Below are 56,205 nucleotides of genomic sequence, written 5' to 3'. Positions count from 1 at the left end.
AATCCGTTCTCTTATGAACTGCTATATGTTTCCATACAGACGAGACTATATCTTCATCCTATAAGGATGCTCCCCATTTCCACATCCAATAGCTTGATATGTACGGTTTATAACCTAGTCGTTGAACCTTACTCTATTTGAGTCTTGGCTGCTGATTGTCCCTATCTTTTAGATTGTTACACTTGGTACTAAAAGCCTAACAGGAGTTTCCAGCACTTAAAGGAGTTTATCATTATATATTACTATATAAGGCGACTAAAATTAATCGCTTCGGCAACACCTGCTGTTCCAATTGCATAATTATTTCCTGCATAGTTTCAATTTGTTATCCTATAAGTTTTTTATCTCATAGTTCTTACATTTCTTATTAATGTAAGTTCAGCATACATTTTCATCTTCAGCTTTATCTGTTAAGATGGAGGATACTCTTGGAGATATTATATTCTATTTCTAGGTTCAACCTCTATGCGTTACATTACTAATAGCTCTTTAATTCTACCAGTTAACTCGGTATTAGCATCTCAGCCTTCACCGATTTTACCCTCTCATAATATTAGATATTTCTATCTAACACGCCAAACAATTTAGCATATCCATTGCAGCAGTTAATTCTGTTGTTTTCTTTGTAGTATTTCCAACTTGTACTTGCATTTCTTTTAAAGGTTCGATTCTAAATCCATTTATTATTGTGTTTACTGCTGAAGATGCACTTTCAACATCCATATCACCTACATTAGCGAGTATCATTGATTGTCTTGCAGCAGCTATACTTTCTTGCATACCTCCAATTCCTGCTTGTAAAGATGCTGCAATTGATTCCTGAACCTGTGATGTTGTCATTCCGACTTCTTTGGCTGTTTGATTAGCTTTACTTCTTATTTCATCCAATTTTTGTACTGAATTTATGTCAACTGGGTCAGCAACCTTTTTTAAATCTGTCATAGTTTTATCTAATTCTTTATAAGTTGATACAACTCCTCTTATTGCATTTTGTAATTGCATCGCTGCCATATTGCCAAGAGTAAAGTAAGAAAAACTACGTGTAAAATCATTAAAAAATTTATTCATACCTTTTCCACTTGAACTTAATGCAGTAGTTGACTTATTCATATTATTTATAGCTCTTTGAATTTGTTCTAATTTACTAACTTTTTGGTCTAAAGGTAAATTAGCTAATTGCATTAATTCTTTTTCAAGCTTTTCAATTCCTGATGTTGATTGCCCTAGTTCTAATGCACTTTGTTTTAGTCTTTTTAAATCTGATATTGCTTTATCAAAATTAAATTGAAACTCTGATTTTGTCTTAGAGACATTAGCCGCACTTTGAACTTCTTTAAGCTTTAATTCTAAATTTTCTAAATCAGCAATAGCTTTTTTTAACTCATCTCCAGTTAGATTTTTTAAATCAAGACTTTTTAACTTTTCTGCTTGAGATAACAATCCACTTAAAACATTTTTATCTGCGTATTTATTTCCACTAAGTTGTTTCAATTTATTTATAAAACCATCAACACTTTTTTGCATTGAGTTAAATTGTGATTCTACTTTAGAATTAACTTCAGGTATTTTTAAATTAGCCATAACTGATTGGACTGATTGAAAATCAGCTAATAATTTTGATATTCCTCTAAAACCCAAATTCTCCAATTTTATATTAGATAAATTATTTAATTGCTTTGATACAGAATCTATTATTGCAGATTGTTTTTCATCAAGAATATGAGTCTGCTTGAATTTAGCAATTTGATTCTGAGCCTTTTGAATATCTCCTTGAATTTTTTGAAATGTAGAAGCCAAGGTACGTTGCATATTTTCGTACGATGAACTATCTATTTTAGCTTTTCCTTGTAACCCTTCTAGTGCTGAGCCAACAGTTTGTATCTTACCTAAAACACTAGATAATTGTTTTTCTAAAACTGCATATGATTGTACATTAGTAGTCTTAGACATTTGTTTTTCAATTGAATTCTTTGTATTAATTAATTTTTGATATTCTGATAATAAACTATTAACACCTGAGTTAGAACCCTTAGTTGATTTGCCACCAAATAGTCCATTTTGTGTCTCTCTGCTAAGTTTATTAATTTGACTTAAAACAGTTTCTAATTGCTTTAAATTATTTAGAGATGAGGTATTCATTTCTACATTTAATTTTATATTATTTTCTTTCGCTGAAGTCTGTAATGATTTCAGTTGGGCTTTAGCTTTTTCATCATCTAGTTCTATACTGGTCTTAATTTTAAATTCACTCATTAAATCACACTCCTTTTTTTACATAAAAAATAGACAGTAATTTTACTGTCTATAAAATATTCCTATCTTAATGGTTCTGGTATTTCCTCATCAATCATGTCATGTATTTTTAAAAAAGAATTATCTAATTCTTTACATTCCTCTTCATTGTATTCTAACTTTTCACCTTTATTTAACAGTTCTTCATATATGTTTAAGCCTTTATTTAAAATTTTTCTTATATCTGATGTTCTCTTCAAAATGCTAGCATTTTCTTTCTTTGTAATATCTTTATAATAATCATCATTTTTAATTTGATATTTAACATATTTTTTTAGTCTATTTATATTTATATCATCTACAATCTTCCTTTTTTCTTTTAATTTTTCTTTAGATTTGTTTAATGTTTCTTCATCAAAAGTAACCTTTACTACCCTTTTATTAGTTATATCCCCCTTAAATTCCATATTATCATTTTCATAATAAATCCCCTTAAATATTTCTTCAAACCAAACAATAGTAATTTCATCAAGAATTTTTTCTAAGTTACTATATTCTTTCTCACACTTAGCTAATTCTTCCTCAGATAAATCATCACTACATCCAACAACTCCAAATCCTAACAAACCAATCATTAAAATCAACAATATTTTTTTAAACATAATATCCCCCTTATACTCTGATATCTTAATTATATCAAGAATATACCATTAGGAAAATTATTACAATTCGACATTATTTTCTTTTGCAGATGTCTTCAGTGATGCTAATTGTTTCCTAGCTTTTTCATCATCTAACTCAATACTGGTCTTAATTTTAAACTCTTCAGCCATTCACTCAACTCCTTTTTAAAGCATAAAAAAAGACAGTTAATATACTGTCTTAATATTTTTATTTAATTTTCTCTAATAATACTTTTTTCTTTTCATTAAATTCTTCTTCTGTTAATATCTCTTGGTCTTTCAAACTCTGTAATTCTTTTAATGAATTTGAAATTTTTGATATATCATCATCATCATCTTTTTTTATATCATTATTGCTTTCTATTTTAGCATTTTTAAATTTAGCTGCTTCATTCTCTACAACTAATTTAAATCTTTCCATTTCTTTTATTTTTTCTTGAATATCTGCATTATTTATATTTTTATATTGTGGAATATAAAATACTTCATAAGTATTAAGTTCAAATATCAAAGTTAAATATATTTTTTCTACAAAAGTATATTTATCATATGTAGGAACTATAGATATTATCCTCATCTGATTTTTTTCACTAACTTGCATGTTAAACTTAATGCTTACTAAATCTTCTATATTTTTTTTAACTGCTGTCTTAAATCCAGCATGAATGATAGATATTTTCCCATTATTACTTAATATTACACTGTCACTGTTTGAATTACCAAAAGCTTGACATTTAGACATTGAAATATTTTTTTGTATCGCTTGTTCCACTTTTGTCTTTTCTCTATTTCTTTCTGCTATTCTCTCTAATCTAGCTTCTTTTTCTTTTGCATCATTTATTACATTCGATATAAAAACTGATGCTGCAAATATGCCAACAACAACTAAAATAAATATTAATGCATACATAATATCCCCCCCCTATACTCTGATACATTAATTATATCAATTCTAAAGGAAAATTTATACTACAAAAGGAAATAGAAGCCAAAACTTCTATTTCCATAACATCATTTCAAATATTTATCAATATCTTCTTTACTAGCTTCCTCTATGTAATCTATCATACAGATTGGAATATCTCTGCTCCTAGAAACATCTCCTATTTCTTCTACTCTTATTTTCTCATTTCTTACACTCTTTAATATCCCAATAAATCCATAATACTCATGGTCATATATAGCATATGTTTTGCCTATCTCAACCATTACACCTTTTATGTAATCATTATTTATCATAAATCTCTTAAGTACCTGACTATTCTCTTTCAATATTTTATTAAGAAAATATATTTGTCCTTTTCCAGTTACAATAGGAGTGTATCTAACTATCGTATTCCCATCTTTATCTACACCAGTACTCTCAGAAACCTCTAATATTTTTAAATCCATTGACTTTTGAGTTGGGGAATTATGGTCAGCTCTTTTCTTCCTAATCAGATATTCATTGTTTCTCATCCATTCAAACAATCTATTTTGTCCTATATCTACTCCATTTTGATTTAATATCTTAGATAATTGAGCAATTAGTATTGAGCTTGATGAACTTTCTATGGCATTAGCTAATTCAAGTTTAGGTTTGTTTTTCTCTTGTTCTACTTTTAATTTCTCTTTTGTAGCTCTCTCTTTTTTCAATTCTGTAAGTAATTGTATAGTCCAGTCTGGGTCATTAATTGCCCTCTCTAGTGCTTCATTGGTCATATAAGCTCCATGTTTTCTTATACTTGGTAATACTTCTGTTCTTAACCATTTTCTAAATTTTATACCGATTGGTTTGTTAGTATATTGTAAAAATCCGTATAAACCATCCTCATAGAAAATAGTTAAGCTTGAAACATATTTCATAGAGGGTATTACTTTTAAAGTAGTCTCCTTGAAAATTCTAAGAGCTTCTCCTTTTAACACCTCATACTCTTTTCCAAGTTCAAATTCTTCTGTATCTATACATTGAAATATAGTTTTTGAAGAATCTGCATAACCAAATAATCCTGCTATTTGACTTGCAATCCAACAAGGTTTGTCTTTCCATACAAAAGTATAAATTTGATTTCCATTAAACTCTTTTATTAATACTTGTTCCACATTTTGATTAATTATTTCCATAATTAATACCTCCTTATAAGTTGTGTTTTTTATAAGAAGTTGATATAATCATATTAGTTATATTGATGATTATATCAACCAGAGATTCCATTTACTCGCCAAAGTTCTTATGGAATCTCTTTTATTATCTTAAAGTTGTTTTTAATGCAACTCTTATTTACATCATAGTTACTTTAAAGCAACTTGTCAATATATTTCACAATAATAATTTATTTAAAAGCAACTTTAAGTTTATTTATACGCAACTTAATGTTATAATAAATATATATGGAGGTGTTGTAATTGGCTACATTTGGAGAAAGACTAAAAAAATTAAGAACTGAAAAAAAATTAACTCAGCAAGAATTAGCAACCATATTAAATATAAATAAAAGCTCAATAAGCCGCTACGAAAAAGACCAACAGATACCAGAAATTAAACTGCTTAAGGTGATGGCAGATTATTTTAATATAAGTTTAGATTATCTAATTGGAAGAAATTTCCAAAATAAAATAAATATTAATGAAAATTTCCCTGATATTTTTACTAAATATTTTTCAAAACAAATAAATAATCCAATTTATAAAGTAAATTACAAGATAAGTCTTATTAGAGAATTTTATTTACAAGTTACTGAAGAAGAATTTGCAAAATCATTGGAGACATCTACAGAAACTGTTTGTTTAATTGAAAATAATAAACTGATACCAGATGAAAATTTTATCAATAAATTATGTGATACTTATTTAATTAATAAAGAGTGGATAAAAGATAATGATAAGGAAATGTTACCATTTTTAAAATATGAAGTTAAAAGAGATGAAGAGTTAGAACGACTTCTAGAAAAAGAAGGCTTCAATGATAATACAAAAGACTTTCTAAGAAGATATAATGACTTAAAAGAAGAGCAACAAGTTGTTATAGATAAAATGCTTGAATTTTTATCAAAAGAGCAAGATGCAAAAAAAGAGGATAATTAATGTATACCTCTTTTTTTGGTAATGTAGTAGTCTAATGTTGAAATTCCAACATGTGTCCACGATGGACTCCCTTCTTACATTATACTTCTATTTTTCTAAAATTGATTTACTTTTTTATATCACATGTCTCTATGGGTGTCCATTTTGTTCACCCCTTTATCCTCTGACCACATTCCCATTTTAGGAATGTGCTATCCATTTCTAATACTTCTTTATAGTTTTCAAAAGAAAATAATGCATAATGAAATAAAGTTGGTATTTCAATATGTGTCCACTATGGACACGCTTATATTTTTTTGAAGTTACTAAATACAACATCTAAATTTATTTGATTATTTATATTCACTTCCAAAGTTTTAGTTTTACTTTGTGGGTGAGGTATGTGGTGTTTCACCACCCACTTACAATGTTGTTTAATTGCATTTGTTGTGTCCTTATACCCAAGAGCTTTTGCAATATCTGTTGCGACAAAATAGGGTTCATTTTCAATCTCAACTGTTCTTATTTCTCCAAACAATTCATTGTTGAAGCTTATTACTCTTTTTTCATCTTCTCTATTAATTATTTCCATAATTAATACCTCCTTATAGTTTTTTATAAGGAAATGGTATATAATATTATTAATATAGGATTATATACCTAAGGGGCTATTCAATCTTGGCGGGGAGAATAGCCCCTTTATTCCCTTTGTAAACAACATTTAGTTGCAATATATCATCTATTTGTTGTTTATAATTACATATTATACCATCTATTTGTTGTTGTCAATGTTTTTTTATTTACTTTAACAACTAATAGTTGTATAATTATGTTAGAGGTGATTAAATGAATTCAATTTCAGAAAAACTAAAATACTTACGAGATTTAAAAAAACTCACACAAAAGGAAGTAGCAAATAGTATTGGTGTCACAACAAGTGCATATGGATTTTATGAGCAAGGGAAAAGAACACCTTCTCCAGAATTGATAGTTAAATTAGCTGAATACTTTAATGTCACTACAGACTATTTATTAGGTTATACAAAAACTAGTTATTCAGTCAATGCAAATATACCTGAAATTCCATCAATCATATGTGAAGATAATTCTAATTATGATATAATTGAGAAATCTAAAAATAATAAAGAAGAGTTTACAGACAACTTAGATATATTTCTTGATTCACTTGATATTGATGAGGAAGTAAAATATATGGCTAAACTTTATGTAAAATTAGATACAGAAGACAAGAAAGCTATAAAAAGAATGATGGAAAATGCCTATAAACAACTAAAAGAGGATGATTAACCTATACCTCTTTTTTGTAATGCAGTAGCCTAATGTTGGAATTTCAATATATGTCCAATGTGGAAGTCCTTTTGTTTTACATAAAAAAAGACAGCCTGTATTCGACTGTCTTGATGTTTCTTAATCTATATGAAATTTATAATCTTTTAATGAATCATGACTATTACTGTCAAACACATGGAAAGTACCTGATACATCTTTTAAATCAGTTGCATAATTCTTATCACTAAAATACAAATAGTCTGTGGCTTTCTTCTTAGATGTAAGTTCTATATTCATCATAGTATCTTCCATAGTATCTCCAACAGATACAGTTCTTTCTTGTATTGTTATATCTTTCTCTGACTTATTTTCAACATATATTATATATGCAGCTCCATTATAGTCATTATCTCTTCTTCCAAGAACACTCAATTTCATAAAATCATCATCAATTAAAACTAATTCCTTATCAAATTTTTCTTCCTTAACTTCAGGAGTTTCTTCTAATGTAGCATAACCTTCACCTTCTACAACTTGACTATTCTCCCCTGTCCCAAAACTAGAAACATCATCATTCTTACATCCAATTAACCCTAATGTACATATGCTTATTCCAATCAACAATATTTTCTTATACATGGTATGCTCTCCCTATTTTAATATAATCTATTTATTTGATTAATTATCTTCATCTAATGATTCCACTTGAACTCCATACATAGCTACATATCCTCGAAATTCAAACATTTCACTTTTAAATTTTTCTAAATCATCTTGGGAATTAGATTTTTTATATGAATTAGCGTATTTAATCATATTGTCATAGGAAGTTTTAGTTACTGTAAAATATTCCAACCCATTATTTACTTTTTCATCATTTTTGAATTTTTCCTTATTATTTTCTATATCACTTACATCAATGTGTTTGTCAGTATAAAAATCAGGTATAATTTTTTTAACTTTTTCATAAAGATTCTCATCTAAAGGGTCTATATCGTTAGGAATAGAATCTGAAATAATTTTATACTCTTTCATGACTTTACTAATCTTTTCAATCATGGTTTCTGAAGTAGATTTGGCCTTGTTTAATTCACTATTTGATTTTATTGAATTCTCTAAAGCTCTATAATTTGATAGAAATTCGTCTGTTTTAGCATTATTACTAGCAGAATAATCTACATAACTCCCACTTGGCTCAGTTGCAAAACTATGAAAATCTGTATATGAATTATAGAATTTTTCTATTGTACTCAAAATATCATTTAAATCCTCACTACCTTCAGGAACAGATTTCAATTTACTATATATTTTTAGAAGTTCATCATCATATTTTTTTGACTTCTCTATTTCATCACCTTTATCCAACATTGCAGCGAAAATAGCAGCATCAATATTAGAACCATGTTTCTTTTCATAAATATTTTCTTTCCAATAAGTTTGAATAGTGTCAGAAATATCTTCTAAATTAGCCCCTGCTACATAACTTTTTTCTTGAAAATCCTTAATAGTCATTATATATTTTGCTCTAGCTTCTTGTTGTTTTTTTTCCTTGATATTAATACTGGTAAAAATACCCACTATAACTACTAATATTATACCAGCAAAAATATAAATATACTTTTTATTTATTGGTGTCTTTTTCCTTATTACAGTCTTTTCATCTACTTTTTTACCACACTTAGAACAAAAAAGTTGTCCCTCTGATAACTTTTCTCCACAGGAAGTACAAAATTTAGTACTATCATTTTCCTGTGATACTTTGTTTTCATCTTCACTCATATAAAAATCCCCCCTATAAGATATATCATAAGCTTACAGTAGATTTACTGTCCCTCAAAGCTTATTCTACTAACAATATAATTATAGCAGGAAATATGTAGAATTGCCTCTACTAATTGTATATATTTGTAAAATAAAGAATTATAGGTAAAAATCTTTTAGATGTATGTTTGTCATACATCTGTCATCGTTGATATATCTAACATCTATATCTTTTTATATTTTTTATTTTCATAATTTACTCCACAATATATCTCATCAATGCACTTGTCTAAATAACCAATCCATAGTCCTTCTAAAACCTATCTCTGCCTTCAACTTATATATCTCTTCAAAGTCATCTTCTATATTAACACATCTATTCAATAAGTCCATATACCTACATATGACATCAATAGAAACTCTCTCAAAGAACAATTCATTTTCAATTATGTATCTCACATTCTTCAAATTATAATCCCTTACATTATCTAAGAACTTCTTAATCTTAAATGATAAACAAATGTCTTGCTTTACAAACCTTATCATTTCAATTCTTTGCTCATTTCTTTCTAAAGCATTCCCCTGAAACCTTCCCATAGTCTTGATTATACTCATACCCAGTCTCCTTATATTAACATTTGTATTTTTTATAAGAAGTTGATATAATCAAATTAGTTTTGTTGATGATTATATCAACTCTTTAAAAGGTTCTACCACTCGCCAAAGTCTGTAGAGCCTTTTTGTATCACCCATACGCTTTCATACATTCGTTGTAATATTGTGTGATTATATTATAATACCATTTTTTACTATTTTCAACCTTTTTGTAGGAATAATTTTTACAAATGTATGATTTTGTTGTATAATTAATATAAGGAGTGATACAAATGGATAAAAGTAACATAGGAAAAAATATAAAAAGATATAGGCTTTTAAATGGTTGGACTCAAGAAGAATTGGCAAATGAATCAGGTCTTTCAAAAAATGCTATATATAATTATGAAAATGAAAAAAGAATTCCAAATATGACTATTCTAAAGAAAATTTGTGATGCACTAAATATAAACTATAATGATATTATGAGCGAAGATTTGGACAACAGTAAATTTTTAGAAGGCATTTCATTTGGCAAAGATTTGTTATCTGAAAATCCAAATGATGCTTCTATACATAGCTTCTTAGGTCTAACATATAGTCTCTTAAAAGAATATGATAAATCTATTGAACATTATTTAAAATCTATTGAATTAGATTATAAATCTATTGAAACTTATGTTGCATTAGGAGATGTATTTATTGAAATGAATGAATATGATAAAGCTGTTGTATATTATAATAAAGCTATAGAGCTAGATGATAAATGTATAAAAGCTTATACTAGAAGAGAGTTTATATTCAATAATGTACCAAAGTATAGTTTATTAATAAGGGATACTATAGAATCATCAAATAATGTACAGGATTCTGAAATTATTGAAGTCCAAAAAATAAAACATTTTGATATCGAAAAGGACAATCTTCTAAATACACTATATTCAAAGTCTCAAGAACTGAATACTGATGAATTAGAAGCTATTATTAATATTGTAAATGTTTTTAATAAACAAAAAGAAGAGGATGATTAATATATACCTCTTTTTTTGTAATTATACTAGCCCAACGTTGAAATTCCAACAAGTGTCCACAGTGGAAACACTTTTATTCTATCATAAAAAAGACAGCTATATGAGCTGCCTTAATATTTTTAACTTCTCCATCAATATGTTTGTCTAACAAAATAATCTATAGTTCTTCTGAATCCATTCTCTGCTTTTAATATATAGGCTTCTTCAAATCTACATTCTATATTTTCATACTTATTCAATGTATCCATATATCTACATATCATATCAACAGAAATCCTTTCAAAAAATAATTCGTTTTCTATTATGTATCTCACATTCTTCAAATTATAATCTTTTACATTATCTAAAAATCTTTTAATTATAATCATCAAATTACTACTGTCTTTTATATCCCTTATCATCTGAACTCTTTTTGCATTTCTCTGCAATATATCCCCATCGAATTTATGAACTGTTTTAATTATACACATAAACAGTCACCATCCTAATTGTTCCAAGTATATACATCGTCCATACTCTCTATGCCATCTATCATAGCATGAACCTCATTAAACTTAGCAATAGGTATGTCTTCCCATTTCTCAACATCGTACATCGAAAATAATCTTGTAACTATGGTTCTATAATCATAGTTATAAGCATTTACATTATATCCTTTTAATTCTGATAGCTTTATCTTTAGCAATTTTGATAACATTCTTGTGTTCTTAGCTTTGAATCCTATCATATTTTTCATTTCTTGGAATTGTTCATCTTGCTTCTTATATTTCTTATCTAATTTATCTTCTATTTGATTAAATCTAGTATCTATTTTCTTATCGTTTTCTATTGCAACTTGTTTAATCCCAGCAAGTATACCATTAAATATCATTGGAGCTACTCTTTCTTCTAAATTATTTATATCATATGAACCAGTTTGTCTTATACTTGGCAAAACTTCTTTTGTAACCCAATTTTTAAATTTTTTAGCTGTTTCTAACTTACTTCCAAATATCAGAGAATAAAGTCCACTTTCATTTATTAGTGCAGTTTGAGTTTTAACCATGTTCCCATTTTGGGAATGTGCTATCATTTCAAATATTTTATCATCATTATCAACATGATTTGAAACAGCCTTACTAGAATTAGCATAACCTAATGCTATAGCTACATCTTTACCCACAAACCAAATTTCATTATCTATCTCTATTGTTCTTATTTCTCCAAAATCATTATTTTTAAATATTTGTAAATTATTCATCATACAAAATCCTCCTCAAAATTGATTGTAAGAAGTATCACTCTATGATAGAATATTTCATAGAGAATAACTTCTTGTATAAAGTAGTCCATTTGCTTTGGTCGGTGCGTGGGCTACTTTTTATTTTATTTTTGTAAAAGTAAATGGATTCCCTGACGTATAGCCTCTGCTTTTGTAAGGTTATTTTTTTTGCAGTATTCCTCTAGTTTTTCATTAGTTTCATTATCCACTCTAACCTTAATATCGTTTGTCTTAGGACTTCCAACAACAGGTCTTCCCATTTTTTTTGGACTCATATCATCACCTCACTTTTGAGTTCCATAATTGGATTATATAATTTTGGAACTCAAAAGTCAATATATTATCCAGATTTTTCTAATTATTTTTTTAATTAATCAATTTGAGGAATTTCATATATTATCAATCTCAAACAAAACCTCTATCAACCTAAAAATAATATTATACTAAAATCAAGACAACATATGATAACATTCGTATACTTTTTGTTATCTTAATTTTAGTATAATAGCACTATGTCAAAATGTCAACAAAATATATACATTTGTTGTCATTTATGTTACACTTATGAAAAAGGAGCTGATATTATGGGTGTTGGAGAGAATATAAAAACGTTTAGAAAAGATAAAATGATGACTCAGGAACAATTAGCTGAAAAAGCTGGAATATCAAGGGTTGCATTAGGCAATTATGAAAGAGAAGAAAGAGTTCCTAGTTTAGAAATTCTTGAAAAGTTAGCTGTAGCTCTAGATACATCTACACATACTATTATAAATTTAAATATTTTAAGTCTAGAAGATATTTATGATATAAAAATAATACAAAATGAATATGTTCCATTAACATCAATGCAAAAAAAGAAAATAAAAGATTCTTTGGAATCTTACTCCTTAGAAATGAATATAGACACTATTTGTAATATTTATGATGATTTTTCTACTAAAAATCTGTATATGTCAAGAGCTTTTATGTATACTCTATTAAATAGATTTGAAGAAGCATTAGATGATTATAATAATGCAATTAGTTTAGACAGGAATTTTTCTCAAGCATACTTAAAGAGGGGTGAACTTTACAGCTTTCTTGGATTTAAAGATAAAGCAAAGAAAGACTTTAATAAATATATTGAAATACATTTTGGTGATAACGATAAATTTATGGTTGATAGTGATGAGGAATATGATATAGTAGAAAAGGCTGAAAAGAAGATAAACAAACAGTTTATTAAGAATAAATTTAAAAATAGCCCGTCATTATACAATAAAATAGACCTACTAAATGATGATTGTCTAGACTTAATCTCCAATCTAGTAGATAAACTAATGCAAGATAAAAACAACCTAAAATAAGTATCTCAACAGCCAGAGATGCTTATTTTTATTTATAATATATAGACATAATTATACCTGTCATACATCTGTCATCATTGAAATTACTAGCTTATATTAAAATAATTTTAAATCGACCACTATATAGTTTATAATAAATATATAATATAAACTGGAGGTATCTCATGAAAAAGAAATCCTTATCTGATTTAGCATTAATAATTTCAGTAATATCAATGATATTAGTAATTTTAGAATTATTAAATATAATTAAAATACCATTAATAGTTATAACCTTATTATTCATAACCCTATTAAGTATCATGACATGGATAAATTATAAAAATAATAAAAAGATACAAATGTTTATTGGAATTTTAATACTTATCATATTTATTATTTTTATAATTCATAATTTGCTTTTTAATAATATGTAATGTAAATACTACATTTCTTCAATAAAAAGAGACAATCAATTAAGATTGTCTCTAATATTTATAAATTTAATTATTTTAATGCTTTTTTCTAACTAAATAATCCATAGTTCTCCTAAACCCATTCTTTGCCTTTAATCTATATGCATATTTAAAATCATTTACATCACCAAATTTATTTATGTATTTATTTATTGTATTAATTGAAACTCTTTCATAAAACAATTCATTTTCTATTATGTATTGTGCATCTTGTAAATTGCATTCATTTATATTTTCAAAAAGATGTTCAATTTTAGTTAATAAATTAATATCTTGCTTCGTATGTTCAATCATCTCAACTCTTTGCTCATTCTTCTCTAATATATTTCCTTGAAATATTTCAGATGATTTAATTATACCCATACTTTTCACAAAATCTTTTTTTAATTTTTGCATATACGTCATCCCCCTATAAAATGTACTTCAAAATACTAAATAATCTTAAAACCTATCTTTAATAATTTCTTGATAAGTTTCTCTTTTAAATAGGATACGTATCTTTTAATTACATAATAATTTCTTTTCAATAGAAAATCAAGTGAAAAGGAATGAACGCATAGGAAAACGGTATAAACGCAATTTTAAGAATAATTCATTGCATTTTACAATCAGAAATGATTTATTTTATTCACAGTTTACTGCATAAAAAAGAAGTAAACCTCTTTTTGAAATTGTTATATTTTCTATAAGAAATTGTTGCTTTTATCTTTCTATCACCTAAAATCACTTCTTTATGGTTATAATGTCTAACCTCTAATAAATTTATTAAAAAACTCTTATGACATCTAAAGAAAATTTTACTAGGAAGGCTCTCTTCGATTTCTTTAATTTTAGTAACAGTAAAAAAACTTTCAGTTTGAGTGTGAACTTTCACATACTTACCCAAACTCTCTACGCATACTATTTCTTCTAATTTTATTACTTTTTTTTCATTTTTTATTTTGAATTCTATCAGTTTTTTTTCTTCAGACTTCTCAACAAAATACTTTAACATTATCTTTTCAAATTCATCATAACCTATAGGTTTTATTAAATAGCCAAAAGCTCTAACATCATAACCTTGTGTAGCATACGATGTAAAAGCTGTTGCAAATATTATAACAACATCTTTGTCTATTTTTCTTATTTCTTTTGCTGTTTCTAATCCATTCATACCTTTAAATTCTATGTCCATAAAAATTATATCTGCTTTAGTATAGTTTTTTATTAATTCTTCTCCACTCTTGAAGGAAATAATTTCATATTCAATATCTTCTTTTAAAAAAACTTCTATATATTCAAACATTATATTTCTTTGAATCTCTTCGTCTTCACATATAACTATTTTAAACATAATAATACCCCCATATTGCTATAAAGTTCAAACAAGTCTTTCCGGAATTATTATTTGTTATACAAATTCTAACACTTTTTCTAAATAATTAAAATGGAAAAATATGTAATAATATGTTATTTATTTTTGTTTTTTATCATTTTATTTGTTTTTTATAAATTTGTATATAATATTTTCTATTCTACAAATATAATAAGATTAGTGACTCTTGTTTTATTTAAAAATCTATAAGAGTTACTAATCTTATTATATTTATGTCATATTTCCAAAATCCCCAACTGTGGGGATTTTCTAATTTTTCCAGGTGCATATATCATCTATTTCTTCTAAAGTGTCAATCAAAGCATGAACTTCATTAAATTTAGACACAGGTATGTCTTCCCATTTAGACACATTATACCTTGAAAAAATCTTAGTGGTCGTACTTCTATAATCATAGTCATTTGCATTAACATTATAACCTTTAATGTAAGATAATTTTAACTTTAATAATTTTGATAACATAGCTATATTCTTAGACCTAAATCCAATTAGATTTTTTACCTCATTAATCTTTTCATCCATTCTATTTTTTATCTGATTAAATCTAGTATCTATTTTCTTATCGTTTTCTATTGATAATTGTTCAAATCCTGCTAACATACCATTTAACATGATTGGTATTAATACATCTTTTATATTGTCATGATTCATACTATATGAACCAGTTTTATGGATAGATGGCAATACTTCATCAGTTACCCAGTCTTGAAATCTTTCAGCCTCTTCTTTTCTTGATTTAAATATTAACTTATATACTCCGCTTTCTGTAAGAAATTTCTCTCCTGCATTATTTAATTTTCGGATATGCATATTGTGCATATCTGAATTAGTCAACTTAACTACCTGATTATCATTAAATTTTCTAATACTGCTGTTAACATCTGAAATCTCTAAGCACTCTGCTACGTGTTTTGGATTAAATAAAATCTTTCCTTCAAACTCAAATACTTCAACTTCTTTCCCTTCAAACATCATTAAATTATTCATATATCAGTCTCCTTTTTAATTTTATTTAGTTTCAGAGATTAGAATAACAATGATATTAGACTAATCTCTCTAGTCTTATTATTTAATTATCAATGCTACTTTGGAAGTGACTATTTGTCACATCTAAATCTAACAAACTTTTTCTTCTATAACAGAAACCCATTCATTTTTTAACTCTTGCACGTCATTTTCAAATAATTTACATACTATCTCATAAAGCTGAGGAATCATATTCATTTCTCTATCTATATAATCTATTTTATTCCTAATTTTAGGTCTAATATCACAATTATTAATTCTTCTCTTCAAATCCAAATGATATTTTTTCTCAAATTCGTCATATAACAAATTCCATCTTTTACTAAAATTTCTAGGTTCTACTTTATATTTAACTATCTGATTAATCCTCTGTCTTTTCTCTGCTAAACTTATATCTTCAACTAATCCAACTATTACATTTTCTTTATGGACAACTTCTGTTTCTAATTGTTTGATTTTTTCTCTCTTTTCTTTTAGTTCTGTAGCCAGTTTTATAATTGTATCTGGATTAGATAGTATTTCTTCTATCTTTGTATCAGTCATATAAGCTCCATGCTTACGAATAGTTGGAATTACATCTGTAGCTAACCATTTTTGAAATTTTAATGCTGCTTCATTTTTAGCCTTCATTCCTAACATATAGAAAAGTGATTCTGGTATGTAATCATCTTTCCCAACAAGTTGGGAAAATCCAAATTCCTCTAAATATGAATTAATTGTTTCCCATCTTACATAGGCTTTATTATTTTTTTCTTGATACCAACCAAATCCAATCGCTGTATCTTCAGCGTTAATACCTATACTTCCATCTTCATAACTTATAGTCCTAACATTTACCCCTAGCTCTTCATTTGAAAATACTTCATTTCTTTTTTCTTTGCTCATACACACATCTCCCTTTTTATAAAATTTAACCAATACTTTTCATATTATTAATAGTTATTTTGTATTTTATTTAGTTGTTGGCGTCAATAAAACAATTTATACATTAAAAATATGATTAGCATATTAATTCTCTATTTTTAAATAATATCATACTTTTTCATCTTTTACAATATATTTCCAAATTTTATTTATTTTAAGAAAATGTGCATATGAATTTTATACTATTCTACTGGCACTCCTAATCCATTCATAGTTGATTTAAAACATTTAGGTATCTTAGTCCTTACTTTAGCTTCACTTTCACTCATTATATTTGTCTTAGGTCTAAATTTAGGTTCTTCTCTAGTACTACCATGAGTCCAAACACTACCACCTTCAAATCCATACATAGGAAAGAAATGACCACCTGCAAGTGGACTCCATCCTCCATTATCTTTTATCTCAGATGCAACAGAATTTGCAGTAATTTCAGCTATTTCAGAAGCATCTAATAAATCTCCTGTTCTTTCATAAACATTTGGAATAAAACTTCCATAAGCCTGTTTGACTACCTCTTCTTTCATGATTTCCTTCATTTCTTCTCCAACTTCAGGCATAGATGCAGCAATCTTAACTTTAGTATAAGCAACTAATTCATCTAATGATTTAAATACCACTTAATTCACTACCTTATCTTTGATATTATTCATCTTTTCAATTTCCCCAGTTTCTTTGAGTACTCTATCTTGTAATATTTCATTTTTTAACTGACCTAACTTGACCTCAGTATTCATTAATAAAGATGCAGTTAATTCATTTTCTATTTGACCAATGTAATACATCACAGTTTCTAATTCACTAGATACTTCACCATTTATTAAATCTTCTATTTCAATATTTAATTCTATGTTAGTCAATTTATCAATCAACATTTTAAGAATATCTTCTTGAGACAATGCTAAATCTGGATTTTCCATACCAGCCCATATTTTATTTAATATCTCTTCTTTAGTTTTCTTATCAGGATTTCTAACTTCTATATATTCTTCTTTTCCATTCTCATCTATAAATGGTATTATTGCTCTTATCTCATCTTTCATTAATTTGTCTACTTGTATTTTATTCATATTACCATTCTCCCTTTATTCTGTATTTATTAAATATTACCTATCTCACATATTTTATTTTCTATCGTGAAGTAAACAGTTCCATTAAAAATAGAGAATTTAAAATTTCCTATTGGTTTACAAGTCTCACATAGATATTTAAAATATTCCATACCCTCAATTACCTTATCCTTACGAATTCTAACATTAATAAATTCATCATTACTTTGACACTTTACATCCTTAATGATAAGTCCATATTTATCTACTTTACTAGAGCATAAATCTTTTATGTTTTCTAGTTCCTTATATTCATCAACGCTCAATTCTAAAATTTTCACATCTATCTCTCCCTTATTTTATTATTGGATATTTACACTTAATAGAAACTTTACAGTTTCCAGTAAACTTCAATATATTTACACCTCTTCTTAACCTAATCCACTTTCTATTAACAATATTAAATCTACTCTCTCCACTGTCGTTTAAAACAGTATAGTACAAATTATCTATTGTTATTTTTTCGTTTAATTTCAATCCAGTTATAACTAAACTATCTTCTTCATTATCACTTATAGTAGAATTTCTAATAGTTATATCTCCTTCTTCAAGACATTCAACATCTATAACTGGAGAATATTCTTCATCTACATTTGATGTATTGTTTAGTTTAATTTCCCTTGTATCCTTGACAGTTATCACTTTTTGAAAGTTCTTATAAGCATAATTTGTGTATGGCTGAAACTCTATTTCTAGGATTCCTCGTTTTGATTTATCGTACTTCTTTATTATCTTTCTTGCTTTAAGATAATAGATTTCTTCTATATTATCAAAGGATATAAATGGTTTAAATTCTCTCTGCCAGAACCAATTACATATGTTTTCTAGCGTATAGTCATCCCATTCATAAGCCTCTCCATGTTCACTACATAGACAGAATTGTAGTGTTATGGGTTCAATAGTAGTTTCATCCTCTGAGTAACAAGGATTTTTGTTAAAAGTATTATCAGATTTAATTGCTTCTTCATAAGGCAAACCATATTCATTTAATATTTCATCATCGCCTAGTGTAACAAGTTTAATATTCATGGATTCACTTGATATGTTGTCAAATAAAAACTTATCATCTAAAAATACCAATTTATCACCTTCTTTCATTTTTTTACGTTTAAATCCGATTAAAATTATATTTAAACGTAAAAAAATAACCCCTACTCAATTAAGAGTAGGGAATTACACTATTTTTTAGATTTAGGTTCTTGTTCGTCCACTAATTCTGCTCCAAGCATAGAAGCCATTTTAGCTTGACTAACATTTTCATTTCCAACAAATGCAAATGTAGCATATTCTTTATTTTCATCTGGTAGTATATCTAATGTCATATTAAATCCAGATGGATTTTCAGCAGTAAGATTTAACTCTATACTTCTTTGTGCTTTAGCATTTGGAATAGTTAAGTATAAAACCATAAATTCTCCATCAGCAGTTTTAACTAATACATCAGCCTCAACTCTATAGTTTGGAGCTGTAGATTCTTCTTTAATCTTTATTACTTTTGCCTTTGGTAATTCATCTAAGTAAAATATTGCTACCTTATCTCCTGCATTAAAATCAGCAGTAGATATTGTCAGTTCTGTATTTGAACCTGTTACCGCTGAAGTAAACTGTAACTTCTTAACTAATGATATACCATCTTTCTCAACACTATAAACAGATATACTACTAGCAACTGGTTTTACATTTTCTAAGGTTACCTTCTTAGTACTATCAGATGTTAATACTTTTCTTTTTCCAACTTTAGCAGATTCTTCAACCATGTCAGAAGCTAATAGCATTGCCAGTTGTGGCATTTGTATTACCTCTTGTTCAAGTGCTAAACTTGCTGTTATTGCTCCATCAAACGCTATTGTATTTGCACCTTTAGCTTTTGCATATACACTTTCTGAATCTAATTTAAAGTTAAAAGCATTTAAATCTGCTGTATAGAATAATGGCTCTCCACTTACTCTATTTTTTACTATTATATTACTTGCATCTTTTATCGCAAATCTCATTATTTTATCATCCTCTCATTTTTTGCATAAAAACAACACTGTCATTTAACAGTGCTAGTTTGTATCTTTATTTCTTTAGACCAATGTTTCATCTTATTTGCATCAACTTGATACTTAAAAGACCATGCATAGCCTAAGTTTTCATCATAATTCTTAAATTGTATCTTAGTCTTATAAGCATTAATCAATTGCCAATAAGTCATTTTTAATACTTCACCTATTGGTACATATCCATCTATATTTTGGACTACATTCATATAATCACACAGATGATATGCTTCTTTTTCTCTCTTTTTTCTTTCCTTCTCTTTGAAATGCTCAATTAACTTTCTTTCTCTGTCAGAACCAGTATTTTCAACCCATTTATCCTCATCATCTTTAAGTATACTTTTTTTATCAATACAAAACATCTCTAAAATTAAATCTGATACTAAGCCAAAATCCTCTCTACTTATAAAAGCATTATCTTTTTTATCATCAAATTTAATTAAAATTCCTATTTTAATATCATTCATATACTCAATATTTTTAATATCAGCTTTATATAAAATAGACAATGATTTTTTTATTTGCTCACTAATTAAATTAATTGGTTCTAAAGAATCTTTTTTTGATGTCAACATCATTAAATCTAAAATAGGAATTGCATCATATTTACATTTCAAGTCAAATGATTCTTCATTACAGAGCTTAGAATAAGTTTTCTCAAGAATTATAAATGGGTTTACTATTTCCAGATTGGCCATATCTAGTTTAATAAGCTCTTCAACAGTAGGTTGATATATAGTTCCCAATGTGTCACCCAGTTTAATAGGAAGCCCTGTTATATAATAATTTTCTAGCATAATTACATATCACCAAAACTTTCAGCCGATACAGTTATAACAAATCCATTATAATCTGTACTTAAATTATACATTTGATATACATTTTCTAACTTAATCTTACCTATACCAGCTATTTCCTCATTTTGAGTTATAATATCAACTATGCAACACACTAATGCAACATCTCTTAAGCCATTTGCTGTATTTTGGCATTCATCATGACAAACAACACCAATTTCTATCTTTGTTTTTTTAATTTCTCTACTTCCAGTAGTACATGGTCTATACTCTGCCATTATTATAAAGACTGAAATATCTGCTTCTTTTAATACTTTTTCTACTCTTCTATTTAGAAATACCTTCTTGTTTTTAAGCTCTTTAACTGGGTTTTTTATATCAGGCATGGATAAAATATCTTTTTTTGATTCGTTATTATAAATCATAAATTTAGCGAAGTCTTGATTTGACATTAGAGTTGTTCCTATATTTGAAATTAACTTGTTAGGGAAATCCATATAAACTCATATATCTACCCCCTTAATATTATTTTTTTAGTATCTATTATTTCATTAATTTCTTTGTCTTTAGCTAATAGCAATACTTCTAAGCCAGAATACTTAGCTAATGTATTAGCCTGTATGACACATGATTTCTCATCTTGATTAATTATATTACAATATCCGTATTGCTTGTCTAAGAGCCATTCAACTCCTTGAGAATGGTTTATTATGTACTCATTTTCTTCACCTAAGTTTATTATTTCTTCACCCATAATTTTACTAAAAGGAATAATTACACTATCATTTTCAGATAAATCATTCCATGCAACATTATTTATTGTATCATCTTTTGAAATCAAGGCATCTTGTAAACAGATAGCTTTAATAAGACCATCTGACCCTGTTTCTCTGCCATTATACTCGAAGTCATTAATACTAGTAACTCTAAATACTGTTTTACTAGTAAGCATTATTCTAGTATCAATATCTATAGTTTTAGTTATATGATTACTTCCAAAATAAAGCTGTCTTTTCGTATCTGAGATAGAAGTATATTTATTATCAGCCATACCATCAGAATATAAAGTTAAATTTTCAACAGCTATAGGAATTTTGTACATCTGACCTGCATATTTATAATTAAATATCTGATTACATCTCTTAATTATGAAATGCTTATATGTATCCATTTCTTTATGTTCCTTAAATATGGTTAACCAATAACAATTATCAAAAAAAAGATAACAGCCTACATCAACATTTAAATCAGATTCAACTAATAGATTTTTTTCATCTAAAGCTCTTTTATCATTATTGGTTATATCATTAATTGCAACTATATCTCTTTTAGTATCTTCTGTTATACAAACTTCATCTATATCAGTTATTGGTACTTCAATACAGGTTGGTGTTTCTTTTAGATATTTCTTAAAACTTAGTTTCAGTTGCAAGATTCTTTTTTCTTTAGGAGTTGAACATCCTAGTCCAATTCTTTTTTTATAATTACTAATATAACTACTCAATTTTATCCCAACCTTTAAAGCCCTTATATGAATATCTCGTCTTATATTTGGCAAGTTGCTCTCTGATTTGAATTTCTAATGAACAAAGTTTTGCTAACATATTAGCACCAGATTTAGTATTGTAATCTGAGTCCGTTAACATCTGTTTTAAGTTTTCTTCTCTAAGAATCTTAGGTTGAAGCCACCAAATCATCATTCCATAAGCTAATATAATTATTTCATCTAACTGAAGGTCTGAAATTATTTCTCCTAGATATTTACTTTTAAATAAAATTTCTTCCTCTGTTTCTGTTTCAAAGGTTATTATGCAGTCTTCTTCTCTAAACTCTATAGTATAATCTTTATTTATTTCATATTCTTTATTTGTAGATTTACCAATTAAATAAATATCATAATTTTTATTAATTTGATTAACAACATATTCTAATTGATTTATTGGAATTGTAATACATGATTCTTCTTGTCCTATTATAGATAAATCTTTTCTACATTCGTAAAAATCAAATGTAGCTTTTTGAAGATATGAATACATCATTTCCTCAATTATTTCTTCTTCAAGTAACAACATCTCTTCATCATTTATTAGAGAAAGAAATTGTTTATATATATCTTTTACTGGCGTAGCCATATCATCACCACTCTTTTATAAAATAGGTGATGTATAACACCACCCTAATCCTCAAATAAGCTTTGTAAACCCAGTCTAGTAGCTATTAAATGTTCTTTGTAGTGAGAATCAAATTTACCTTTTTTATATAATTCGATTACCCTTGAACCTAAACACTCTATTAAACCATAGTTAGCCTTTTCTACCAGATTAACAAACTTATCATTATCTAATTTTAATAATATATGATTTACATAGTCTAAGTCATATTCATCTAAATACTCATATACATCTTTTAAGTTCAAATATTCTAATATATCTTCAACAGTATAATCATCACTATCAACATCAACTATAGTTATAAGATAGTTTTCAAAATATCCTCTATATTTATTTGATATTTCATATAAATCAGACAATAATATAAATGTTTTTTCTCCAGCTTTATTCATTTCAAATATTAGTCTTTCATCTCTGTCTCTATAAAGAACAGTACCAGTATCTAAGTTCATTATTTCAACTTCTATTTCATCTTTAAGTTTTCTTAACTCATTTCTCAACTGCTTATAACTCTTTTTTGAATTCTTTTTTTGTAGTATTTCAACTTCATTATTTTGTCCTTCATTATTTTGTTCAGTTTCACTTAGAACTTCTTTTTTTGGTTTCCCAGCCATTTTTAATCTCCCTTCTAGTTGTAATGTTATTGTATTTTGTACATACCAAATTTAGATGCTACGACAACTCCTAAATGCATTTTTCTTGACATGAACATTTCTATTTGTTGGTCATCTCTAACTGTTCCATCAGTATTTTCTATTATTAATGTGTCGCCTTCAAATCCTAGTTTGATTATCTTCTCATCATTTGGAATAACATATAAAATATTATTACTTAATGCCCATTTATCCCTTTCAGCATCATAATAGTTAGGTAATTCTATTACAGGTGTTCCACTGAAGTTTTTAACATATCCAAAGTTTCTCTTGTCATCTTTATCTAAATCAGCTCCAACACCTTCTATATTCCCTACTGCTTCTGGAGTCCCATATATAGCTACAGATTGTCCAGTAGCACCCTTTACTTTATTAACTATTTTCTTTAAGTCCTTATCTGAATAAGCAGCACTAGTCTTTAAATTAGTATGTACAGATGTGTAAGCCCCTTCCATAGTAGATGCTATTGCTTCTGCTATATGATGTTGGAATGTAGAAGATACTCTGTCTACCATTTCAGACCAATCTATTCTTCCAGCTATAAATCTATCAAACTCTTCATATATAGCTATAGCTAGTTTAAATGCAGATGTGGGAACTTTTTTCTCTAATAGTCTTTGTCTTCTTGTACTATTTTTACCTTCAGCTATATTTGCAATTCTTAATAAGTCAGTATTTTTAACTGTAAATTCTTTTTTATTACCTAAATCAAAGTTTTCCACATCACAAAAGTCTGAAAATGCCTCTTCAGTCAATCTATTTACTTTATCAGTTATTGTTTCAGATAGTATTTGGAATATCTTATATTTATGTTCAAAGAACGTATATTGTCCCCATTTACCTCCACATATATCTATTATTTCTTTTCTTAATGCGTCTTCACACTGAGCATAATTTTTTACTTTTCCATTTAATATATCATTTGATAAATCTTTTAATGCTATTATATCTATAGCCATCCTTTTTTCCACCTTTCATTAGTCATTTTTTGCATAAAAAAAAGAACTGTTTCCAGTTCTACTATTTGTTATTAGATAAAAGACACATATACTGAATCTTGTCCGTTGAAGTCATATAATTCTTCAACTCTTGCAACTACTGTTCCAGTAGTTTTCTTTGTTAATTGATATGAATCAGCTTTAAGTTCTAATTCATCACCAACAGCTATCACACCATCAAAATGTTTTTTAGCTAAAGTTATACATAATCCCTTATGAGGTAATCTAACTCTATCTATTTCACTTGCTTTTAATTCATAATCTCTTTCATCTAATCTTTCATCATATTGAAGTGCAACACTGTCTAAAATTCCAAATTTGCATCCTTCTGTTAATTTTTCTATTTTATAACAATCGTTTCCTAGCTCTGAATCGACTAAACCGCCTAATGCAACTATCGCACCATTTTCTAGTACATCACTTCCATTTTTTGCTGTTACAACATCTGGATATTTATCTATATCACAATTTAATATCGCTTTATCTGCCATTTTTATATCTCCTTTTCTATTTTTTTACAAAAAATAAACACTACTTATTTGAGTGTTTTCTTAATATTTGTTCATATGATTTTGTATTTTTATTCTCATCATCCAATGTAGATGAATAATTTATTTTTGCCTCGTTTGTGTCTTCTTCTTTCTCATCTTTTTTACTAAATTTCTTTGTGTTTTCTTTTAACTTAGCATAATCAAGTAAACTTAATTCTTTTCTTAAATCCTCTAAAGATATATCTTTATTTATAGCAGATTCTTTAAAAGTATTAACTTCATCTTCTGTTAACGAACTAAATTCTGAGATAACACTAGAAACTTCTACTTTATATTCTTCCATTTCTTTGTCAGCCTTGAACTTTCTTAAACCTTCCAACTCTTCAGTTAGATTTTTTATCTCAGTTTCTTTTTCACTAAACTTTTCAAGTACTAATTCTTTTAAAGTATCATCTTTAGAAAAAGTTTCTATAACTTCTCCTTCTTTTTTCTCTCTCCATTCTTCTATGTATGATTGTTTGTTTTCATAATCTAAAACAACATCATCACCATCCATAGAATATGGTATACCATAATAGTTACAACAATTTATATTATCTTCTAATATAGCTATTTTTTCTTCAGGTAGAATAGTTCTTAAATAATATTCTCTAGTTGTGTATTTACCTCCCCAGTAAGGGTCTTCAACCTCAACCATCTTATTTTTTAATTGACTATTAATAGAAATTCTTATATTTTCTGTTGATAGTCCATAGTTTTTGTTTGTACTCAATATATCTTCCTCCTTTCCTTTAAACGAATACATTTCTTTGCAAATATCATAAATTGCTTTTTTATATTTTGAAAAATTACTATATGTATTTATAGATGCCCCTTCAATTCCAGGAGCAACATCATCTCCTAAAATAGTAATTCCTAAAAAACTAAATTTTTTAATATTATAATATCCATCAGCCTTATCAACCTCTCCATCTTCAACTGCTATTTCCATACTTACACTTTTTGATTTTGACTCTGTCAATAATTGATATGCTGAATTTGAATAGTGTTTCCAGATAAGTCCTGTACAATTTAGATATGTCTTTCCATCTTCTTCTGTATAAGTTATCTCTGTATTATTTGGAATAACTCCAAGTGGTCTTTCTAAGAATTTATACTCTATAGAATAACCATCATCATCCTTTACAACTTTAGTTATCATATTATGTTCATCAAAATCTACCACATTTTCTTCTTCATCATATTTTATATATCCAAGTATTGGTATATCTGATAAAGTTGACTCTGCATCATTTATAGTTGATAAATCAAATTTAGTTTTATTTAAATTTTTACCTTCATGTAAAATCTTTAATTTCACATTTAATTTTCTGTCATCTTCTTCATTAGAAAATGTCTCAAATCCACATGGAATACTAACTACTTTCAACGTCTCACCTCCTTAAATAAACATTACATTGCTAAAACTTATATCTTTAAAGTCTTCCTTACTAAAATTAAGTATCTCATCAGGTTTATTTATAAATAAATAAAATGATTCTTCACCACATTTATTTTCATTAATAAAACAAAAGCCTCTATTAATTAGATATTTTTTCTTTTCTTCTGTTAATGCAACAATAAATCTCTTATTAGTTGTTTTCATCTCTTCTATCTGCTTTATTTCCATTTGTATTACCATCACCCTTATCTTCATTAGTAGGCCTTCCTGCATTAGACAATGTATATGAAGCCTGTTTGACTGGCAATAAATCATCTATTTCCATTAATTGTTCCGCCTTATATAAATTAGCAATTTCAATTGGCTCTTTTCCAGTACTGGCTAAATATACTAATCTGCTATCTCCTACACTATTTATATTTTCTCTAAGTTGTTGTGATATCTTAGATTGGTTAAAATGAGTTGTACCAACAAAGTAAAGTTGAAATGCTTTAGATGAGTTCTTTTTATTTAATTCATAATTTATCCATGTTTCTATCTCATTTTGAATCCTCATAGGTATTAAACTATCTGCTATAACACCATCTGCAATTGATTCTGTGTTTATTTTATCTGAATTAAAAAGTGCTGTATTAATTCCAGCATTATCAAATATAAATTCTTTTGCTTCTTTAACATAATCATTAATCTTTGATTTTCCATCACTTAGATTAATTCCTTCCATATCTAGTGGAGTAACTGCTACAGATGTACCAGCTGGTAAGTTTGATTTTATATCATTGTAGTAAGCACTTAATAAATCAAAAGCAACTAATGGCTCATCATTTTTACCATAAGGAACTTTCCCATGTATTAACTTAATACTTTCAATGATAGCGTTAGAACCCTTTAAATCTTTCATATCTTCAAGTTCCAAAATATCATCAAATAAAAAGCTAAAAAATGGTATTCCTTTTGTCGAATCAACATCTATATTAAATGCCACAGCATTATCACTTAATTCATAGTACTTATTTTCTATTAAGTCTTCTTTTTTTAATCTTCCATCATTTAATTTTTTATATGCTTCTTGAACTTCTACTGGAAATGCCGATAAAGTCTTTTTATTTATTTTTCGTAAATCAATTCCATACCTTAATACTCCATTTATTTTAGATGTTATTGTACAATAAGAGGGTGGTATTTGTTGCATCATTATGCATTTTGAATCTTCAATTTTATATAGATATATTTCTCCTTGCTCTAATACTTTTTCAGTTATCCAAGGACAAATATGTTTAAGTTGATATTTTTTTAGAAGTGTAGCTGACTTAAAAAAAGAGTTGATATAATCATCTTTATCTTTAAATTTAGAAATATTTGTTGGTATGATATAATGGTCAAATGTATTCATGGTTGAAATCATATTTAGAATTCTTTTATATGTACCAGACGTTTCTTTAAGCAAAAGACTCACCTTTTGTAATAATTCTACATTTTTATAAGGGTCTGTCATAGCTTTTCTTACTTGATCTCTACTTATATTTCTTATCTTATACATTTCATTTGATAGATTTATAGTGTTTTCTATCATTGCATAATTTCTTTGCCTTAGTTGCTCATTTAAGTATTTTATTTGGTCTAAAGTATAATCTTTTTTATCTCCTTTGAGTTCTATTATGGTTTCCACCTCCTGACCAGAATGAAATTATTTGTCCATTTTCTTTACTATTTCTCTTTTTTAATTCTCCATCTAGTAAATTTGCTAGATAATTTCCATATGCTAAGGAAGAATATCTATCTTTCCTTGCTTTTCCCTTTTCTTTAACTTTAAGCCACTTTTGACCATCATTTTTGACAGTTTCTAAGTTAATTAATTCGTTTACAAGTAGCGTAGTTTGTTTATATGGTAATATCATTCTCGCTTGGTCTGTATAATTTTTCTTTGCATATCCAGCTGTACTACTTAACATATCATTTGCTTCTACATCGCTTATAGGTAACTTTATTCTATTTTTTAGAAATACATCCAGTAACCCAATTATACAATCATGATTTATTTGTCCATATGCCTTAATCTCAAATATAACTGGATAATTCTCTTTTGTAATAAAATTATTATGTAAATGATTTGTATTAGCATGAGAAAATGCATTATATTCTTTATTTCTAGCATCATCATAATTAACCCTAAGTAAATCAGATAAAACACTTTGTCCTACTCCTTGAGTATCTATAACTAAGAAATCTGCTTCAAAATCAAAGAATAATTGTTTTAATCTTATTGCTTGTTTATCTGGCTTCATACCATTATGAGATTCTATATGAACTACCATTCTTTCATAATAATCTTTCTCAGGTAATAACCTCCAGCATGTATATACTGAGTTATCATTGTTGTCTCCTTCTGCAATAGCAATGTCAGCAGAAATTATTCTTAGTTCACCTTTTCTTTTTTGTAGATTACATTTTACTTTTCCGTTTTTAGCAGATAATACTTCCAAATCTGTTGGAGGATAAAATGGATTTTTTAATGTTCTACATGGATTTACATAAGATGATTTAAATATAGCATCTTCATTTTCTCCAAAGAAAAGTGATTCCATCTCCATAATCCAAGAAACAGCATCCATTTCTCTTTTCATTTCATCTGCTCTTTCCTTATCAAGTATTCCATGATGAAGAGAAAGTTCGTAATTACAATTAAGTACAAATTTATCTCTACCATCTATCATATCTTTCACATACAATTTAAATTTATCATATGCTTCATGCATCCTAAACCATGCACTACTTAAATATAATTCTTTATTAGGCTCTGGAGGGTAATCTTCATATTTTCCATCTTTTTTAAACTTCAAATTTCTACTTACATTTAGAAATGGTTTAAGAATTCTATCTTGTATTTCTTTTTTTACCAATCTAAACTCATCTACAATAAGAATATTGAAACGGAAACCTCTTGATTGCTCATTTGAAACTATAGCTTCTATAGTGCTTCCATTGTGAAATGTTACTTTAGAAAATTTATTATTATATTCTATCTTTTTAATCTCTCTAGCTAACATAGGAGATTGTTTTACTAATTCTTTTTCTATCTTTTCTCTTATAATAAGTTCTGCTTGTGATTTAGTAAATGCAGCTATACCAATTTTAGAATTTGGATATAAAACAGCTCTACAACATGCATATACAGCAGCAATCCAGCTCTTTGCAAATCCTCTGGCACATATAAGCATTGCATAATTAACCTTGTCAAACATATATATAAGAATAATTTGAACTAAATATAAATTAAGTCCAAAATAATCAATACAAAATCTATGTGGATTCTCTCTATAAAATTGAGTCCATTCAATTATTCCTTCTTCGAGGGCTTTAGCTTTGTCTGAGTTAATTTCACTATTATTTAATCTTCTAGTCTTGGTCATCATTTGGATTATCCTCACTAGCTAAATCAAATACTTTTCTCATTTGTTTTATAAACCAATTATCAATATATTTTTTTATCTTATCTGCATCTTTAAATTGTTCTGAAGCTTCTCCTATTGGTCTGTAATTCTCTATTTTATCAATCCATGTACCCCATGTAATAGTTTCATTTTCCGCTAAACTTGCTTCTTGAATAGGTTTTATATTTGCATCATTCATAAGTTTTGATATTAAGGTATTCATTTTCTCAAACCCTGTAGCATCACCATTTCTTAGTGCTTCATCACTCTTTAGTAAGCATTTAGAAATTTGTTCTAACAACATTTTTTCAGCAGGTCTTTTACATTGATATGCAATAGAAAATTCATTAAATTTATTTTCTAAAAACATATAGTCTTCTTTTCTTAGTCCTGCTCCCCATCTTTCAACCATATCATTATTTATTTTCACTTCATTTAATTCAGAACTAGAATTAATATTGTCTTCAATGGGATTGTTTGAATTAATATTATCGAGGCTTGATTTACTTACATATCTAGCATTTGCTTTAGTCTTCATATACTCGCCTAACCATTTAGACTTTCCTTTGTTTTCCTTGTTGACACATGTATTATACAAGTCTTCATCATAATAAACATCTAACATTATAAATAGTCTCTTTGCTGCTATTTTTTTATCCCCATCATACTTGTAAACTAATTCATCATACAATTCTTCAACACAATTTTTACACATGGGAAAAGTACTTAAGCTCTTATGTAATTTACTAGAGCTACTATAAAAATCTCTTGCTGCTGACTTTTCTTCTCCACAGCAAAAACATTTAATCTTACCTTTTCTAGCCAATCTATCACTCTCCTTTTGAGATGAAAAAGAGAGGTCAGCATGAAACTGACCTCAGAAGGGAGATTGAATTTAGCCCCATTAAAGGACTAATACCATATCATGATAATGGAATATTATCGTATTAGTCCTTTAATAATCAGCTCTATTTAAGCTTAATATTATAAGTACATAATCTTCCATCATCATTAAATATCATTAATTTCTGCATTGCATATGAACTTAATCTTAGATTCTTAGCATAAGTATCTGTTCCAGAAAAACTTCCATTTACACATATTTCACTTTCTCCATAACTATCTTCTTTACAATTGTGCAGATGAGCCATAAAGATATAATCAGGAATTAATTTTATAAGAGAGGTTAATTTAGGAATTGCTGTAGACATTTTATCTTTATCTCCATGCACTGCGAAACAAGTATTCCCACATATTCTAGCTACTATTATGTCATTATCATATATATTTTCTTGAAATATTACATTATCTAAATTTTTAATTCTTAGCTTTATATATTCATCTATTAATAGTTTAAAATTATCTTTATCTAAATTTTCATCTTTTTTAGGAAGAATCCTATCATGGTTTCCACCTGCTGAATAAACAATGATTTTATCAATTTCTTTAGATAGTTCATATATAAATTCACTAAGTATTTCAGATACTTCTATAATTTGTTCAACTATATTTTCTCTATTTTCTAATCTTATAGAATTATGTATGTGGCCAGAGATTAGATCTCCAAGTAGCATTACATGTAGTCTCTTAACCCTATGTAACTTACTATATTCAATAATTTTATCTTTTAAGTATTGTATCCTTATCTTGAATATTTCTGAATTATATCTATTAAATGCGTTAATAGTCTCTAATCCATAATGTATGTCTGAGATTAGCATAATAGCTTCTTGATTTGAAGATTCATAGCATTTATAACTAGAATCACTTAGAAACGGCTTATGAAGTGATATATCATCTATTTTATTATTAAATAAATCAATTATATTATCCATTCTTGAATATTCTCTTATTTTCTTATTTACTAATGACCTTTCATCAGATAGCTGTACTTTTATCTTTTTTAACTCTAATATTTTCTCATTTATTTTATCAATCTCTTCTTGAGTAGAATTATTCTGTATTTTAGAATTAAAATAATCAAAAGCCTCTTTCAAACCATAAGAAACTTTTCTACAATGGTCTGGAGAGCATTCTAACCCTAATAGTTCAACTACTTCTCCCCAATCTAAATCTATCTCTTTATTAGCTTTTGCTAATCGTATTCTAAACCTGTAATCAATCAAAGATTCATCTTCTTTTCTCTTCAATATGTCTTCCATATTCAATATCTCCCTGTTTATCACATAAATATCATTATCGATATATTAAGTAAAAATAAATAGCCCAATGTTAATTTATTGGACTATTGTTTCACTTAATCTTATCGTTATGTTTAAATCTGTATCACCAGTATACTTATCCAAAACATCACTAAGTAATACTTCATGGTCTCCATCTTTCAAATGTTCTATAATTTTATATGTATTATTTTCTTGTTTTATTATTTCACATTTTTCTAATACTGTTCCTTTATTATTTTTCATGTACTCTCACCTTTTTTTATAATTTGATTAACTCTACTGGGAATATATTTATTTGCAAATTAGGCAGCCTTGTAGCCAACAATAGCTAATATAAGTTAACGCATTTAGCATTTATCAAGGATTTTCTATAACTTTTTTATTTTATTTTTACTATTTTAATAATTTAATCTTTTATCCTTGAGATTTTACATTTAAATTTTTAACTTTAAGCTTTATATCCATCTTGTATACAGTACAATTGTTCTGTTTGTATGTACTTATCTCTTTTATATAAGCTGTTTGATTTTTAACCCAAAACCAATGGGAACTTATAATTTATGTTATTCGCCTAACCTGCAAATTAAAAAATAGCCTAATTAAAGACTATTTTAAATCTATTTCTATTATTGTAAGTGCATTTGATGTACTCAATGCAAAATCAACTTCTTTTTCAAATTCTTCTATTTCATCCCTTAACTTTTCTATTTTCTCTCTTACTTTTAAAGGGTCTACTAAAGACCATTCTTGTTGTTTTTTATAAAATGAAATAAGTTCTGCTCCATCTTTACTTTTTTCTTTTTCCTCAAACATTCTGTCTGTATTTCTTTGCACTTCTTCATTTCTACGATTTACTTCAGACATCATACAATCATAGTTACTAACCATTTGTCTCAATAAAGATTTATCTAATTCTATACTATTCTTCCTTTTTATTGCTTCTAAAACTGTATAATTTTTATTACCAATTTGAACATTTGTTATAGCATTAGAGATATTAATTGCTTTATCTAATGCGTTATAATTATATATTAAATCTTCTATTTGTTGGTATTTACTTGAAACTTCTACATTAAAATCTTCTACACTTGTTTTCGTTTCATATACATTTTTATCAGAGCCTTTTTTAGTACCTACAATTTTAAAATTACTAATGCATCTATCTATCTTATCTTCTAATAACTTCTTTTCTGCTAAAGCCTTGTGTACATTATATTTAACCATAAAAACATCTCCCTTTTAATTAAAATATTATTTAAAACAATGAATTCTTTTTATTGGAAGAGAGGAAGGGATTTGAACCCTTGTATCAAATTAATTGACCTAATAGTTTAGCAAACTATCCTCTTTACCACTTGAGTACCTCTCCATATTTGGCAAAGCAAAAGACTCGAACCTTCATAGTATAATGCAAAGTTTTGGAGACTGCTACTTTACCAATTAAGTTACACTCCTAAATACATCATAAGATTTAACTTTCTAAAAACTTATGCATATCCATTAGGTGTAGTCCACAGACCTTCACCACATTTCTATAAATTATAAACAGCAAGTCGAGTATCCCTACCCTCGACCATGGTCAAGTGCTGTATTTTAAAACTCCGACAGCTCGGATAGCGTGGCTGTTTTTCACACTAAAGAATCTTTTTTAATTGTCCACTATTTGGTAGAACATCACCGCTTTTTTTATAAACAAATCTACATAAAAATTACTTAGTTCAAAAGATTACTTGATTTGTTCACAATTTCTTCAGTTTTTTATTAGCCAGGTTCTTCTGACAAACACCTCAACATGTTTTTGGTTTTTTATTGGCCAGGCACACCAACAAACTCCTCTAATTTTAAAAAGCAGAAGTAGAATCTGTTACCTCAAATTCTACTTCTTTATTCTTACACCTTTAAGGCATACTAGGGCATTCACCGTATCTATTTCGAGTTATATGTTGCTCGTCAACCTCGTGTACATTCGCCACGCAACATTTTCAGATTCTTATCTTAATATTTAAAATAATATGTCAGTGCATCATGGTATAAAATGGTAGGAATAATGAGAGTCGAACTCACGACCTCCAGAACTACATTCTGACGCTCTAACCATCTGAGCTATATTCCTTTTGAAAACAAATTTAAATTATATTACCAATTTAAAATCTATATTATTTTCCTCTAACCAACTTTTAGCTATCTTCTCCATATTTAAAATTTCTTCATCTAATTTTAGTATTTGTAGAGTTATAGTTAAAAAAATTAAAAGACTATAACTCTACAAGAAATGCATTTAATTTTATACTATGTCCATAATATTTAATGTTAATCCCCAATCTAAGTTAAAACCCACTTCTGTACATTCTGAGAGTTCAAATATTTTAGCCATTAATTCGTATGGCTTTTCTTTTTGTGGATTATATCTTATTGTCCAATATTTAGTATTATTTAGTATATAATACATTCTCTCTTGCTCTTTAGCTTTATCATACCCACTGTGATTATTTTCATCAACTTCTATATGTATACTGTCAAATATAATGAAATCCAAATAATACTTCCCACATTTAACTTGTCTTTTCACATTTTCTTTTTTAAATGTAAAATCTAAATAATTGCCTATTTCCTCTTCATACTTTTTAAAATTTAACTGATTTTCTTTTATTAGTTCACAATATAATTCTGGTAATTCTTGAGATAGTAAATATCTTACCTTTTTTGCTATCTCTGAGTCTCTAAGTAACATACCTATTTTAAGTATGGCTCTTTTTGGTATTAATATTAATCCTCTTGATGGAATTTTAAATTTGATATCCAGTCCCTTTTCTGAATTTGCAAGTACTTCAGCTATATCATTATATTTATATAACTTAAGACCATCTAATTCTAATTCAATTCTATTTCTCTGTATAAGTTTTTTTATTGTATCTCTATCTACTTCATAATAATCAGAAACAAGTTCTACTGTACTAAAATCTGTATTCGCTAAAGTTAATATCTCTTTAACATGTTCCAATACATCTACTCTATCTATATTTCTATCTCTTAATTCTTTATTTTCTATAAGTTTTTCACCATTCATTTTATCAAATCTCCCTTTTAGTATTTATTTAAAAGAAAAAGAAAGACTTACTGCTATCTCACGACATGTGCTTTCTTCCAGCTCTGAAATGGTGAGTAATTATCCCACAAATTTCATGTTGTAGTTTAATATTTTAGTGACATCATCATCTCATATTATAAGATGCCTATTATTAGTCACCAGAGCTTCTCAAAATGAGCTATCTCTGCTAATTGTATTAACTTTTAGCATATTCTAGGTTTGCTATCATATGTCACCATATGAAGGGGCTTTTTAACCCATATGTATTATTAAATTCAAATAGTAAATCCGAAGCTTTAGCTGAGGATAACAACTGAACGAAGTGAAGGCGTTAGTAATAGCTACCGCGTCACTTACGTTCCTTGCTATCACTACGGCTAAAGCCTTGTGATTTAAATATTGTATTTATAAAATTAAGCTACTTTAATTTTTCCCACAGGTTGCATAATGATATATATATTTATATAAGTATGTAACCTGTGGGATTTTTTAATATGAATCGTATTTTACTAGCTCATTATTGATATTGCTATCACTATTTCTATACCTAAAAGCTTTGACGATTATATCTAACAGCTCTTTATTTTTCATAACATTGGTTCTATATTCTGTCTTATGTACTTGATATAATTTAACCAATCCTATTTCTCTTGTAAATTCATTAAATGCTATGTATTTATCTTTTTGAGTAACATTTAATTCATGTTTATTATGTTTCACCATATTTACTACTCTATTATAATTTTCTCTATCTTTTAAAAATGGTGTATTTGCTATAATTCTACATGCATTTAGATAATCTTCATACAAACTATTATCAACTATGATATTGTCTTTTCTTTTAAAGTTTATATTTTTATCTGCTACCAGTCTCACCTGATATCTAAAATTATCTAATTCTTTATCTTGATTTACTCTATTTTTACAATTTTCTTTATGTGGTATTAATTCACTTTTAATACTTAAGACATCTACGTCTTTAAATGTAGCATATGTAACTGTTTTAGATAGATTAGAAGGCATAAAGATATTATTTTTAATTAATTTATTTTTATATCTTGATATGGTACTTTTGTCTATTCCTACTATATTTGAAATCTTATTTGATGATAATACACTAATATTACCTTTTACATCCTGCATACTTAAAATTATAGCCATATAATATAATAATTTATCTATATCTATTTGCCTATCAAATTTCCATACATTATGAGCAATTTGTTTAAAAATATCATATGCTATATATTCATTATCTTTTATTTCTTTTGTATAAAATTTTCTTTTTTTACCTTTTCCATTATAAGCAATATTATTTCTTTCTAATTTAGGAATACATTTTTTAAAATTATTATATATTGTATTTTCACTCATACCTATTATTTTACTTACTTCTTTTATACTTATTTCTTCTATAGTATCATCCTCTCTTTCTTAATAAAAAGAAAAAGAAAGACTTACTGCTATCTCACGACATGTGCTTTCTTTTTGCTTAAAAGATGGAGATTAATGGAATCGAACCATTAATAATCTCCTGTATCTCCACAATGATAAGCCCGACTAAGACTTATCTTTTTATATTTTGAATTTTATTTAGTTTATAACTATTTTAATATCATATGTTCTTTTACAAAAGAAGATGTTAATTTAGCTGTTGGTCTAGTACTAGCTGGAACATAATATGTTTCTCCTTTTTTTTCTGGTAATGTATGCTCTCTTTCACATTCTTCTATTTCTTTTTTTCCTATTTTTAGAAATCCACTTATAATAGTATCTTCGCCTGATTCAAATATATCTACAACTAGCTCTTTAAATAATTCTAATACTACATCTACTTCTTTTTGTTTTAATTCTAATCCTTCTCTTTTTAGTTTCTCTTGAAATAATTTTACATATTCATTTTTTCTCATTTTCAATCTCTCCTCGACTTTTATTATACATTTTATTTATTCGTAGTAGTATTAATTACCCCTACATATATTAATATACTTTCGAGCCGATTTTATACCCTGTTTTGGACACCATCTTGCCTACAGGTTTTGCACATTGATTTATATCCCTTTTTCCCATTCTTATCGAATCTTTGTATTAGTTTGACCTCTCCACATTTACTACATTTTTTATATTTTCCTTTAGATAAATATACATAATAATATTCATCTTCATATATCTCAATATATTTATCTATGAATTTATTTACTATTCTATCAATATGTAAATTTACATTTTTTTGAGCTATGCCTAATTGTTTAGCTATTTCATTTTGAGTAACACCCTTTTCCCATAATGATAATACAATTTTTTGTGTATTAGTTAATTCTATTCTATTTAATATATCTTGCTTACTCAATGCTATCTCATCTATTAAGTTTTCATTGTAGGGAATTTGTAATAATGCTTTTACATGTACTGGGTCAAACAAATCTATTAAATCACAATCCATAATAATATTATTACTACTATCTTTTAATGGAGCTTTCCATACTATATTTTTATCTTTTTGTAATTTTACCTGTAACATATCATCTGTAACCATAGACATTTGTTTCAATGCAAATTTATAAACATCACCACCTTTTGTAATTTTGAGTTTTTTATTATTTATATTTTTATCTTTTGCTAACTTTTCTCTAAGTTCTTTATTGTTTTTTAAACTTAATAAATACTGCTTATACTTATAATAATCTTCTATTTCCAGATACTTTATTCTATCTTTTTTAGTTATTTTTATGTCTGGAGCTAGTTTGAAATTTTTCTGATTTTTTAATATTCTTATTGGTTTCCCTTTTGAATATTCACTGTTTCCACTTTCGTATTCTACTACTTCTCCATGTTTTCGTATCTTTTTTTCTTGCTGCGTCATTCTTTTGAATTCTGTTAAAGATGTATATATTTTTATATTTTCCTCTTCTTTATTTTTGTTATCTTTTGCTAATAAATATGTCCCTAGTTTTTCTAAAAAATGACTTATATTAGTATTTGACCATAATACATCTGTTGTGTTTAAATTAGCTTTACATATTCCTCTATCAAATATCTCTTGCCAGAATTTATCACCACTGAATTTAAGTCTTTCCATATATTTTAAATTTAATAATTCATCAATAAACTTTTTTCTTTCTTCTAATGTTTCTAATTTATCATCTAATTTATACATATAGTCTAAAATATTTTTATTATCTATTTTCCCTTTGAAATTGCCATTTACTAAAGCCATAGGCCACCCCCTCATCATTATTATGTCTATCACATTTATTACCATGATATTGACATTCTGGACATTTATATATATTTCTTTTCCCAATTATATTCCATTCATCCAAGAATTCACTATAATCCTCTCTTAACATTTTTATATTTTTGTTTACCATTTTCTAGTCCTTTCATCCCTTTGTATTCTTTCATTCTCTCCATATTCAAACCTCCATTTTTATTTTATTTTTAATTTTATTTAGTTGTTAACGCTTTTTCATATATAAATTTCCTCCTCATAATTTAATACTTTATCTCGATTTTATCTATAGTTATATAATAACATCTTATAATGTTTTTGTCAATTTAGTATTTTATTCAGTTTATTCCTCTGTTGATAAGCTGTTAACAATATGTTAATAACCTGTTGATAAGTCATTATTTTATCAACATTTAGCATATTTTTCTGTGTATAACTATATGATTTTTAATGATTTTTTCATTATTTCAGATGTTTTAATTTTTCGATATACCATCTCATGGTACATCGAGGCCAAAATCAAGAAAACGTTGAAATTTAAATATTCTTTCGATATACCATCTCGTGGTACATCGAATTTTTCGATATTCCACGCTATGGGCGTACCATGAGATGGTATATTAATATAAACAGTCTTTAATATATTTGTTTTTGTATTTATTTGTTTATGTGAAGGGAAAAATTTCCTTGTAAAAAAAAGAATTATAAATTATAATAAGCTTAAAATAAGATTATTAGATTACAGGAGGGTATGAAAATTAAACTATGGTAAAAGAAAATATATTTAAAAGTAAAAGCATTAGTTTAAAAGCAAAAGGAATGTATGGAACTATTCTAGCTTTTAAAAACGAACCTTATTTTTCTAAACAGTTTCTAATGGATTATCTAGACATGGGAGCTTACTCGTTTAGAATGGCATGGAACGAATTGAAAGAGCAAGGCTATCTTGAAGTTAATAAGAAAAAAGAGAATGGAGCATTTGTCTATGAGTACAAATTACACTAAGTAGGAGTAAAGTATGGATAATATAATAAAAATTAAAGATGGTGAGGTTTTAGATGTTAGGTTAGAGGAAGATAGTATTCTTTCAGATGGCTATGGTATATCTCCAAAATATCTTATGCGAAATAAGGACATACCTATCTACTCAAAAGCCATTTATGCTTACTTGTCCAGTTTTGCAGGTAATAAAAAATACTGTCATCCTCGAATGGAAACAATTTATGGAGAACTAAACATAAGTAAAAATGCTTTTATAAAATATGTTGAAGTTCTAAAGGAGCATGGGTTTATAAAAGTTTACAGAATTCAAAATGAAAATAATTTATATGGAAACAATGTATATGAAATAGCAATGTCTAAATCAAAGATTCGAGAAAATGCAGAGAATTATATGCAAACTAAAAATAGTAAGAAGAAAAGTAAAAAGTCACCCATTGAAGCTGCTACTTCAAAAGATGACTCGAAACGAAAAACTTTAAATTCAATTAATGATAATAATATTATAACACAAAAAGAAAAAGATATTCAAGTGCTAAAAGAAAATGGATTTACTGAGTTGGAAATATATTCTATGTCAGAAAAAGAAATTGCATCCGGTGCAAATAATATAAGAGAGATAAGAAAAAAACAACAAAAGAGATAATAAAAAAGGTCACTACTTCAGTGACCTTTTTAAATCTATTTTAAGCGTTTTTATTTCTAGATATGAATAAAATATCATGGACATGCATATAAATATATTAAAATGGATTCTGTTGGATATTTTACATATTATTGTTCAAGGTGTCCAATTATAAATTGATAATTATATTTAGTCAGGCATGTTGTTGAATATATTCTTAATAATAGGGTTTTCTTTTTTTATCTCTTTCTTCTCTTCAGTAACAGTTGTTTCTTTATTTACTGGATATACACCATTACCTAAACATTGTTTTAATAATTTATTTTCTTCTTGGAGATTCTTCCATTCTAATATTATTCTTTCTAAAGCTGTATTTCTACTACTTATTTTCTTATCATTCTGATATTTTTCTATTTCATCAAATATATCTTCTTCCAAATAAAAACTAGATGATTTTTTCATATAATATCACTCCTAGAATTGTTCTATGCCTACTTCAAATAACCCTTTAGCTGTAGCCATCTGAGCATCTTTAGAAACTTTAAATCTATTATCAAATGTCATATGTAATGCTGTACCTCCACTTACATATACATCCATTTCATCTATGTTCTTCCATTTAGAAGATATTCTTTGAGCTGTACTTTCAGAAGCCATGATGTAAGCAACTTTTTTAAGTTCATCATAATCATTAGAACTATCTATCTCATTAAGCTCTCTTATTATTCCTCTATCTTTTAGTTGCTTTTGAACCATTGTTAAAGCATCTTGATTTCCAGCTTCTAATGTGTCTGATAGTTTATCATTGAATACAAAACCCTTATCAAAGTAAGACATCTCAGTACTTCTAAAACCTATTGAAACCATGCCAACAGCTTTATCTTCATTTACTTTACCTTCTAATGTGTGAAATAAAGCAGCGTCTCCTTCTCTAAAAATTGATATATCGGATATTTTTATCTCTTTATGTCCACCCTTTATTTTATCTTTTACTTTAAATGTTTTACCTTTATATGTGTCTACAACTTCTTTTAATGTTGTTTTCCTAAATGATTTATATGGAACGCCCATCATTAATTTTACTTCATCAGCTACAGCTATTTCATTAAGAGCAGCAGCAACTAATATTCTCATTGTAAAAGATATTTTAGAGTCATCAGAATTTCTAATAGGTGTTATACTTTCTTTTTCTGCTAATAAACCAATAAAGTAACTTACACTTTCAAAATCTATGTATATTGGGTTCTCATATTTCTCAAAATCAATATTTCTTCCATCCCCAAAGACTGATTTGAATAAACACTCTTTAACCATTCCATTATACTTACTATATCCTTTTACGTATCCTCTTCCTATATCTAAGCCTATAACTTGGTAATTTTCTTCCATTTTCATTCCTCCTAAGTAAATATTTGCTAAATATATTATACCATACAAATAATTAATATTTGCATTGAATTTAAACAAAAATTCAACTATAAAATGACAATTTCTATTTATTGGTTTAAATATAAATTATTTTAGAACTATTTTAGGTGTGAATTTAAATTAGAATACTATTTATAATTTCTGATAGTTTATATTTAGTTTGTATTAAGTTTAAATTTAAACCAATAAAAGTAAGAAATTTAAATATGTTTTACATGATTTTCTATATATAAATTTTAGTTTATGAAAAATATTGAAAACTATTTTCTTACATACACTACATTAATTTAAAAATTACTTTATGAATTTTATCATTTTAAGCTGATTTTCTAGGGTATAGTGTCTACAACATTGATATGAAAAAGATATATAAATTACTGTATATTTTTCTATAAAATAGGCAGAATTATGTATTTTAATCTTAAATAAATTACATGAAGTATATTTTATTTGAATTGTCTTGAATTTTAAGCAAAAATACTAATTTGATAAAATTGAAATTCTGTTTGTATAATTTTGAGATGTGCAAATTTAAAACATACACTATTTAAAATTATTTTATAACAATTACAACTGAATTATAGGTAATAATATATATTTTATATAGTTTATATAAATTAAAATAAAACATACACCCCCTGTTGATGCCTTAACCTTATAATATAGGTTCAAAGTAAAGATAGAGCTATTTTTTTATTATGAGTGATGAAAAATCAGTATTGAATTAACACTGTTTTATAATACTCGGAGACGGTTTGAAATTGTTCATGAGTGTATGTTTGAAAATTTGAATTAGTGGTGTAATTTTGTGTAAATGTTTATTTTAAGGGCTGAATGAAATTTGGGATGTAGAAGAGAAAGGACTATACAACGATAATGAATATCAATTGGTACTAAAGTATGAAAATAGCCCCCTTTTTACTGCTTTTCAACGTTAACGTCGCATAATGTTCTTATTATACGACGTTAGTAATGTATGTTAAGAAAAGAAATTACTTTTCTGAAAACGGATAAAAGGTACTAAATCGTACTTTTTATTAGACTCGATAATTCATGTTATTTTAAAAATTATGGCATGAGTTATTATTTTTTTGTGTTCATTATTAAATAAAAAAAGCTTATAGAAATAGAACTCTTACATTATTACTATTATTAACATTACTTTAACTATTATAAGCATTATCACACAATTATAACATCACATTATCACACTTACTTTATTAACCATCAGTCAAATTTACATATTATAGTAGAAATAAAAAATAATTCACACAATTATGTACTCATATGTCAGTAATATCAACATGTTAAGCAATATTTTTACATGAACAACAACTAAATAAAATATATAAATATTATAGAATGCATTGACAAAAATTGGAAAGTAATGTATTATTAAATCATCAAATAAATAAAATCAAAAGGAGATATGACATATGTATACTTATAATGACACAAGTTGATTAGAATACGACAATTGGCTGTATATAACATTAACTATTATGTTATAATAATAAAAGGAGCGTGGTCGTGATGGATGAAAAGATATTAGAATTGTTACAAGAAATGCAAAGAGACATTAAAGATTTAAAAGTTGGACAAGTTGAAACTAATAATAGACTTAACACAATGCAAAACGATATTACAGATATGCAAGGTAATATTACAGATATGCAAAATGATATTACAGAAATTAAATCAGATGTTAAGATTAACAGAAATACATTAGACGCAGTAATTAAACATACTTCTAAATTGGTAGAGGATACAACAGATATTAAAAAGGATTTAAACAAAGTTGAGATAGTTACATCTAGTAATTGGACAGACATAGCAAAGCTTAAATCAATTAAGTAGGGGCGTGAACATGATGGATGAGAAAATATTAGAATTATTACAAAAAATGGATAGTAAGCTTAATGGAATTGAAAACGAACTAAAAGAAGTAAAAACAGATATGAATACTAGATTTAACAGTATTGAAAACAGACTTAATATAGTGGAATCTCAGTTGAATGAGAATACTCAAATACTTAAAGCTTTAGAGCATAAAGCAAATGTAAGCAAAGCAGAACATGACAAAATGTCCTTTGATATTATTCATATTCAAGGGGATATGACCGAAACAAAAGAAAATATACAAGAAGTTGCTAATAAGTTAAACACTTTAGAAACTGTTACAATAGATAATTGGAAAGATATAACTAAATTAAAAAAAGTAAAATAATACATAAAAAGTACTTGACATTTTGTTAAGTACTTTAATATTTTTATATTTTTTCCGATGACCTGCATATTGATATATATATTTATATAAGTATGCGAGTCATCGGATTTTTTGATATGGTTATATTATAGTACATTCTACACGATATAATATATTATACAAGCTATTTAAAGCCATTTTAAACATGTTGCAATACGGTTGCCTTATATTTGTACCTTTATATTTTAGAATCGAATATAAATAACTGGAAGGAACTTCTTGAACTTAAAATCTTTGAACTATAAGTAAAATTTTACTTGCATATTATTACTTATATTAGTATAATATAATTAAGGTAGTGTTAAGTACTACCTTATATAATTTAATATTGGGGGTGTCTTAAATGATAACCAAAGACAAAATAAAAGAGCTAATCGAGTTGTGCCACCAACTTGAAAAGCTCATAGTTCAGATGATTAAATCAGCCGAACAAATACTTTTTGCTTTAATCTCATTTATAGGCTTGTTATACATATTAATAGATATGATTAATAACTAATAACAAGCTACAATATACCTGTAAGTAGTATATTATAGGTATATTGTAACACACTCAATATTAAAATTACAAGAGGTGATATAATGAAGCTTAATAAGTTAAAAGAGTTAAGAGAGCAAAAGGGTTATACTCAACAAACATTAAGTACTAAGATGGGTATGAGCATAAGGGCATATGCTTATAAGGAAAATGGGCAAAGAGATTTTTCAGTTGAAGAATTAGAACAAATATTATATTACTTAGATATAAATGCAAATGAATTATTAGAACCACATAGAAAAATAGACTAGTTTATAGCTAGTCTATTTTATTACAACAACATATTGTACAAACCATTCAAATCCATTCTAAGTATGTTTCAATACACTCGCTTTATTGTTCTTTCACCTCTTTCTTTTATAAATCTCATATTTGACAAAACTCTATTCTTAAAATATTATATAACATATAGAATAAAAAGGGCGTGATAAGATGAAACTTGATAAACTAAAAGAATTAAGAATAGAAAGAGGATACAGTCAACAACAGTTTGCTACTTATATAAACATTTCTCAAAGAGCATATAGTTACAAAGAAGCAGGTAAAAGAGAGTTTTCTATTTCAGAAGTTGAAAATATTTTAAAATTTTTAAATGTAGAGCCATTGGAATTACTTGATTTAGAGTAAATTCCAATATTTTTTGCATTTTTTAGAACATTTTTACTTGATTTTTTGTTCTTAACGTCGTATAATTAAATCATAGCAAGAGAGAACAAGAAAACACTGAACCACCTCTCACAGAAGTAACAGGCGAAGAACCTTCTTAAAACTCTAGCTAATATCTTAAAGGGTTCTATTAAAAAATATTAAACTACTATTAAAAAATTACTACCTTTAAGTTGACCTTTTAAATGGTATGAATGGTGAAAGGCACACAACACAAATATTACACATAGTTTTTTCTTCATTTTTTAACTACAAAAATGAATTAGTCATACTAGTTGGTGAGGTGTTCCCAACACTAGATATTAAATAGGTAAATAAAATTAATAAAGGTTTCCAATTAAAGCCTACAAAAAATTGAGGTATCAATGCGAATTGCTCCTATAATGGCACTCAATACAACTTAATATGACATAGCAGTTGTGAGGTACTGCGTTATCAAAAGTACTAAAGATTGAGCATTAAAATTATAGTTTGTACTGCTTGACACCTACATGGTTATAAACTATCTAACATTTACTAAAATTATTTATTATATATTATTTGTCTTAAATAATTTTAGTAAGTGTTAGAATACAACACTTAAATTATGATATAATAATATAATAGGAGTGTGAACGGTATGGATGAAAAAATATTAGAACTATTACAAGAAATGAGAGGAGAAATAAAAGGAATTAATACTAGATTAGATGGCATGGAGAGCGACATTAAGGATTTAAAAACTGGACAAGTTGAAATTAAAGACGACTTAAAAGAAATAAAAGGCGATATATTAAAATTAGACATAAAGGCAGAAGATACAAAAAGAAGTATAAAACTTATGCAATTAGACATTAATAAAATAGAAACTATTACTAACTATAATCTGAATGACATTGCAACACTTAAAGCAATTAAATAGGAGTGTGAACAGTATGGATGAAAAAATATTAGAGTTATTACAAAAAATGGATACTAGATTTGACAGAATCGAAAATAGACTAGATAGTATGGATGGTCGTTTTGATGGGATTGAAAACCAACTTAGTGATTTAAAAGAAGGTCAAGAAGAAATTAAAAAGAAACTAGACTTAACTTATAATCAAGTTGCTAGAAATATGGAAGGCATAACAGAAGTTGGAGAAAAAATAGACACTTTAAAAAATGACATGAACTTTGTAGAAATGGCTACATCTAAAAATTGGAATGAAATAGCAAAGTTAAAATCAATTAAATAGCAGTACATAAAAAGACATCTTTAATTTAAGGTGTCTTTTATATAACTCTTTAATGTGATATTATTATTCTATAATAATATTGTTGGAGGGAATAAAATGAATCTACAAAGGTTAAAAGAGTTAAGACTAGAACATGGCTATACACAACAACAATTTGCAACTTATATTGGATTGTCTACTTCTACATATACGGATAAAGAAGCAGGGAAAACAAAATTTAAGGTTGAAGAATTAGAGAAAATATTAAAATTTCTAAATCTTGACCCTTTGGAATTGCTTGACTTAGATTAAAAAGTCAACTTTCCTAAAAAATAAAACCGAAAAATCGTTGACAATATCCGTTTTAAGACTTATAATTAAAATATCAAATAAAAAATTTAAATAGTAAAAACGAAAAGTCGTTTTGGAAATTCGTTTTATAATAAATAAAAGGGGGATATAAAATGAATTACAATAGTTTAAAAAATCAAGACATAATAAGTGATTTTGTAAATAAAGAAGTATACGCATGTGTTACATCAATGGTTGAGTATATATTAAAACAAGAGGGAGATGACAAACCATTCGACTATGATGATTTAGAAAATGTATATATAGATAATAGTGATAAAATAGAAAAAATTGAGGAAGAAATAGAAGAAATAGAAAGTGAATTAAATACTTTAGAAAACGAAAAAGAAATAGAAGAAATAGAAAATAAAATTGATGATTTAAGAAACAAAGTAATAGAGTTAGAAAATGAACAAGATGAACCAAATAAAGCACATGAATTTTGGATAGTTAGTGAATGGTTATGTAATAAATTAAGAGAATTAGGGGAAGTTGTAATATCATCTGAAAATATTTGGGGTAGAGGTTTTCCAGGTCAATCAATATCTTTGGATTATGTAATATGGCAGATATGTGAAGAGATGGAAATATTAGAAGGTCAAAAGAATGAATGGAAATAAATAAAATAAAAAGGAGATATAAAAATGAAAAATTCTAAAATCAACAAATTATACAAAATGCAAGTACATAAGATAAAAACATATTCAGATGAATTGGAAAAGATAACAACCGTTTACGCTTTTCCTAGAAAATGGAGTAGAAAAATGATATCTCAATGGTTATATATGAAGGGAATAGAAAATATAAAAATAATGCCAGAATACGAAAGAGAATATTATGGATATTCTATGAATCTACATTACAAGACGACTATAGAATTTAGGAAAAATCATGTTTATGTTACAGATTATTATGACTGTTAATAAAATTTTTAATAAATAAAAGGGAGGATATAAAAAAATGAATGAAACAATAAGAATACACATAACTAACTTAGGGAAATATAATTGAGATGTCTTTTATATAACTCTTTAATATGATATTATTATTCTATAATAGTATTATTAGGAGGTGTGGCATGAATTTAGCTAGACTTAAAGAGTTAAGAGTAGAAAAGAAATTTACACAACAGCAATTAAGTACAGCGATAGGGATAACTTTTAAAACCTATTCTAAAAAAGAAAATGGACATAGAGATTTTACAATTAGCGAATTTGAAAAGATTTGTTTTGTGTTAGATATAGAGCCATCGGAGTTATTAGAAATAAAACTATAAAAATTTTTTAAAAATAAATCTTCAAAAACATATTGTATTTTTGGCGAGTATATAATATAATAAAATTAAGAAACATACAAAAGGGAATAATAATAAAACGCAACTCGTCATTTTTACCATATTAAATAAGCGAGTAATTAAAAGGGAGGATATAAAAATGAATGAAGTAATAAAAATACACATAGCTAACTTGGGGAAATATAACGAAGGCGACTTAATAGGTGAATGGATTAGTTTACCAATAAGTGAAGAATATTTCAAAAAAGTATTAAATGATATAGACATCAATGAAGAATATGAGGAGTATTTCATAACAGATTCAGAAACACATATGAAAGGATTGGAAATAGAAGAATATAGCAACATAAAGAAACTAAACGAATTAGCAAAGAAAATTGAAAAACTAGATATAGTCGAATTTAGCCAATTAGAGGCTTTACTTGAAGGTGATTACATAGAGCTTGACACAATACTTGAAAACGACATTTCTGATTTATTAGAAAACCACGATTTTACATTACTTGATGGTGAAAATCCTAGTAAAGAAATTGAATTAGCATATAATCTTATTGAAAATCTAGGTGGAATTGATAATTTAGATATAGAAACACTTAAAAAGTATTTTAACTATAAAGAATATGGCGAGTGTTTAATTGCAAATGGTACTTATATAGCATCAAATAACATAGCCGTAATTAATTAGATAAAAAAAGGGGGATATAAAATGTTAGAAAATCTATTAATGGATTGTTTAGGGATAGAAGAGAGAGAGGAGTTCATAGGAGTTAATAAGGGAATAAATAGAAAAATCAATTTAAATCTAAATTGTGACAAAGCTTATGTAAGATGTAAATTTAAGAGATATTTATTGAAAACAAATAATAAAAAATTAATAATGATAGATTTAGGCAACACAAAAACTATAATTGATTTTGATTGTTTAGAGTTAAATTTTTCATTTTTAGAAGATAGAAACAAAGTACTTGAAATTATTACAGAATGGATAAAATATACAATAAATGATGATTGGTTTATTCCATATAAAATATATTTTGAAGATTAAAAGTTTTAGGGCGTTCTTTAAAAACGCCACTTCCAATAAAAAATTGAAAGGGGAGTAAATTATGAGAAAACTAATAATCAAGATAAAGTCATTGTTTAATAAGGATTTAGATAGTAGCTATTGGAGTACTACAGAAAGTATTATATTGAAATGTGGAAACAGCAATCAATTAGAATTATTAAAAAAATCTAATAATATACAGGAGGGAAGAATATGAATAATTTAATGGTATTTGAAGGTAAAGAGGTAGAAATATTTGAACTTAATGGAAAGGTTTTATTTAATCCAAGACATGTTGCAGAGTGTTTGGACATAAAAAATGTAAATGATAATATAAGCAGAATGAACAAAAAGCAAGTGATTAAGCTGACTAATTCAGAAATCGGAGACCACGATTTCCGAAAACTAAATAATAGAGGAGAAAATTTTCTAACAGAAAATGGAGTGTATAAATTAATATTTGCATCTAAAAAGAAAAAGGCCGAAAAATTTCAAGATTGGGTTACTGATGAAGTGTTACCGAATATAAGAAAACATGGTGAATTCAGTATTAATAGTGACAACATAAAAGACGTATTAATGCCAGTGATGTTGAATGGTATGTTGGCAGGATTTGAACAATTATCAATCGAAAATGATAAGAAAATAGAAGACAAGTTCAATCAAATAGAGGATAAACTAGATAAAAAGTATGAGAAACAAAATAAGCAATATGAAGAAATAAAAAATATGGTAGGATTTAAAACTAAAAATACTATGATACTATCAAGGTTGTTGAAGTTGAAATTATCAGAAATAGAAGGGCATAATATCAATGCATATAATTATATTTACAGAACTGTAGTGGCAAGATTATTTTCAATATATGATGTAACTAAGTGGGAAGATATACCAATAAATAAGTTTAATGAAATACATACTATGATAGATAAAGTAAAAAGTATGGAAGATATATATGCTTGGAATAATTAGGGGGTGTTAAGTATGAGTATAATAAAGTCTTCAAATAAATTTTATGGAAATACATTGCAAAGAAATGCTCAAAGAATTGAAATGATAAAACATATAAAAGAGAACAATAACTTGTCAGATGTAATTAAAATGTTCTTTGAAAATGTAAAAGAGTATAATCTGTATAGTGTAAAATACATAATAGAAAACGAATTATTTTATGAAATTGTTTCTATTGACATAATTTATAAGTATATAAAATATATTAATATATTTGAAGTTATACAAAATGATTTTGAAAAAATTTATAGATTAAAAGCACAAAATGGTTTTAGAAGAACTATAGACTATTTAATTAATCAAAATTATTGATAATATAAGATGAATAAATTTAGGGGGAAAATATGAATAAAACAATTAAAAACAATTTAAATATAGAGATTAACAATACTATAGAACATTTAATAGGAATAGGTTTTTGTGAACCAAAATATTATAAAGCTACTGTATGGAAGTACGCTAATTTAGTAATGCAAGAATTATGCAATATGGGACTTGTTTGTCCTTTTGACTTTGGAAGAGGCAAGGGAAAGTATCAAACAAATATTGATAAAGAGATAATTTATAAGAGAGCTAAAGAAAGTAGAAAAATACAAGAATATAGTAAAAAGTATTTAAACTATATTACTAAAATTAAAAAAAAGTATAAATAAATAAAATTCAACTTTTAATATAATTGGAGGTAATAAAATGAAAAAAATAATAAATGGATATTCAATATATAAAGATGGAACATGGTGCGAAGTAATAAAAGAAGGAAAATTTATCTTTGCAGGTTCTGTAAATGAAAAACTATCATATGAAGATATATATATAGCTTTAACTGCAAAGTTAGAATTTAGATTGCATGGTAAGTTACTACTTTCATATAGTCTATATGGTACATTTCAAGGGGAGAAACAATCTACATTAGAACTTTTAGCATATGAAAATAATTGTAATATAAATGACATTGAAGTTAAACAAGTTGTTGAAAATATACAATAGTCTGCAAATTCAAAAAGGGAATAAAATATTAATTTTAATATGATATTTAAATTATCAAATTACTATTGTTATAGGCATATCACTATATATTAATTGATAATGATAGTAATTTGATAAAGAGATTTTGAAGAATATAAAAATTCAAAGGTATAAACACTTTAAGATGATTTTCAAACAGTCCACAGAGGCTTGTACGAGGTCATAATTATAAACTAGGATGGGGTAAAGATGAAAAATTTAAAAAGTATGATTATAGGAATGTTAATAGGTTTAATTATTGTGGGAGTTGTAGGAGTAACAGAAGTTAAGGCTGCCGAATTAGATAATTTTTATGTAGACTCTACAGATAGAATTGTAGAAGTTTTAGAAGATGAAAGTATAGTTTTATATGATACTAAAGAGCAAGTTTATAATTTCTATCCTAAATGTTTAGGTGACTGGAACTATAGCTTTGACAACAAAAAAGATTTAGATAACGCAGTTGCAACTTATAAGGAGTTATCAAGCAATGTAAGTCACTCAAATAATATATATGTGGTTAATAAGTTGAATAACAATGGAAACATTAAAATATTTTTAAGTGATGGAAGTTCAATTGTTTATATGAAACAGGATAATAAATATTGCTTCTATCCTTCTTGTATGGGTGACTGGTATTTAACATTAGATAGTAAAATTGATTTAACTAATTGTATTAATACTTATTTTGATAATGAGGTAACTATATGATATGTTATATGAAAGATATACACAACATAAGTCTGTATGATGCTTTTAGATGGCATACAATAGGATTAACTTTTATTATTAGAGATGGTAAATTAAAAGGTTTTACAATAGAATAAAATTTTATAAAAATATTTATTTGATACAAAAATAGTTCACCGATGACTGATATAATTAAATTATAAATATTAAAAATGGAGGAGCATTATATGAGAAATGAAATAAAAGAATCTACATTAAGAAGAAAAGAAAAAATGTTTACATTCAAACTAGAAGAATCTGAGATTAACTTACTTTTGTCAGTGCTAGAATCTATTGAAAAAGAAGGAAATGAAGAATTAAAAGAACTAGAGCTTATTTTTAAAGAACCAGTTACAAATGAAGATATTATTGAGAAATTTATATTAAAATATAAATATGATAAATATACATATGACTCACCAAGTATAATGTTAAATAATAGAATATACTCAGTTAAGTATAAAAAAGAAGATATGATTAAATTTGTATCTATAGAGCATTCTATGCCAAGTTATGAAAATTTTATAGCAGATATGGACAAATATAATGATGCAAATGTATTTAAAGAAAAAGAATTTTACATTAATAAACTTAATAATTTTAAAGAATCTATTAAAAATCTAGGTATATTAATAAAAGAAGGCAGTTCATACGAATATGAGATATTTACATCTTTCTATTTACCTGTAGAAAAATTGTTAGATGACAATTTTATTAATTCTTTTGTTGATATCTTAGATGATTATCATAAGAATATAAATGATGAACTTGTTTATATCTATAAGCACTAAAAAAAATGGTTATTATATAAAATATTACAAAGTTAATAAAAACAAGGAGGGAATACAATATGAGAAGTGATATAAAAGAGTCAAGTTTAACAATAAAAGATAAAACAAAAACTTTTGAATTAGAAGAATCTAAGCTTAAATTACTATTAAATTTACTAGAAACTGAATTAGAAAAAGATGATAATAAAAACTTAGAGGAGTTAAAAGAATTAAATCTTATTTTTAAAGAACCATATGCAAACGAAGAAATTGTTAATAAATTTATATTAAAATATAAAGATAAAGAACCTTCATACTCAGGTTCACCTCAAAGTGTCAAATTAGGTGATAAAATATATGCAGTTTATTGCAATGAAAATGATACAATTAAGTACATTGGTGTATATGACTATATACCTTTTTATGAGAGCCTTATAGAGGACATTGAAAAATACGCTAACAGTGGAGTATTTAAAGAAAAAGAATTTTATATTGATAAACTAAATGACTTTAAAAAAGATATAAATAATTTAGGAATAGAAGTAGAAGCGGATGATGAATGTGAATATCAAATAGCTACTATGTTCCATTTACCAGTTGAAAAAGTTTTAGACGATAATTTTATTTCAGCATTTATTAAAATTATAGAAGAGTATGAAAAAAATGTGGAAGAAGAATTGATTTACATATATAAAAGATAAGGGGAGATATTAAAATGCAAAAAGAAATAATAGAATTTTTAGAAGAAATGGAAAGTTTTAAGGGGGGGGAATTTAACATAACAGAATTTGATAATGAGGTACAAGAATTATATGCAAGAACAGTCGAAAGAACAAATAGTTGGGACTTCTTTACGGCTGGAAACGTAGAAGAATATATAAAAGCAAAGAATTATACGTATAGCGGACTAGGAGAAAATTACGATATAGACATAAATGTTGAATTTGAAGTAATGAAAAGAGATGAGGAAAATATTTGCAACTCTATAATAAAAATTATAAACATAGAAAAATTATAAAAGGAGTGATTTATATGAAAAAGTATTTCAAAGAAGAATGGAACTATATTGCTGATGCAGGATATGAAATAGACAACATAGAAAGTACTAAAATAATGGTAAATAATTTTGAAGTAAGTATTAAAATGAGTGAAGACTTTAAGCATAAAGGGGACATAGAATATACTTTTGATATACCATACAGCCATGAAATTTTTACAAAAGAATATAGTGAAGTTTTAAATTTGGAACAACCTTGTGATTGTGATGAATTTTGCGACGAGTTATCAGAGATTAGAGGTGAAATCGAAGAAGGTATTGAACAATATTTAAAAGATAATAACAAATTAATAGAAATGGAATATTAGATATAATTGAATTTGTTTTAAAAAATTATAAAGCCTAAAAAACTGTATTATTAAGATACAGTTTTTTAATATAAAAGACATTAAAATAACCATTTTAAAAGGAGAAGAAATGTTTAAAACGTTATTTATTGTATTAGCAATTTGTGTAGTTATAAGATTATCTATTTCAATATTTAAAGATTCGTTAAGATTTTTGAATATGTTTGATAGTAAAAAAGAAAGTTTTGTTGGTTGGCTTATTTTAGTTGTATTGAGTTTAATTATCTATTGTTTAATAGATATAATATTGTAAAAAAATGATATAGTTTAGAAATATATGTAGATAAAAGATAGAATTAAAAGATGAACATAGTATGACAATCGTAATCTCATATAGTATACTTAAGTTGAGGTGATTACATGACTTGGAATGATTTAAAAAACAATGATATAACATATATAGTTGAATATATTAATAATAAGTTAAATGATAGTAAGAGTTTAACTAAAGTTGCCATAGAGCTTGGTGTGTCTGAAAGTAGTATAAGAAAATATCTCACTAAAAGAGGTTATAAGCGTATAAATGATGAGTATATATTTATTGGTGACAATAGTATGACAAAGGTAGTAAATAATAAATCACAAAGTAATAATGATAATATATTTAATATGACAATAGAAGATGACAACAATCATAACATAGTAATTGACAACCAATTTAAAAATAATATAATCTCTTTAGCAAAAGACTATGATAAAATACAAGATGTATTAAACTGGTTTGAGAATAAAGAAGATACAAGTGTTATAGAAGTTGTACAAGATGGTATTAAGATTGATTTAACTTCAAAAGATGCTATCAGAACTACAGTTAGATTAAATAAAGATGCTTGGAATTTATTCGATGATTTTTGTGAAAAATTTAGAGAGTTTAACAAATCTGACTTAATGAGTATGGCTTTATTAGAATACATAAAAAAATATGATAAATAACATCTTGTATTGTTGTAATCATTATTATTTTAGGGTAATATAAGTATAACTATAATATAAAATGGAGGTATTATTATGGTCGATAAAATAACAATAGATGAAGTACTTGAATTTATAAAATCAAAAGGTTATATATATAGTCAAGAAATCAGAAAAGAATTAGATAATCTTTGTCCGATTTCTGATAATGAAATAGATAAGTGTATAGAAGAAAATGATGATGTATTTAGAAGGTTGGCAAGTAAATGATTACACTTGAATATATATGTAAAATTAACAAAAAGATGATTGAAAGATATGGTGGAGCTGGAATAGGTGTTAGAAATAAAAATCTTGCTATAAGTATAATTGACGGTATAAATCAGGAAGTATTTGGTAGAGTTATGTATCCTACAGTTGAAGAAAAAATATCTCATATTGTAGTAGGTATTATACAAGGACATATATTTATAGATGCAAATAAAAGAACTGGATTAGCTACATTATTAATACTTTGTGACAAATATAATATAGATATAAATTATGATAAAGAAAGTTTAGCTATAGAAATAGCTTTAAATAAAATAAGTGAATCCGATTTGAGTAATATGTTAAAAACTTGGAATAAAAAATAAAATCGTAGTTTTAATATAATATCTTATTAAAAGATTTTACATCTTTTGATAAGAAAATAAAAACTAAATAAAATATAAAAATAATTAAAGCATATTGACAACTGAATAAAATAGGTATACTATATAAATATAATATAAAAAGGGTGTGATACATATGACTGGAATAGAAGCTCTAGAAGAATTTTTATTAAATTTAAAATTGTATAATGATAGAGATGAAAAAACAATAAAAGCATATAGAGCTGATGTAAAAGAAGGCATAAAGTATTTATTTAAAAAAGAAGATTGTACAATGGAAGAACTTGATAAAAAATAGCTACGCACACTCGTGACTTTAGTCATGAGTTAGTAGCTAAAATAGTCAGCATATAGGGAAACTTATATGTAGAGATAGGATAGAACCTATCCAATACTACTTGAATTGCTGGAAACCCCTAAAGCTAACCAAACTAAAACATAAGGATGAAATAAACCTAAGTGTGAAAGTTACGAAAGTAGAAAAAATTGGTTAGATGGTATAAGGTTAAACCCTAAGTACTTTAAAATGGGCAATCAGCAGGTAAGCTCCGAATAGGAGAAACTTCAACGACTATTCCTCTTGAGGGAAGTACACTACAAGCTATTGGTAGTGGAAGTGGGTAGGCCTTAACAGATAATGCTGAAGGATAAGATATAGTC

Annotated in this window: 76 protein-coding genes and 2 tRNA genes; 34 read left to right on the top strand and 44 right to left on the bottom strand. The window is 26.5% G+C overall.

What is annotated here, in order from left to right:
* Positions 1 to 567: 567 nt before the first annotated feature.
* The 4 genes from KGF41_RS14630 to KGF41_RS14615 form a co-directional block, all read right to left on the bottom strand.
* Entirely contained in the window at positions 568 to 2,253 is a 1,686-nt protein-coding gene (locus KGF41_RS14630; RefSeq protein WP_227856898.1) for a phage tail tape measure protein, read from the bottom strand.
* Positions 2,254 to 2,315: 62 nt separating this feature from the next.
* Positions 2,316 to 2,894, bottom strand: a complete 579-nt coding sequence (locus KGF41_RS14625) for a hypothetical protein (protein ID WP_227856897.1) — start codon at positions 2,892 to 2,894, stop codon at positions 2,316 to 2,318.
* A gap of 229 nt (positions 2,895 to 3,123) precedes the next feature.
* Positions 3,124 to 3,825 carry an SHOCT domain-containing protein gene (locus KGF41_RS14620; RefSeq protein ID WP_227856896.1) on the bottom strand — a complete coding sequence of 234 codons (702 nt, stop codon included), beginning with the start codon at positions 3,823 to 3,825 and terminating at the stop codon, positions 3,124 to 3,126.
* A 101-nt stretch (positions 3,826 to 3,926) separates the two neighbouring features.
* A complete protein-coding gene (locus tag KGF41_RS14615) occupies positions 3,927 to 5,018 on the bottom strand; it encodes a phage antirepressor KilAC domain-containing protein (RefSeq protein WP_227856895.1) in 1,092 nt (363 codons plus the stop codon).
* A 282-nt stretch (positions 5,019 to 5,300) separates the two neighbouring features.
* Here KGF41_RS14615 and KGF41_RS14610 point away from each other — a divergent pair, with 282 nt between their 5' ends.
* Complete coding sequence (locus tag KGF41_RS14610; RefSeq protein WP_227856894.1) at positions 5,301 to 5,978, top strand: helix-turn-helix domain-containing protein; 678 nt, start codon at positions 5,301 to 5,303, stop codon at positions 5,976 to 5,978.
* A gap of 286 nt (positions 5,979 to 6,264) precedes the next feature.
* Here KGF41_RS14610 and KGF41_RS14605 read toward each other — a convergent pair whose 3' ends face one another.
* Positions 6,265 to 6,549, bottom strand: coding sequence for a Bro-N domain-containing protein (locus tag KGF41_RS14605; protein WP_227856893.1), 285 nt, complete (start codon positions 6,547 to 6,549; stop codon positions 6,265 to 6,267).
* Between the two features lie 254 nt (positions 6,550 to 6,803).
* Between KGF41_RS14605 and KGF41_RS14600 the strand changes: the two genes are divergently transcribed.
* Entirely contained in the window at positions 6,804 to 7,265 is a 462-nt protein-coding gene (locus KGF41_RS14600; protein WP_227856892.1) for a helix-turn-helix domain-containing protein, read from the top strand.
* Between the two features lie 120 nt (positions 7,266 to 7,385).
* On the opposite strand, the gene KGF41_RS14595 is transcribed toward KGF41_RS14600, so the two are convergent.
* The 3 genes from KGF41_RS14595 to KGF41_RS14585 all read right to left on the bottom strand — a co-directional run bounded on the left by KGF41_RS14595 (position 7,386) and on the right by KGF41_RS14585 (position 9,623).
* Positions 7,386 to 7,886 carry a hypothetical protein gene (locus tag KGF41_RS14595; RefSeq protein ID WP_227856891.1) on the bottom strand — a complete coding sequence of 167 codons (501 nt, stop codon included), beginning with the start codon at positions 7,884 to 7,886 and terminating at the stop codon, positions 7,386 to 7,388.
* A 39-nt stretch (positions 7,887 to 7,925) separates the two neighbouring features.
* Positions 7,926 to 9,026 (bottom strand): zinc ribbon domain-containing protein, encoded by a 1,101-nt coding sequence (locus KGF41_RS14590; protein WP_227856890.1) that lies wholly within the window; start codon positions 9,024 to 9,026, stop codon positions 7,926 to 7,928.
* 258 nt (positions 9,027 to 9,284) lie between these two features.
* Positions 9,285 to 9,623: a hypothetical protein gene (locus KGF41_RS14585; protein ID WP_227856889.1), complete on the bottom strand. Its 339-nt coding sequence runs from the start codon at positions 9,621 to 9,623 to the stop codon at positions 9,285 to 9,287.
* Positions 9,624 to 9,895: 272 nt separating this feature from the next.
* Between KGF41_RS14585 and KGF41_RS14580 the strand changes: the two genes are divergently transcribed.
* A complete protein-coding gene (locus KGF41_RS14580; protein ID WP_227856888.1) occupies positions 9,896 to 10,633 on the top strand; it encodes a helix-turn-helix transcriptional regulator in 738 nt (245 codons plus the stop codon).
* A gap of 131 nt (positions 10,634 to 10,764) precedes the next feature.
* On the opposite strand, the gene KGF41_RS14575 is transcribed toward KGF41_RS14580, so the two are convergent.
* The 3 genes from KGF41_RS14575 to KGF41_RS14565 form a co-directional block, all read right to left on the bottom strand.
* Complete coding sequence (locus KGF41_RS14575; protein WP_227856887.1) at positions 10,765 to 11,103, bottom strand: hypothetical protein; 339 nt, start codon at positions 11,101 to 11,103, stop codon at positions 10,765 to 10,767.
* 14 nt (positions 11,104 to 11,117) lie between these two features.
* Positions 11,118 to 11,876, bottom strand: coding sequence for a BRO family protein (locus KGF41_RS14570; RefSeq protein ID WP_227856886.1), 759 nt, complete (start codon positions 11,874 to 11,876; stop codon positions 11,118 to 11,120).
* Positions 11,877 to 11,998: 122 nt separating this feature from the next.
* The gene (locus tag KGF41_RS14565; protein ID WP_227856885.1) at positions 11,999 to 12,169 is read right to left on the bottom strand and encodes a RepB family protein; all 171 of its coding nucleotides are present in this window, start codon (positions 12,167 to 12,169) and stop codon (positions 11,999 to 12,001) included.
* 309 nt (positions 12,170 to 12,478) lie between these two features.
* Here KGF41_RS14565 and KGF41_RS14560 point away from each other — a divergent pair, with 309 nt between their 5' ends.
* Positions 12,479 to 13,240 carry a helix-turn-helix domain-containing protein gene (locus KGF41_RS14560; RefSeq protein ID WP_227856884.1) on the top strand — a complete coding sequence of 254 codons (762 nt, stop codon included), beginning with the start codon at positions 12,479 to 12,481 and terminating at the stop codon, positions 13,238 to 13,240.
* Positions 13,241 to 13,731: 491 nt separating this feature from the next.
* On the opposite strand, the gene KGF41_RS14555 is transcribed toward KGF41_RS14560, so the two are convergent.
* From KGF41_RS14555 to KGF41_RS14405, 31 genes are all read right to left on the bottom strand, one after another.
* Positions 13,732 to 14,091, bottom strand: a complete 360-nt coding sequence (locus KGF41_RS14555) for a hypothetical protein (RefSeq protein WP_227856883.1) — start codon at positions 14,089 to 14,091, stop codon at positions 13,732 to 13,734.
* Positions 14,092 to 14,323: 232 nt separating this feature from the next.
* Entirely contained in the window at positions 14,324 to 15,028 is a 705-nt protein-coding gene (locus KGF41_RS14550) for a LytR/AlgR family response regulator transcription factor (RefSeq protein ID WP_227856882.1), read from the bottom strand.
* A gap of 291 nt (positions 15,029 to 15,319) precedes the next feature.
* Positions 15,320 to 16,057: a BRO family protein gene (locus KGF41_RS14545; protein WP_227856881.1), complete on the bottom strand. Its 738-nt coding sequence runs from the start codon at positions 16,055 to 16,057 to the stop codon at positions 15,320 to 15,322.
* A gap of 129 nt (positions 16,058 to 16,186) precedes the next feature.
* Positions 16,187 to 16,981: a hypothetical protein gene (locus KGF41_RS14540; RefSeq protein ID WP_227856880.1), complete on the bottom strand. Its 795-nt coding sequence runs from the start codon at positions 16,979 to 16,981 to the stop codon at positions 16,187 to 16,189.
* 221 nt (positions 16,982 to 17,202) lie between these two features.
* Positions 17,203 to 17,637, bottom strand: coding sequence for a hypothetical protein (locus tag KGF41_RS14535; protein ID WP_227856879.1), 435 nt, complete (start codon positions 17,635 to 17,637; stop codon positions 17,203 to 17,205).
* Positions 17,638 to 18,087 (bottom strand): hypothetical protein, encoded by a 450-nt coding sequence (locus KGF41_RS14530; RefSeq protein ID WP_227856878.1) that lies wholly within the window; start codon positions 18,085 to 18,087, stop codon positions 17,638 to 17,640. It lies immediately after the preceding gene.
* Positions 18,088 to 18,116: 29 nt separating this feature from the next.
* Positions 18,117 to 18,407, bottom strand: coding sequence for a hypothetical protein (locus KGF41_RS14525; protein WP_227856877.1), 291 nt, complete (start codon positions 18,405 to 18,407; stop codon positions 18,117 to 18,119).
* A gap of 13 nt (positions 18,408 to 18,420) precedes the next feature.
* Positions 18,421 to 19,224 (bottom strand): phage tail domain-containing protein, encoded by an 804-nt coding sequence (locus tag KGF41_RS14520; RefSeq protein WP_227856876.1) that lies wholly within the window; start codon positions 19,222 to 19,224, stop codon positions 18,421 to 18,423.
* Positions 19,225 to 19,304: 80 nt separating this feature from the next.
* Entirely contained in the window at positions 19,305 to 20,120 is an 816-nt protein-coding gene (locus KGF41_RS14515) for a hypothetical protein (protein ID WP_227856875.1), read from the bottom strand.
* Between the two features lie 41 nt (positions 20,121 to 20,161).
* Entirely contained in the window at positions 20,162 to 20,965 is an 804-nt protein-coding gene (locus KGF41_RS14510) for a hypothetical protein (RefSeq protein ID WP_227856874.1), read from the bottom strand.
* A 2-nt stretch (positions 20,966 to 20,967) separates the two neighbouring features.
* The gene (locus tag KGF41_RS14505; protein WP_227856873.1) at positions 20,968 to 21,462 is read right to left on the bottom strand and encodes a hypothetical protein; all 495 of its coding nucleotides are present in this window, start codon (positions 21,460 to 21,462) and stop codon (positions 20,968 to 20,970) included.
* Between the two features lie 14 nt (positions 21,463 to 21,476).
* Positions 21,477 to 22,469, bottom strand: coding sequence for a hypothetical protein (locus tag KGF41_RS14500; RefSeq protein WP_227856872.1), 993 nt, complete (start codon positions 22,467 to 22,469; stop codon positions 21,477 to 21,479).
* Positions 22,462 to 23,097, bottom strand: a complete 636-nt coding sequence (locus tag KGF41_RS14495; protein ID WP_227856871.1) for a hypothetical protein — start codon at positions 23,095 to 23,097, stop codon at positions 22,462 to 22,464. Before KGF41_RS14495 ends, KGF41_RS14500 begins: the two co-directional genes overlap by 8 nt.
* A gap of 44 nt (positions 23,098 to 23,141) precedes the next feature.
* Positions 23,142 to 23,750, bottom strand: a complete 609-nt coding sequence (locus KGF41_RS14490) for a hypothetical protein (RefSeq protein ID WP_227856870.1) — start codon at positions 23,748 to 23,750, stop codon at positions 23,142 to 23,144.
* A 26-nt stretch (positions 23,751 to 23,776) separates the two neighbouring features.
* On the bottom strand, positions 23,777 to 24,748 hold the full coding sequence (locus KGF41_RS14485) for a hypothetical protein (RefSeq protein WP_227856869.1): 972 nt from the start codon (positions 24,746 to 24,748) through the stop codon (positions 23,777 to 23,779).
* Between the two features lie 71 nt (positions 24,749 to 24,819).
* Positions 24,820 to 25,278, bottom strand: coding sequence for a hypothetical protein (locus KGF41_RS14480; protein ID WP_227856868.1), 459 nt, complete (start codon positions 25,276 to 25,278; stop codon positions 24,820 to 24,822).
* 40 nt (positions 25,279 to 25,318) lie between these two features.
* Positions 25,319 to 26,707, bottom strand: coding sequence for a hypothetical protein (locus KGF41_RS14475; protein WP_227856867.1), 1,389 nt, complete (start codon positions 26,705 to 26,707; stop codon positions 25,319 to 25,321).
* 12 nt (positions 26,708 to 26,719) lie between these two features.
* Entirely contained in the window at positions 26,720 to 26,947 is a 228-nt protein-coding gene (locus tag KGF41_RS14470; protein ID WP_227856866.1) for a hypothetical protein, read from the bottom strand.
* Positions 26,910 to 28,388: a hypothetical protein gene (locus KGF41_RS14465; protein WP_227856865.1), complete on the bottom strand. Its 1,479-nt coding sequence runs from the start codon at positions 28,386 to 28,388 to the stop codon at positions 26,910 to 26,912. The genes KGF41_RS14470 and KGF41_RS14465 overlap by 38 nt, the downstream gene beginning before the upstream one ends.
* Entirely contained in the window at positions 28,357 to 30,132 is a 1,776-nt protein-coding gene (locus tag KGF41_RS14460; protein WP_227856864.1) for a terminase large subunit, read from the bottom strand. The genes KGF41_RS14465 and KGF41_RS14460 overlap by 32 nt, the downstream gene beginning before the upstream one ends.
* Positions 30,116 to 30,976, bottom strand: coding sequence for a hypothetical protein (locus tag KGF41_RS14455; protein WP_227856863.1), 861 nt, complete (start codon positions 30,974 to 30,976; stop codon positions 30,116 to 30,118). Before KGF41_RS14455 ends, KGF41_RS14460 begins: the two co-directional genes overlap by 17 nt.
* A gap of 142 nt (positions 30,977 to 31,118) precedes the next feature.
* The gene (locus KGF41_RS14450; protein WP_227856862.1) at positions 31,119 to 32,312 is read right to left on the bottom strand and encodes a hypothetical protein; all 1,194 of its coding nucleotides are present in this window, start codon (positions 32,310 to 32,312) and stop codon (positions 31,119 to 31,121) included.
* 75 nt (positions 32,313 to 32,387) lie between these two features.
* Positions 32,388 to 32,576 (bottom strand): hypothetical protein, encoded by a 189-nt coding sequence (locus KGF41_RS14445; RefSeq protein WP_009894806.1) that lies wholly within the window; start codon positions 32,574 to 32,576, stop codon positions 32,388 to 32,390.
* A 363-nt stretch (positions 32,577 to 32,939) separates the two neighbouring features.
* Positions 32,940 to 33,557: a hypothetical protein gene (locus tag KGF41_RS14440; protein WP_227821695.1), complete on the bottom strand. Its 618-nt coding sequence runs from the start codon at positions 33,555 to 33,557 to the stop codon at positions 32,940 to 32,942.
* A gap of 54 nt (positions 33,558 to 33,611) precedes the next feature.
* Positions 33,612 to 33,702 (bottom strand) — tRNA-Ser (locus KGF41_RS14435).
* Between the two features lie 667 nt (positions 33,703 to 34,369).
* Positions 34,370 to 34,446: transfer RNA gene (locus KGF41_RS14430), tRNA-Tyr, on the bottom strand.
* Between the two features lie 171 nt (positions 34,447 to 34,617).
* On the bottom strand, positions 34,618 to 35,400 hold the full coding sequence (locus KGF41_RS14425) for a hypothetical protein (RefSeq protein WP_227856861.1): 783 nt from the start codon (positions 35,398 to 35,400) through the stop codon (positions 34,618 to 34,620).
* A gap of 510 nt (positions 35,401 to 35,910) precedes the next feature.
* Positions 35,911 to 36,795 (bottom strand): hypothetical protein, encoded by an 885-nt coding sequence (locus KGF41_RS14420; protein ID WP_227856860.1) that lies wholly within the window; start codon positions 36,793 to 36,795, stop codon positions 35,911 to 35,913.
* A gap of 230 nt (positions 36,796 to 37,025) precedes the next feature.
* Positions 37,026 to 37,331 (bottom strand): HU family DNA-binding protein, encoded by a 306-nt coding sequence (locus KGF41_RS14415; RefSeq protein ID WP_227856859.1) that lies wholly within the window; start codon positions 37,329 to 37,331, stop codon positions 37,026 to 37,028.
* Positions 37,332 to 37,423: 92 nt separating this feature from the next.
* Positions 37,424 to 38,638 carry a LuxR C-terminal-related transcriptional regulator gene (locus tag KGF41_RS14410; RefSeq protein WP_227856858.1) on the bottom strand — a complete coding sequence of 405 codons (1,215 nt, stop codon included), beginning with the start codon at positions 38,636 to 38,638 and terminating at the stop codon, positions 37,424 to 37,426.
* A complete protein-coding gene (locus tag KGF41_RS14405; protein ID WP_227856857.1) occupies positions 38,598 to 38,792 on the bottom strand; it encodes a hypothetical protein in 195 nt (64 codons plus the stop codon). Before KGF41_RS14405 ends, KGF41_RS14410 begins: the two co-directional genes overlap by 41 nt.
* 626 nt (positions 38,793 to 39,418) lie before the next feature.
* Here KGF41_RS14405 and KGF41_RS14400 point away from each other — a divergent pair.
* Both KGF41_RS14400 and KGF41_RS14395 read left to right on the top strand, forming a co-directional pair.
* Positions 39,419 to 39,658: a hypothetical protein gene (locus KGF41_RS14400; protein ID WP_227856856.1), complete on the top strand. Its 240-nt coding sequence runs from the start codon at positions 39,419 to 39,421 to the stop codon at positions 39,656 to 39,658.
* 13 nt (positions 39,659 to 39,671) lie between these two features.
* Complete coding sequence (locus KGF41_RS14395; protein WP_227856855.1) at positions 39,672 to 40,298, top strand: helix-turn-helix domain-containing protein; 627 nt, start codon at positions 39,672 to 39,674, stop codon at positions 40,296 to 40,298.
* Positions 40,299 to 40,466: 168 nt separating this feature from the next.
* Here the strand turns inward: KGF41_RS14395 and KGF41_RS14390 are convergent, their stop codons facing one another.
* Both KGF41_RS14390 and KGF41_RS14385 read right to left on the bottom strand, forming a co-directional pair.
* On the bottom strand, positions 40,467 to 40,739 hold the full coding sequence (locus KGF41_RS14390) for a hypothetical protein (protein WP_227856854.1): 273 nt from the start codon (positions 40,737 to 40,739) through the stop codon (positions 40,467 to 40,469).
* Between the two features lie 12 nt (positions 40,740 to 40,751).
* Positions 40,752 to 41,666, bottom strand: coding sequence for a ParM/StbA family protein (locus KGF41_RS14385; RefSeq protein WP_227856853.1), 915 nt, complete (start codon positions 41,664 to 41,666; stop codon positions 40,752 to 40,754).
* A 1,572-nt stretch (positions 41,667 to 43,238) separates the two neighbouring features.
* Between KGF41_RS14385 and KGF41_RS14380 the strand changes: the two genes are divergently transcribed.
* The 28 genes from KGF41_RS14380 to KGF41_RS14245 all read left to right on the top strand — a co-directional run bounded on the left by KGF41_RS14380 (position 43,239) and on the right by KGF41_RS14245 (position 55,843).
* Positions 43,239 to 43,562 carry a hypothetical protein gene (locus KGF41_RS14380; protein ID WP_227856852.1) on the top strand — a complete coding sequence of 108 codons (324 nt, stop codon included), beginning with the start codon at positions 43,239 to 43,241 and terminating at the stop codon, positions 43,560 to 43,562.
* A gap of 13 nt (positions 43,563 to 43,575) precedes the next feature.
* A complete protein-coding gene (locus tag KGF41_RS14375; RefSeq protein WP_227856851.1) occupies positions 43,576 to 43,932 on the top strand; it encodes a hypothetical protein in 357 nt (118 codons plus the stop codon).
* Positions 43,933 to 44,314: 382 nt separating this feature from the next.
* Positions 44,315 to 44,470 (top strand): hypothetical protein, encoded by a 156-nt coding sequence (locus KGF41_RS14370; protein ID WP_227856850.1) that lies wholly within the window; start codon positions 44,315 to 44,317, stop codon positions 44,468 to 44,470.
* An 83-nt stretch (positions 44,471 to 44,553) separates the two neighbouring features.
* The gene (locus KGF41_RS14365; protein WP_227856849.1) at positions 44,554 to 44,760 is read left to right on the top strand and encodes a helix-turn-helix domain-containing protein; all 207 of its coding nucleotides are present in this window, start codon (positions 44,554 to 44,556) and stop codon (positions 44,758 to 44,760) included.
* Positions 44,761 to 44,941: 181 nt separating this feature from the next.
* A complete protein-coding gene (locus KGF41_RS14360; RefSeq protein ID WP_021373110.1) occupies positions 44,942 to 45,136 on the top strand; it encodes a helix-turn-helix transcriptional regulator in 195 nt (64 codons plus the stop codon).
* A 658-nt stretch (positions 45,137 to 45,794) separates the two neighbouring features.
* Positions 45,795 to 46,076 carry a hypothetical protein gene (locus KGF41_RS14355; protein ID WP_227856848.1) on the top strand — a complete coding sequence of 94 codons (282 nt, stop codon included), beginning with the start codon at positions 45,795 to 45,797 and terminating at the stop codon, positions 46,074 to 46,076.
* Positions 46,077 to 46,089: 13 nt separating this feature from the next.
* Entirely contained in the window at positions 46,090 to 46,392 is a 303-nt protein-coding gene (locus tag KGF41_RS14350; protein WP_021373126.1) for a hypothetical protein, read from the top strand.
* Positions 46,393 to 46,488: 96 nt separating this feature from the next.
* Positions 46,489 to 46,683, top strand: coding sequence for a helix-turn-helix domain-containing protein (locus KGF41_RS14345; RefSeq protein WP_227829015.1), 195 nt, complete (start codon positions 46,489 to 46,491; stop codon positions 46,681 to 46,683).
* Between the two features lie 152 nt (positions 46,684 to 46,835).
* A complete protein-coding gene (locus tag KGF41_RS14340) occupies positions 46,836 to 47,342 on the top strand; it encodes a hypothetical protein (protein ID WP_227856847.1) in 507 nt (168 codons plus the stop codon).
* Positions 47,343 to 47,366: 24 nt separating this feature from the next.
* The gene (locus KGF41_RS14335) at positions 47,367 to 47,645 is read left to right on the top strand and encodes a hypothetical protein (RefSeq protein WP_227856846.1); all 279 of its coding nucleotides are present in this window, start codon (positions 47,367 to 47,369) and stop codon (positions 47,643 to 47,645) included.
* 155 nt (positions 47,646 to 47,800) lie between these two features.
* A complete protein-coding gene (locus tag KGF41_RS14330) occupies positions 47,801 to 47,998 on the top strand; it encodes a helix-turn-helix domain-containing protein (protein WP_009900702.1) in 198 nt (65 codons plus the stop codon).
* 157 nt (positions 47,999 to 48,155) lie between these two features.
* Positions 48,156 to 48,701 (top strand): antirestriction protein ArdA, encoded by a 546-nt coding sequence (locus KGF41_RS14325; RefSeq protein ID WP_227856845.1) that lies wholly within the window; start codon positions 48,156 to 48,158, stop codon positions 48,699 to 48,701.
* A 21-nt stretch (positions 48,702 to 48,722) separates the two neighbouring features.
* Positions 48,723 to 49,061, top strand: coding sequence for a hypothetical protein (locus KGF41_RS14320; protein WP_227854729.1), 339 nt, complete (start codon positions 48,723 to 48,725; stop codon positions 49,059 to 49,061).
* Between the two features lie 61 nt (positions 49,062 to 49,122).
* A complete protein-coding gene (locus tag KGF41_RS14315) occupies positions 49,123 to 49,278 on the top strand; it encodes a hypothetical protein (protein WP_227856844.1) in 156 nt (51 codons plus the stop codon).
* Entirely contained in the window at positions 49,275 to 50,033 is a 759-nt protein-coding gene (locus tag KGF41_RS14310; RefSeq protein ID WP_227856843.1) for a BRO family protein, read from the top strand. Before KGF41_RS14315 ends, KGF41_RS14310 begins: the two co-directional genes overlap by 4 nt.
* 12 nt (positions 50,034 to 50,045) lie before the next feature.
* Entirely contained in the window at positions 50,046 to 50,384 is a 339-nt protein-coding gene (locus KGF41_RS14305) for a hypothetical protein (RefSeq protein WP_227856842.1), read from the top strand.
* 32 nt (positions 50,385 to 50,416) lie between these two features.
* Entirely contained in the window at positions 50,417 to 50,725 is a 309-nt protein-coding gene (locus KGF41_RS14300) for a hypothetical protein (RefSeq protein ID WP_227856841.1), read from the top strand.
* Positions 50,726 to 50,762: 37 nt separating this feature from the next.
* A complete protein-coding gene (locus tag KGF41_RS14295; RefSeq protein WP_021402189.1) occupies positions 50,763 to 51,059 on the top strand; it encodes a hypothetical protein in 297 nt (98 codons plus the stop codon).
* Positions 51,060 to 51,287: 228 nt separating this feature from the next.
* Positions 51,288 to 51,788 carry a hypothetical protein gene (locus KGF41_RS14290; RefSeq protein ID WP_227856840.1) on the top strand — a complete coding sequence of 167 codons (501 nt, stop codon included), beginning with the start codon at positions 51,288 to 51,290 and terminating at the stop codon, positions 51,786 to 51,788.
* A gap of 206 nt (positions 51,789 to 51,994) precedes the next feature.
* Complete coding sequence (locus KGF41_RS14285) at positions 51,995 to 52,597, top strand: hypothetical protein (protein WP_227856839.1); 603 nt, start codon at positions 51,995 to 51,997, stop codon at positions 52,595 to 52,597.
* 59 nt (positions 52,598 to 52,656) lie between these two features.
* Positions 52,657 to 53,277 (top strand): hypothetical protein, encoded by a 621-nt coding sequence (locus KGF41_RS14280; RefSeq protein WP_227856838.1) that lies wholly within the window; start codon positions 52,657 to 52,659, stop codon positions 53,275 to 53,277.
* Between the two features lie 14 nt (positions 53,278 to 53,291).
* Complete coding sequence (locus tag KGF41_RS14275) at positions 53,292 to 53,594, top strand: hypothetical protein (RefSeq protein WP_227856837.1); 303 nt, start codon at positions 53,292 to 53,294, stop codon at positions 53,592 to 53,594.
* Between the two features lie 14 nt (positions 53,595 to 53,608).
* Positions 53,609 to 53,941, top strand: a complete 333-nt coding sequence (locus tag KGF41_RS14270; protein WP_227856836.1) for a hypothetical protein — start codon at positions 53,609 to 53,611, stop codon at positions 53,939 to 53,941.
* Between the two features lie 109 nt (positions 53,942 to 54,050).
* Positions 54,051 to 54,233, top strand: a complete 183-nt coding sequence (locus tag KGF41_RS14265) for a hypothetical protein (protein ID WP_227838784.1) — start codon at positions 54,051 to 54,053, stop codon at positions 54,231 to 54,233.
* A gap of 107 nt (positions 54,234 to 54,340) precedes the next feature.
* Complete coding sequence (locus tag KGF41_RS14260; protein ID WP_227856835.1) at positions 54,341 to 54,913, top strand: integrase; 573 nt, start codon at positions 54,341 to 54,343, stop codon at positions 54,911 to 54,913.
* A gap of 75 nt (positions 54,914 to 54,988) precedes the next feature.
* A complete protein-coding gene (locus tag KGF41_RS14255; protein WP_227821665.1) occupies positions 54,989 to 55,162 on the top strand; it encodes a hypothetical protein in 174 nt (57 codons plus the stop codon).
* Positions 55,159 to 55,527: a type II toxin-antitoxin system death-on-curing family toxin gene (locus KGF41_RS14250; protein ID WP_227856834.1), complete on the top strand. Its 369-nt coding sequence runs from the start codon at positions 55,159 to 55,161 to the stop codon at positions 55,525 to 55,527. Before KGF41_RS14255 ends, KGF41_RS14250 begins: the two co-directional genes overlap by 4 nt.
* A 154-nt stretch (positions 55,528 to 55,681) precedes the next feature.
* The gene (locus KGF41_RS14245) at positions 55,682 to 55,843 is read left to right on the top strand and encodes a hypothetical protein (protein ID WP_227856833.1); all 162 of its coding nucleotides are present in this window, start codon (positions 55,682 to 55,684) and stop codon (positions 55,841 to 55,843) included.
* The last annotated feature ends 362 nt before the right edge of the window (positions 55,844 to 56,205 follow it).

It is taken from the genome of Clostridioides sp. ZZV14-6150 (assembly GCF_020657875.1).
GTDB lineage: Bacteria > Bacillota > Clostridia > Peptostreptococcales > Peptostreptococcaceae > Clostridioides.
This window is presented reverse-complemented; position numbering and strand designations above follow the sequence as displayed.

Excerpts from the sequence above, each read along its gene's own strand:
- KGF41_RS14630 (WP_227856898.1), bottom strand. The coding sequence starts at position 2,253 with ATGAGTGAATTTAAAATTAAGACCAGTATAGAACTAGATGATGAAAAA.
- KGF41_RS14625 (WP_227856897.1), bottom strand. The coding sequence starts at position 2,894 with ATGTTTAAAAAAATATTGTTGATTTTAATGATTGGTTTGTTAGGATTT.
- KGF41_RS14620 (WP_227856896.1), bottom strand. The coding sequence starts at position 3,825 with ATGTATGCATTAATATTTATTTTAGTTGTTGTTGGCATATTTGCAGCA.
- KGF41_RS14615 (WP_227856895.1), bottom strand. The coding sequence starts at position 5,018 with ATGGAAATAATTAATCAAAATGTGGAACAAGTATTAATAAAAGAGTTT.
- KGF41_RS14605 (WP_227856893.1), bottom strand. The coding sequence starts at position 6,549 with ATGGAAATAATTAATAGAGAAGATGAAAAAAGAGTAATAAGCTTCAAC.
- KGF41_RS14600 (WP_227856892.1), top strand. The coding sequence starts at position 6,804 with ATGAATTCAATTTCAGAAAAACTAAAATACTTACGAGATTTAAAAAAA.
- KGF41_RS14595 (WP_227856891.1), bottom strand. The coding sequence starts at position 7,886 with ATGTATAAGAAAATATTGTTGATTGGAATAAGCATATGTACATTAGGG.
- KGF41_RS14590 (WP_227856890.1), bottom strand. The coding sequence starts at position 9,026 with ATGAGTGAAGATGAAAACAAAGTATCACAGGAAAATGATAGTACTAAA.
- KGF41_RS14585 (WP_227856889.1), bottom strand. The coding sequence starts at position 9,623 with ATGAGTATAATCAAGACTATGGGAAGGTTTCAGGGGAATGCTTTAGAA.
- KGF41_RS14580 (WP_227856888.1), top strand. The coding sequence starts at position 9,896 with ATGGATAAAAGTAACATAGGAAAAAATATAAAAAGATATAGGCTTTTA.
- KGF41_RS14575 (WP_227856887.1), bottom strand. The coding sequence starts at position 11,103 with ATGTGTATAATTAAAACAGTTCATAAATTCGATGGGGATATATTGCAG.
- KGF41_RS14570 (WP_227856886.1), bottom strand. The coding sequence starts at position 11,876 with ATGATGAATAATTTACAAATATTTAAAAATAATGATTTTGGAGAAATA.
- KGF41_RS14565 (WP_227856885.1), bottom strand. The coding sequence starts at position 12,169 with ATGAGTCCAAAAAAAATGGGAAGACCTGTTGTTGGAAGTCCTAAGACA.
- KGF41_RS14560 (WP_227856884.1), top strand. The coding sequence starts at position 12,479 with ATGGGTGTTGGAGAGAATATAAAAACGTTTAGAAAAGATAAAATGATG.
- KGF41_RS14555 (WP_227856883.1), bottom strand. The coding sequence starts at position 14,091 with ATGCAAAAATTAAAAAAAGATTTTGTGAAAAGTATGGGTATAATTAAA.
- KGF41_RS14550 (WP_227856882.1), bottom strand. The coding sequence starts at position 15,028 with ATGTTTAAAATAGTTATATGTGAAGACGAAGAGATTCAAAGAAATATA.
- KGF41_RS14545 (WP_227856881.1), bottom strand. The coding sequence starts at position 16,057 with ATGAATAATTTAATGATGTTTGAAGGGAAAGAAGTTGAAGTATTTGAG.
- KGF41_RS14540 (WP_227856880.1), bottom strand. The coding sequence starts at position 16,981 with ATGAGCAAAGAAAAAAGAAATGAAGTATTTTCAAATGAAGAGCTAGGG.
- KGF41_RS14530 (WP_227856878.1), bottom strand. The coding sequence starts at position 18,087 with ATGAATAAAATACAAGTAGACAAATTAATGAAAGATGAGATAAGAGCA.
- KGF41_RS14520 (WP_227856876.1), bottom strand. The coding sequence starts at position 19,224 with ATGAAAGAAGGTGATAAATTGGTATTTTTAGATGATAAGTTTTTATTT.
- KGF41_RS14515 (WP_227856875.1), bottom strand. The coding sequence starts at position 20,120 with ATGAGATTTGCGATAAAAGATGCAAGTAATATAATAGTAAAAAATAGA.
- KGF41_RS14510 (WP_227856874.1), bottom strand. The coding sequence starts at position 20,965 with ATGCTAGAAAATTATTATATAACAGGGCTTCCTATTAAACTGGGTGAC.
- KGF41_RS14505 (WP_227856873.1), bottom strand. The coding sequence starts at position 21,462 with ATGGATTTCCCTAACAAGTTAATTTCAAATATAGGAACAACTCTAATG.
- KGF41_RS14495 (WP_227856871.1), bottom strand. The coding sequence starts at position 23,097 with ATGGCTACGCCAGTAAAAGATATATATAAACAATTTCTTTCTCTAATA.
- KGF41_RS14490 (WP_227856870.1), bottom strand. The coding sequence starts at position 23,750 with ATGGCTGGGAAACCAAAAAAAGAAGTTCTAAGTGAAACTGAACAAAAT.
- KGF41_RS14485 (WP_227856869.1), bottom strand. The coding sequence starts at position 24,748 with ATGGCTATAGATATAATAGCATTAAAAGATTTATCAAATGATATATTA.
- KGF41_RS14480 (WP_227856868.1), bottom strand. The coding sequence starts at position 25,278 with ATGGCAGATAAAGCGATATTAAATTGTGATATAGATAAATATCCAGAT.
- KGF41_RS14470 (WP_227856866.1), bottom strand. The coding sequence starts at position 26,947 with ATGGAAATAAAGCAGATAGAAGAGATGAAAACAACTAATAAGAGATTT.
- KGF41_RS14460 (WP_227856864.1), bottom strand. The coding sequence starts at position 30,132 with ATGATGACCAAGACTAGAAGATTAAATAATAGTGAAATTAACTCAGAC.
- KGF41_RS14450 (WP_227856862.1), bottom strand. The coding sequence starts at position 32,312 with ATGGAAGACATATTGAAGAGAAAAGAAGATGAATCTTTGATTGATTAC.
- KGF41_RS14445 (WP_009894806.1), bottom strand. The coding sequence starts at position 32,576 with ATGAAAAATAATAAAGGAACAGTATTAGAAAAATGTGAAATAATAAAA.
- KGF41_RS14440 (WP_227821695.1), bottom strand. The coding sequence starts at position 33,557 with ATGGTTAAATATAATGTACACAAGGCTTTAGCAGAAAAGAAGTTATTA.
- KGF41_RS14425 (WP_227856861.1), bottom strand. The coding sequence starts at position 35,400 with ATGAATGGTGAAAAACTTATAGAAAATAAAGAATTAAGAGATAGAAAT.
- KGF41_RS14420 (WP_227856860.1), bottom strand. The coding sequence starts at position 36,795 with ATGAGTGAAAATACAATATATAATAATTTTAAAAAATGTATTCCTAAA.
- KGF41_RS14415 (WP_227856859.1), bottom strand. The coding sequence starts at position 37,331 with ATGAGAAAAAATGAATATGTAAAATTATTTCAAGAGAAACTAAAAAGA.
- KGF41_RS14410 (WP_227856858.1), bottom strand. The coding sequence starts at position 38,638 with ATGGCTTTAGTAAATGGCAATTTCAAAGGGAAAATAGATAATAAAAAT.
- KGF41_RS14405 (WP_227856857.1), bottom strand. The coding sequence starts at position 38,792 with ATGGTAAACAAAAATATAAAAATGTTAAGAGAGGATTATAGTGAATTC.
- KGF41_RS14400 (WP_227856856.1), top strand. The coding sequence starts at position 39,419 with ATGGTAAAAGAAAATATATTTAAAAGTAAAAGCATTAGTTTAAAAGCA.
- KGF41_RS14395 (WP_227856855.1), top strand. The coding sequence starts at position 39,672 with ATGGATAATATAATAAAAATTAAAGATGGTGAGGTTTTAGATGTTAGG.
- KGF41_RS14390 (WP_227856854.1), bottom strand. The coding sequence starts at position 40,739 with ATGAAAAAATCATCTAGTTTTTATTTGGAAGAAGATATATTTGATGAA.
- KGF41_RS14385 (WP_227856853.1), bottom strand. The coding sequence starts at position 41,666 with ATGGAAGAAAATTACCAAGTTATAGGCTTAGATATAGGAAGAGGATAC.
- KGF41_RS14380 (WP_227856852.1), top strand. The coding sequence starts at position 43,239 with ATGGATGAAAAGATATTAGAATTGTTACAAGAAATGCAAAGAGACATT.
- KGF41_RS14375 (WP_227856851.1), top strand. The coding sequence starts at position 43,576 with ATGGATGAGAAAATATTAGAATTATTACAAAAAATGGATAGTAAGCTT.
- KGF41_RS14370 (WP_227856850.1), top strand. The coding sequence starts at position 44,315 with ATGATAACCAAAGACAAAATAAAAGAGCTAATCGAGTTGTGCCACCAA.
- KGF41_RS14365 (WP_227856849.1), top strand. The coding sequence starts at position 44,554 with ATGAAGCTTAATAAGTTAAAAGAGTTAAGAGAGCAAAAGGGTTATACT.
- KGF41_RS14360 (WP_021373110.1), top strand. The coding sequence starts at position 44,942 with ATGAAACTTGATAAACTAAAAGAATTAAGAATAGAAAGAGGATACAGT.
- KGF41_RS14355 (WP_227856848.1), top strand. The coding sequence starts at position 45,795 with ATGGATGAAAAAATATTAGAACTATTACAAGAAATGAGAGGAGAAATA.
- KGF41_RS14350 (WP_021373126.1), top strand. The coding sequence starts at position 46,090 with ATGGATGAAAAAATATTAGAGTTATTACAAAAAATGGATACTAGATTT.
- KGF41_RS14345 (WP_227829015.1), top strand. The coding sequence starts at position 46,489 with ATGAATCTACAAAGGTTAAAAGAGTTAAGACTAGAACATGGCTATACA.
- KGF41_RS14340 (WP_227856847.1), top strand. The coding sequence starts at position 46,836 with ATGAATTACAATAGTTTAAAAAATCAAGACATAATAAGTGATTTTGTA.
- KGF41_RS14335 (WP_227856846.1), top strand. The coding sequence starts at position 47,367 with ATGAAAAATTCTAAAATCAACAAATTATACAAAATGCAAGTACATAAG.
- KGF41_RS14330 (WP_009900702.1), top strand. The coding sequence starts at position 47,801 with ATGAATTTAGCTAGACTTAAAGAGTTAAGAGTAGAAAAGAAATTTACA.
- KGF41_RS14325 (WP_227856845.1), top strand. The coding sequence starts at position 48,156 with ATGAATGAAGTAATAAAAATACACATAGCTAACTTGGGGAAATATAAC.
- KGF41_RS14320 (WP_227854729.1), top strand. The coding sequence starts at position 48,723 with ATGTTAGAAAATCTATTAATGGATTGTTTAGGGATAGAAGAGAGAGAG.
- KGF41_RS14315 (WP_227856844.1), top strand. The coding sequence starts at position 49,123 with ATGAGAAAACTAATAATCAAGATAAAGTCATTGTTTAATAAGGATTTA.
- KGF41_RS14310 (WP_227856843.1), top strand. The coding sequence starts at position 49,275 with ATGAATAATTTAATGGTATTTGAAGGTAAAGAGGTAGAAATATTTGAA.
- KGF41_RS14305 (WP_227856842.1), top strand. The coding sequence starts at position 50,046 with ATGAGTATAATAAAGTCTTCAAATAAATTTTATGGAAATACATTGCAA.
- KGF41_RS14300 (WP_227856841.1), top strand. The coding sequence starts at position 50,417 with ATGAATAAAACAATTAAAAACAATTTAAATATAGAGATTAACAATACT.
- KGF41_RS14295 (WP_021402189.1), top strand. The coding sequence starts at position 50,763 with ATGAAAAAAATAATAAATGGATATTCAATATATAAAGATGGAACATGG.
- KGF41_RS14290 (WP_227856840.1), top strand. The coding sequence starts at position 51,288 with ATGAAAAATTTAAAAAGTATGATTATAGGAATGTTAATAGGTTTAATT.
- KGF41_RS14285 (WP_227856839.1), top strand. The coding sequence starts at position 51,995 with ATGAGAAATGAAATAAAAGAATCTACATTAAGAAGAAAAGAAAAAATG.
- KGF41_RS14280 (WP_227856838.1), top strand. The coding sequence starts at position 52,657 with ATGAGAAGTGATATAAAAGAGTCAAGTTTAACAATAAAAGATAAAACA.
- KGF41_RS14275 (WP_227856837.1), top strand. The coding sequence starts at position 53,292 with ATGCAAAAAGAAATAATAGAATTTTTAGAAGAAATGGAAAGTTTTAAG.
- KGF41_RS14270 (WP_227856836.1), top strand. The coding sequence starts at position 53,609 with ATGAAAAAGTATTTCAAAGAAGAATGGAACTATATTGCTGATGCAGGA.
- KGF41_RS14265 (WP_227838784.1), top strand. The coding sequence starts at position 54,051 with ATGTTTAAAACGTTATTTATTGTATTAGCAATTTGTGTAGTTATAAGA.
- KGF41_RS14260 (WP_227856835.1), top strand. The coding sequence starts at position 54,341 with ATGACTTGGAATGATTTAAAAAACAATGATATAACATATATAGTTGAA.
- KGF41_RS14255 (WP_227821665.1), top strand. The coding sequence starts at position 54,989 with ATGGTCGATAAAATAACAATAGATGAAGTACTTGAATTTATAAAATCA.
- KGF41_RS14250 (WP_227856834.1), top strand. The coding sequence starts at position 55,159 with ATGATTACACTTGAATATATATGTAAAATTAACAAAAAGATGATTGAA.
- KGF41_RS14245 (WP_227856833.1), top strand. The coding sequence starts at position 55,682 with ATGACTGGAATAGAAGCTCTAGAAGAATTTTTATTAAATTTAAAATTG.